The sequence below is a fragment of the Rufibacter sediminis genome (assembly GCF_014269285.1).
In the GTDB taxonomy this organism is placed as follows: domain Bacteria; phylum Bacteroidota; class Bacteroidia; order Cytophagales; family Hymenobacteraceae; genus Nibribacter; species Nibribacter sediminis.
In genome coordinates this window covers 1-57,671 of the sequence record NZ_JACOAF010000033.1, presented here as the reverse complement: position 1 = coordinate 57,671, position 57,671 = coordinate 1, and the positions used below count along the sequence as shown (strand labels likewise).

At 51.9% G+C, this 57,671-nt stretch carries 38 protein-coding genes and 1 tRNA gene; 26 read left to right on the top strand and 13 right to left on the bottom strand.

Annotation, left to right across the window (positions count from 1 at the left end; translation table 11 throughout):
• Positions 1-49: 49 nt before the first annotated feature.
• Both H7U12_RS14835 and H7U12_RS14830 read left to right on the top strand, forming a co-directional pair.
• Positions 50-577, top strand: a complete 528-nt coding sequence (locus tag H7U12_RS14835) for a shikimate kinase (RefSeq protein WP_186639377.1) — start codon at positions 50-52, stop codon at positions 575-577.
• Positions 578-662: 85 nt separating this feature from the next.
• Positions 663-1,271 (top strand): sterol desaturase family protein, encoded by a 609-nt coding sequence (locus H7U12_RS14830; protein WP_186639375.1) that lies wholly within the window; start codon positions 663-665, stop codon positions 1,269-1,271.
• Positions 1,272-1,360: 89 nt separating this feature from the next.
• Here the strand turns inward: H7U12_RS14830 and H7U12_RS14825 are convergent, their stop codons facing one another.
• Together H7U12_RS14825 and H7U12_RS14820 are read right to left on the bottom strand one after the other, a co-directional pair.
• Entirely contained in the window at positions 1,361-1,531 is a 171-nt protein-coding gene (locus tag H7U12_RS14825) for a hypothetical protein (RefSeq protein ID WP_186639373.1), read from the bottom strand.
• Positions 1,532-1,981: 450 nt separating this feature from the next.
• Positions 1,982-3,154 carry a S8 family serine peptidase gene (locus tag H7U12_RS14820; RefSeq protein WP_186639371.1) on the bottom strand — a complete coding sequence of 391 codons (1,173 nt, stop codon included), beginning with the start codon at positions 3,152-3,154 and terminating at the stop codon, positions 1,982-1,984.
• Between the two features lie 1,095 nt (positions 3,155-4,249).
• Here H7U12_RS14820 and H7U12_RS14815 point away from each other — a divergent pair.
• The 4 genes from H7U12_RS14815 (at position 4,250) to H7U12_RS14800 (ending at position 14,417) form a co-directional block, all read left to right on the top strand.
• Positions 4,250-7,096 carry a YDG domain-containing protein gene (locus H7U12_RS14815; protein WP_186639369.1) on the top strand — a complete coding sequence of 949 codons (2,847 nt, stop codon included), beginning with the start codon at positions 4,250-4,252 and terminating at the stop codon, positions 7,094-7,096.
• Between the two features lie 987 nt (positions 7,097-8,083).
• Positions 8,084-9,835: a T9SS type A sorting domain-containing protein gene (locus H7U12_RS14810; protein ID WP_186639367.1), complete on the top strand. Its 1,752-nt coding sequence runs from the start codon at positions 8,084-8,086 to the stop codon at positions 9,833-9,835.
• A 666-nt stretch (positions 9,836-10,501) separates the two neighbouring features.
• Positions 10,502-12,451: a YDG domain-containing protein gene (locus tag H7U12_RS14805; RefSeq protein WP_186639365.1), complete on the top strand. Its 1,950-nt coding sequence runs from the start codon at positions 10,502-10,504 to the stop codon at positions 12,449-12,451.
• Positions 12,452-12,869: 418 nt separating this feature from the next.
• Entirely contained in the window at positions 12,870-14,417 is a 1,548-nt protein-coding gene (locus H7U12_RS14800) for a SulP family inorganic anion transporter (protein WP_186639362.1), read from the top strand.
• A 480-nt stretch (positions 14,418-14,897) separates the two neighbouring features.
• Here the strand turns inward: H7U12_RS14800 and H7U12_RS14795 are convergent, their stop codons facing one another.
• From H7U12_RS14795 to H7U12_RS14780, 4 genes are all read right to left on the bottom strand, one after another.
• Entirely contained in the window at positions 14,898-16,265 is a 1,368-nt protein-coding gene (locus H7U12_RS14795; RefSeq protein WP_186639359.1) for an MBL fold metallo-hydrolase, read from the bottom strand.
• Between the two features lie 454 nt (positions 16,266-16,719).
• Positions 16,720-17,745: a UDP-glucose--hexose-1-phosphate uridylyltransferase gene (locus H7U12_RS14790; protein ID WP_186639356.1), complete on the bottom strand. Its 1,026-nt coding sequence runs from the start codon at positions 17,743-17,745 to the stop codon at positions 16,720-16,722.
• Between the two features lie 39 nt (positions 17,746-17,784).
• Positions 17,785-18,951, bottom strand: coding sequence for a galactokinase (locus H7U12_RS14785; protein WP_186639353.1), 1,167 nt, complete (start codon positions 18,949-18,951; stop codon positions 17,785-17,787).
• 94 nt (positions 18,952-19,045) lie between these two features.
• Positions 19,046-20,683: a sodium/sugar symporter gene (locus H7U12_RS14780; protein WP_186639350.1), complete on the bottom strand. Its 1,638-nt coding sequence runs from the start codon at positions 20,681-20,683 to the stop codon at positions 19,046-19,048.
• An 857-nt stretch (positions 20,684-21,540) separates the two neighbouring features.
• Here H7U12_RS14780 and H7U12_RS14775 point away from each other — a divergent pair.
• The 7 genes from H7U12_RS14775 (at position 21,541) to H7U12_RS14745 (ending at position 32,006) form a co-directional block, all read left to right on the top strand.
• Positions 21,541-24,663 (top strand): SusC/RagA family TonB-linked outer membrane protein, encoded by a 3,123-nt coding sequence (locus H7U12_RS14775; protein WP_186639346.1) that lies wholly within the window; start codon positions 21,541-21,543, stop codon positions 24,661-24,663.
• Positions 24,664-24,698: 35 nt separating this feature from the next.
• Positions 24,699-26,237, top strand: coding sequence for a RagB/SusD family nutrient uptake outer membrane protein (locus H7U12_RS14770; protein WP_186639343.1), 1,539 nt, complete (start codon positions 24,699-24,701; stop codon positions 26,235-26,237).
• Between the two features lie 69 nt (positions 26,238-26,306).
• The gene (locus H7U12_RS14765) at positions 26,307-27,392 is read left to right on the top strand and encodes a glycoside hydrolase family 43 protein (protein ID WP_186639341.1); all 1,086 of its coding nucleotides are present in this window, start codon (positions 26,307-26,309) and stop codon (positions 27,390-27,392) included.
• Positions 27,393-27,490: 98 nt separating this feature from the next.
• Positions 27,491-27,736: a DUF2961 domain-containing protein gene (locus H7U12_RS14760; protein ID WP_186639339.1), complete on the top strand. Its 246-nt coding sequence runs from the start codon at positions 27,491-27,493 to the stop codon at positions 27,734-27,736.
• Positions 27,737-27,917: 181 nt separating this feature from the next.
• The gene (locus H7U12_RS14755) at positions 27,918-29,078 is read left to right on the top strand and encodes a cellulase family glycosylhydrolase (RefSeq protein ID WP_186639337.1); all 1,161 of its coding nucleotides are present in this window, start codon (positions 27,918-27,920) and stop codon (positions 29,076-29,078) included.
• Positions 29,079-29,222: 144 nt separating this feature from the next.
• The gene (locus tag H7U12_RS14750; RefSeq protein ID WP_241749423.1) at positions 29,223-30,314 is read left to right on the top strand and encodes a glycoside hydrolase family 43 protein; all 1,092 of its coding nucleotides are present in this window, start codon (positions 29,223-29,225) and stop codon (positions 30,312-30,314) included.
• Positions 30,315-30,395: 81 nt separating this feature from the next.
• Positions 30,396-32,006 carry a family 43 glycosylhydrolase gene (locus tag H7U12_RS14745; protein WP_186639335.1) on the top strand — a complete coding sequence of 537 codons (1,611 nt, stop codon included), beginning with the start codon at positions 30,396-30,398 and terminating at the stop codon, positions 32,004-32,006.
• Between the two features lie 314 nt (positions 32,007-32,320).
• On the opposite strand, the gene H7U12_RS14740 is transcribed toward H7U12_RS14745, so the two are convergent.
• Positions 32,321-33,049 carry an RDD family protein gene (locus H7U12_RS14740; RefSeq protein ID WP_186639333.1) on the bottom strand — a complete coding sequence of 243 codons (729 nt, stop codon included), beginning with the start codon at positions 33,047-33,049 and terminating at the stop codon, positions 32,321-32,323.
• A gap of 70 nt (positions 33,050-33,119) precedes the next feature.
• On the opposite strand from H7U12_RS14740, the gene H7U12_RS14735 reads away from it, so the two are divergent.
• The 6 genes from H7U12_RS14735 to H7U12_RS14710 all read left to right on the top strand — a co-directional run bounded on the left by H7U12_RS14735 (position 33,120) and on the right by H7U12_RS14710 (position 39,406).
• Positions 33,120-34,082, top strand: coding sequence for a stage II sporulation protein M (locus H7U12_RS14735; protein WP_186639331.1), 963 nt, complete (start codon positions 33,120-33,122; stop codon positions 34,080-34,082).
• Positions 34,063-34,947, top strand: coding sequence for a hypothetical protein (locus H7U12_RS14730; protein ID WP_186639328.1), 885 nt, complete (start codon positions 34,063-34,065; stop codon positions 34,945-34,947). Before H7U12_RS14735 ends, H7U12_RS14730 begins: the two co-directional genes overlap by 20 nt.
• A complete protein-coding gene (locus H7U12_RS14725) occupies positions 34,937-35,683 on the top strand; it encodes a DUF4129 domain-containing protein (RefSeq protein WP_186639326.1) in 747 nt (248 codons plus the stop codon). Before H7U12_RS14730 ends, H7U12_RS14725 begins: the two co-directional genes overlap by 11 nt.
• Entirely contained in the window at positions 35,680-36,876 is a 1,197-nt protein-coding gene (locus H7U12_RS14720) for a DUF4350 domain-containing protein (protein ID WP_186639324.1), read from the top strand. Before H7U12_RS14725 ends, H7U12_RS14720 begins: the two co-directional genes overlap by 4 nt.
• 9 nt (positions 36,877-36,885) lie before the next feature.
• Entirely contained in the window at positions 36,886-37,881 is a 996-nt protein-coding gene (locus H7U12_RS14715; RefSeq protein ID WP_186639322.1) for an AAA family ATPase, read from the top strand.
• Between the two features lie 253 nt (positions 37,882-38,134).
• Positions 38,135-39,406: a DUF58 domain-containing protein gene (locus H7U12_RS14710; protein WP_255896741.1), complete on the top strand. Its 1,272-nt coding sequence runs from the start codon at positions 38,135-38,137 to the stop codon at positions 39,404-39,406.
• Positions 39,407-39,507: 101 nt separating this feature from the next.
• Here the strand turns inward: H7U12_RS14710 and H7U12_RS14705 are convergent, their stop codons facing one another.
• The 6 genes from H7U12_RS14705 to pheS all read right to left on the bottom strand — a co-directional run bounded on the left by H7U12_RS14705 (position 39,508) and on the right by pheS (position 47,197).
• Positions 39,508-40,203 (bottom strand): helix-turn-helix domain-containing protein, encoded by a 696-nt coding sequence (locus H7U12_RS14705; protein ID WP_186639320.1) that lies wholly within the window; start codon positions 40,201-40,203, stop codon positions 39,508-39,510.
• 477 nt (positions 40,204-40,680) lie between these two features.
• A complete protein-coding gene (locus H7U12_RS14700) occupies positions 40,681-41,913 on the bottom strand; it encodes a PepSY-associated TM helix domain-containing protein (protein ID WP_186639318.1) in 1,233 nt (410 codons plus the stop codon).
• Between the two features lie 76 nt (positions 41,914-41,989).
• Positions 41,990-43,330: a DUF4374 domain-containing protein gene (locus H7U12_RS14695; protein WP_241749421.1), complete on the bottom strand. Its 1,341-nt coding sequence runs from the start codon at positions 43,328-43,330 to the stop codon at positions 41,990-41,992.
• Entirely contained in the window at positions 43,237-45,546 is a 2,310-nt protein-coding gene (locus tag H7U12_RS14690; RefSeq protein ID WP_186639316.1) for a TonB-dependent receptor, read from the bottom strand. Before H7U12_RS14690 ends, H7U12_RS14695 begins: the two co-directional genes overlap by 94 nt.
• 343 nt (positions 45,547-45,889) lie before the next feature.
• Positions 45,890-45,963: transfer RNA gene (locus H7U12_RS14685), tRNA-Asn, on the bottom strand.
• Between the two features lie 208 nt (positions 45,964-46,171).
• A complete protein-coding gene (pheS, locus tag H7U12_RS14680; RefSeq protein WP_186639314.1) occupies positions 46,172-47,197 on the bottom strand; it encodes a phenylalanine--tRNA ligase subunit alpha in 1,026 nt (341 codons plus the stop codon).
• Positions 47,198-47,507: 310 nt separating this feature from the next.
• Here pheS and H7U12_RS14675 point away from each other — a divergent pair, with 310 nt between their 5' ends.
• The 7 genes from H7U12_RS14675 (at position 47,508) to H7U12_RS14645 (ending at position 57,192) form a co-directional block, all read left to right on the top strand.
• The gene (locus H7U12_RS14675; protein WP_186639312.1) at positions 47,508-48,350 is read left to right on the top strand and encodes a LiaF transmembrane domain-containing protein; all 843 of its coding nucleotides are present in this window, start codon (positions 47,508-47,510) and stop codon (positions 48,348-48,350) included.
• 45 nt (positions 48,351-48,395) lie between these two features.
• Complete coding sequence (locus H7U12_RS14670) at positions 48,396-49,421, top strand: sensor histidine kinase (protein WP_186639310.1); 1,026 nt, start codon at positions 48,396-48,398, stop codon at positions 49,419-49,421.
• Positions 49,418-50,161: a LytR/AlgR family response regulator transcription factor gene (locus tag H7U12_RS14665; protein WP_186639308.1), complete on the top strand. Its 744-nt coding sequence runs from the start codon at positions 49,418-49,420 to the stop codon at positions 50,159-50,161. The genes H7U12_RS14670 and H7U12_RS14665 overlap by 4 nt, the downstream gene beginning before the upstream one ends.
• Positions 50,162-50,814: 653 nt before the next feature.
• Complete coding sequence (locus H7U12_RS14660; RefSeq protein WP_186639306.1) at positions 50,815-52,293, top strand: TolC family protein; 1,479 nt, start codon at positions 50,815-50,817, stop codon at positions 52,291-52,293.
• An 8-nt stretch (positions 52,294-52,301) separates the two neighbouring features.
• Positions 52,302-53,456 (top strand): efflux RND transporter periplasmic adaptor subunit, encoded by a 1,155-nt coding sequence (locus tag H7U12_RS14655; RefSeq protein WP_241749419.1) that lies wholly within the window; start codon positions 52,302-52,304, stop codon positions 53,454-53,456.
• Between the two features lie 66 nt (positions 53,457-53,522).
• Entirely contained in the window at positions 53,523-56,900 is a 3,378-nt protein-coding gene (locus H7U12_RS14650; RefSeq protein ID WP_186639304.1) for an efflux RND transporter permease subunit, read from the top strand.
• A gap of 34 nt (positions 56,901-56,934) precedes the next feature.
• Entirely contained in the window at positions 56,935-57,192 is a 258-nt protein-coding gene (locus H7U12_RS14645) for an acyl carrier protein (protein WP_186639302.1), read from the top strand.
• Positions 57,193-57,671: the final 479 nt, after the last annotated feature.

Genomic DNA, 57,671 nt, shown 5'->3' with positions numbered 1-57,671 from the left:
CTTCCCTTTCTTCACTCACAGGCAAATGACTTTCTCCCGTCAAGGCACCATGCCCTCAAAGATCTTTCTGGTAGGAATGCCGGGTTGCGGGAAATCAACCGTGGGGAAGGTGCTGGCGGAGCAGTTGGCGTATCGGTTTCTGGATCTGGATACTCTCATTGAGGAGCAGGAAGGTTTAACTGTGCCGCAGGTGTTTGAGCAGCGGGGACAAACCTATTTCCGGGAGGCCGAAGCCAAGGCGCTGCGCCAGGTCGCAAACCGGACTGAGAACCTGGTGCTGGCCACCGGTGGCGGGGCGCCCTGCTTCTGTGGGAACATGGCCTTTATGGTTTCCCAGGGTTTTCCCATTTATCTTTCCCTTTCGCCGGAGAAATTAGTGGCCAGATTGACGGCGCAGGATTTGCAGGCGCGGCCTCTGCTGCGGGATAAAAGCCCGGCGGAGCTGCTGCGGTATCTATCTGATACTGTGTCTCAACGGGAGAAATTCTACCTGCAGGCTGCTGGGGTGGTGCCAGCGGGCGAAGGCTCTGTGCCGGAGGTGGCCCAAAAGATAACCCAGTTTTTACGCACTTCCTGAGGCCTGTTAGGTACCGGTTCTGTATAATTTTGATTATTTTTGCACGTTTCACAGTAAGAAACGTTTCATTTAATTTTCACTGACTATGAAACCGAATCATAAAGGTTCTGCGACTCTTTTCAAGAATCCGGTGCTGGAGCGTCTTACCCACACCCATATTGCCATTCCAATTTCCATCTTTCTAGTCATTGCTACTGGTCTGCTGATTTACGGTTTCACGTACGGATTTCTGGATGTGCTCTCGGCGGTAGGGTTGTTCCTGGCCGGTTGGCTGATTTTCTCTTTGGTAGAGTACATGGCTCACCGGTACATCTTCCACATGGAGCCCACCAATGAGTTCAAGAAGAACATCCAGTACACGTTCCACGGCAATCACCATGATTACCCCAAAGACAAGACCCGCTTGGCTATGCCGCCCATTGTGAGTCTGTTTATCGCCTCGTTTTTCTTTTTCGTGTTTAAACTGATTTTCGGGTCCATGGTTTTCGGCATCGTGGCTGGCTTCCTGTTCGGGTATGCGTTATATCTGTTCGTGCACTACGCCGTGCATGCCTACGCTCCGCCTAAGAACTTCCTGAAGCAGCTCTGGATTCACCACAGTATCCACCACTACAAAGACCCGGAGAAAGCATACGGCGTTTCTTCGCCGCTCTGGGACTGGATCCTGGGCACCATGCCAGAACGCAAAAGATAGACTCAGCTTGCCACAAAAAAGAAAAGGCCACCCGCAAAGGTGGCCTTCTCTTTTTTTCCTGTTTTCAGAAAAACACGAAGAAAACAGCGTTATCTCCTGATCTTTCTGAGAAGCCACATGATCAGGAAGATCACCAGCACGATGATGATGACCGCCGTCCACATACCGGCTTTGAAGATGTCGCCAATCATTTCACAGCTGGAAAGCGTCACGGTGATGAGGAGCATGAACGCAAAAAAGTATGCTTGTAAATTTTTCATATCGGTATATTTTTATCAGGTATAAAGGATTGGTTTACATATAAAACCATTTGCTATCTGATTACTCTGTTTTGTACAAAAAGGTTGAACGCGCACGCAAACAGCCTCTGATTTCTTTGTAATGCGGGTGGGGAATGACCGAAAAACATCTTCCAGCCTGATGAGCTTAGCAGGACTACCTCCTGTGATATAGAAGAGATAATTTGGGGCAATTTGCCCTGTTGCTCAAGCGCTTGTTTCTGCTTTGCCACTTCTTAGGCAGAGAGCCGTGCACAATTATAAAACCTGTTTTAAGGGCGTTTTCTGTAAACGAGGCCTAAAATGTTACGCTACCTATTAGCGTAGCAGACAGGATTGTTTCAGCGGGATTTTGATGGAAAGAGGCCTAAAACAAGAGAGCCCGTCTTGCTGGAAGACGGGCTCTCTTGTTTGGAGCGATATTGGAACTCTTTATTTCAAGGCGATTGGATCTGGCTTTCCGTCTGGATCGCTGGTTACCAAACCCTGGGAGTTTACTTTTCCGCCGGTGAGGGCCAGAATACCCGCTACGTGCGGAGCGGCATAGGATGTTCCGTTGCCATTCACGTATCCACTGCCTTTCCAGGTAGTTTTGATGTTCGTGCCTGGGGCGGCATACTTCACAGAAGCGCCGTAGTTGGAAGTAGCATTGAATTTGCCGTTAGAGTCCATGTTGGAAACCACAAATACATTGGGGGCAACTACACGTGCCGGAGAATCGTTTTTGCAGTCAATGTAGCTATTACCGGAGGCAACCACTACAAACATGCCTTTGGCCGCTACTTTCTTCACCAGGTCATCTAACATGGTAGAGGCAGCTACGCGTAAGCTCATGTTCACCACATCGCCCGCTTTGCCGTTGGTATATGCATAATTTAAGGCTGTGTAGATGCGGGTAAGGGTGCCGGCACCGGCATTGTCAAATACACGCAGCGCCACGATGGTGGCATTGGCAGCGACACCTACTACGCCTACTGAATTGTTTTTAGCCCCGATGATGCCTGCTACACCAGTTCCGTGGCCGTAACCATCTTCCCACGAAGCATCGCCGGAAATGAAAGATTTGCTGCGTACTTTGTCAACGTTCAGGTCTGGATGGCTGGATTGTACGCCTGAGTCAATTACCCAAACAGTTTTACCGGTACCATCTCCGTATCCCACGCGAGCTACTCCCCACGGGATCGTTTGAGAAGAGATAGTAGTGGAAGTGGTGGTTTCTGAGGAAAGGCTGGCGGCGGCATCTCCGAGCATTATGGTTTGCTCTGGTTCAACGTAGGCCACGTTGTCATCCTGCTTCAATTGCTGTACCTCTTCTTTGCTGAGGCTACCGGTAAAGCCGTTGGATGAGCCCTCCAGCATGTCATTCACCCGATCACGTATGCCTAATCTCTGAAGTAAACGGTCTCTTAGTTCCTGTCTGGAAGCAGCGCTGCTGTTCTTCATTACTACAATGTACTTGCCCTCTACAGTTTTAGAGGAAGTGGCAGCGGGTGCCGGCGCAGTAGCCGTTTCTTCTAAAAGCTCATCTTTCTGACAGCCAGCCATGGAAAATACAGAGGCAAGAGCAAAGAAAGATACTGCTTTTTTGAAATTAGTTGATCGCATAGTCAATCGTTTTGAGTTAAAGACAGTTTGCAATGTAACCAAGTGTTACACTATACCGTAACCGCGCCCTTTTGCTTATGGTTCATTGCGGTTTAATAAAAATGTATCCACTTGCCTTTTCATGACCTGAAATGAGCCTCTTCTGAAGGCCAGTTTTAGGACAGATTAATTTCCTGTACTTAGCCATTAGTCGTGTTGTTGGTTTGATAATTCGTTCGTTTTTAAATGCTTATATAAGAAATTGCGCTTGTGCTATCTTGGTTGAAAGTTAGTTGTAAGAGGAGGTTTTCTGAAGGTCTGAGATAGATAGCTTTTATTGTTGGTTATTGCTGAGTTGGCATGTATGCTTGGCTAAAGATAAGTGCCTAGCCTCGTTCCTGCATTAAGTGAAACACGCGTCCCAGGTACGAGGTAGATAGCCTCAGGCATAGCTTGGAACTTCTTGTATGTGATAAGTTGCCTCCTAATTCATTGAATTGACTGATCTTGTCGAAAGTAGTTATGTAGAATGATTGCTTTTCTAAATAGATACCCCTTTTTGTTTATCAATTATCTAAAATTGATAGACGATCTTATATGATCGTTTCCTCAAAAGATTGGAATTCACCTCTGTTGAAGGTTAAATTATCTGAAAATAGTTATGAAAAATATTTATTAAGTTGATATATAGTATGTATGCATACTATATAATAGGATAAAGTTTATATGTTCATAAGGCTAAACATAGTCTTATACTTAGATATAAGAAAAAGGTTGTATGAATATTTCTATTAAATTTATAAAAGTTATAATAAAAGCTCTTTTGCTGCTTTATGTTAGAATAGATGTAAGTGTCTGTTATAGTTATAATCAATTATTTGGATAATTCATACTTAAAGTGGCTTTAGTTACAGTTGTGGCTCTAGTGAGATATTGATTATCTTGTATAACCTTAATGTATATTTTATTTTATTGCTACTCTGGTTATATGACTTTATTTAAATAGTTATAAATGTAAAAGCATAGAATTGATAAATGGTATTGCCAATTTTGTGGCATTAGTTTAAAACAATAACTAAGTAATACAATAATTTATCGATATCTATTGACGCTTTTATGAAAAAATTGTACTCCTTGATTAGGTTCGAATGGGTTGAGTTGACTCAGCAGTTTCTGCGGATGTCTCTTCTGGTTAGGAGGAAAGACTTGGCCTATAGTGCAGGAGATGTGAACGCTTCGCGAACTCCATTCTCTAGTAAAGTTGCTGTTGTAATGCTTTTGACCGGAGTGTTCTCCCTGGCGGTTTCTAGGTTAGAAGCACAAACTCTTACCGTGAACGCAACTTCTTATTGCCCTGGTAGTCAGGTTACAGTTACAGTTTCTAGTAATAAGAATGGCAAAACCACTTTTAATGTGGGGGTTTATAGTGGAAACACTACATCTGCTACCTTGTTACAGTCCCTTGGCATTATAGAAACAACTTCTGCTAATACTGAAGTTTCTGCCACTTATACCTTGGCAGCAGCTTCTAATGGTACTCCCAGGTTTATTGGATCCATTCCAGGGCAAGGGCAGAATGTGGATTTGTTTTCATCGCAATTCTCAGTTGGGCTTCCTGAAAGCCCAATCGTATCAGTTATTAATAATCAGCCAACAACCATCATGTATGGCGGTGTTAACCCTACTTTTTCAGTAACTCCTCCTAGTGGGTTGCAGGTGAGATGGTATAATGCAGCTACAAATGGCACATTGCTTACTTCTTCTTCTACATATACTCCAACCGATAAGGCTGTAGGTACTTACACATATTACGCTGAGCTTTATAATTCAACCGGCTGTGCAAGTGTTACAAGAACTCCTGTTACTCTTGCTATCAATAGAAAAGAACTGACAATTTCAGGTGTTTCGGCGGTAAGTAGAGTTTATACTGGTGCTACTGCTGCTGCTTTGACTGGAACTGCTACTCTCAATGGTGTGGTGCCAGGCGAAAGCATCACTTTAAGCACTACTGGAGTTGCGGCTGCTTTTGATTCAAAAACCGTAGGTAATGGGAAGGCGGTAACTGTGACCGGCTACTCTATCTCTGGAGCAACAGTTGCGAACTACACCCTTGTTCAGCCAACTGGCTTAGTAGCAAACATCACTCCCAAAGCCTTAATTGTAGCGGGGGCAATTGCCAACAGCAAAACCTATGATGGGACTACTTCCGCTACTATCGGGGGCACATTGACCGGTGTGATTTCGCCAGACGTTGTCACTTGGGTTAATGCAGGAACTTTTGCTTCCTCAAATGTAGGAACAGGTATTGCAGTGACTTCTGCAGGTAGTTTATCTGGCACCGATAGCGGCAACTATACTTTAACTCAGCCTGCCGGTCTTACTGCCAATATCAATAGGAGGTCTCTTACGGTGACTGCTGTTGGTCAAAACAAAACATATGATGGCACTACTGACGCTAGTGTAGTTCTTTCTTCTGACAAGTTGAGTGCGGACGCCGTGACGCTTGCGTATTCTTCTGCTGTTTTCGCAGATAAGAATGTAGGGGTTAAACCTATTAACGTAAGTGGGATTTCAATCAGCGGTACTGCAGTTGGTAACTATGTACTTGCCGCTACCACTGCCACTGCATCGGCCAGCATCTCTCAGAGGGCGCTGGTGGTGTCTGCAGTAGGTCAAGACAAAACCTATGATGGCTTGACTGTAGCGACAGTGCTCTTGAGTGCGAACCAGTTAGCAAATGATGTAGTGAATCCTACATATACATCTGCTGCCTTCGGAACCAAAAACGTAGCCGCTAATAAGACAGTAAGTGTTAGTGGAATAAGCATTAGTGGATTAGATGCAGCTAATTATTCTTTCAATACATCTGCAACAGCTTTCGCCAATATTACGCAGCGAACTCTGAATGTGACTGCAACATGCCAGGACAGAATTTACGATGGTGGTATTAGCGCGCCTGTTACTTTAACATCGAATAAAGTGTCAGGTGATGTGGTAAATGCTATATATGGGTCAGCTACGTTTGCTGATAAAAAGGTAGGAGCCAACAAAGTTGTGACTGTGGAAGATGTTAGACTGGATGGTGCCGATGCCCTGAATTACATTCTCTCTAATACAATCGCATCCCCGTCTGCTGCTATCATCGCTAAACCTGTTGCCGCTACTTTCACGGTGAAAGACAAAGTTTTTGATAACAACACTTCTGCTGAGATTCTCACAAAAGAATTAGTGGGGCTAATACTAGGAGATAAAGTAGATCTGGCAGGTGGTACTGCTAAGTTTGATTCTCCAGAGGTGGGTAGTGGCAAAGAAGTCACATTATCCAACGCCTTCCTAACTGGTGATGATGCCGGGAATTATGCACTGGAACCTATTGCGCCAACCACGGCTAGCATTTTTGAACCGTCTCCACTGCCGGTGACTCTGCTCTCTTTTGAGGGCAAGCAAATCAATGGATCTGTTAACCTGGCGTGGAAAACTGCCGCTGAGAAAGACAACGACTACTTCCAGGTAGAGCGTAGCAAGGATGGAAAGTCTTTCGTGAGCATCGGCCGCGTGAAAGGGAACGGAAACAGCAACGTATTGCAGAGCTACGCATTCACAGATGCTTCTGCTCAGGCAGGAACGGTATACTACCGCCTGAAGCAAGTAGATTTTGACGGCAAGTCTGAGTACTCAAAGGTGATCTCGGTGAAAGCCGATGGAAAAGCCGTGGCGCAAGCTTCTGTGAGCGTATATCCTAATCCAACTACCGGCACTGTGTACTTCGCTTCTTCTGATGTAACTGGGGCAGCTACTGTCATCTTGCTTCATAGCCAAGGTGGCGTAGTTTCTAAGAAGCAAGTATCATTAGAAGCAGGGCATCCTATCGCGCTGGATCTGACAAATCAGGCAGCCGGTGTGTACTACCTACAGGTGCAGACCGCTACGGGTAAAACCACCACCCGGGTAGTGAAGCAATAAAACAGCTGATTCTTGCTCCAGACAAGGGCCGTCTCTTACCTAGAGGCGGTCCTTGCTTTTTTATGCTGGCTCAATTCTGTTGCTGTGCAGAAAGGGAGCTTGTGCCCAGGTTTTGCTATGATCTGTTTAGGGCCTATTTTCCGTAAACGGCCCTAAAACGGGTCCGGGTTTATGTAAATTAAAGCTCATCCCGTGAGGGCCGGAGTGTTGCTGCGGTAAGATGCGCCTTTAAGGTTGAAACAGCCTGTTGGGTAGTGTTCATTTAAGCTTCTTGTTTTGTCAGGAGGGGTGATGCTATTGCTTCCTGCGTCTCTTTTGTCTCGCATTGGGTCTCTATCATCAAGTTAACTCAAGTAGTAAATCAGCGGGGTGAAGATGGATGCCAACTCCTATAATTTTCGAAGTCTTTTTATGTATGTTTTTAGAAAGCGAGATGCGAAGTATCACCATGCCATGTTTGTGGATTTCATATGCATCTGTTCGATTCTATAACATACTTCAAAGAAGTTGGAATGAAACACGCATTTGTATTTTCAATATTTCAACTGTGTAGAAGATATTCAACTCTGTCTTGCTAATCTGCTGTGTCTTGATTGAACACAAACTATAAATTATTGTATTTGTTTGTTTGAAGTATGTTTTAAATATAAGAAAATGAAGAACAGTGTAAATGAGCTGTTTGGTGTGTAAAGCATTGATATAAACATAATTATCCCCAACTTTGAAGCTAGTATTAGAATCACCGGCATGAAAATGTCCTAGTTGTTTAAAGTTGGTTAGTTTATTATGAATTTATTGCGCGTATCTAAGAAGCTGTTGTGTACAGTAGTTTCTTTGTTCTTTTTGCAGAGTGCCGCCTTTAGTGAAAACGTATCCGTTGCTCCTCTGTATCAAAACTTTACTTCCTTTCTTCCTTCCGGATTTTCATCGGGCTATGGTAAACAGTTAATGGCTCACCCGGGAAGTATGATGCTGGAAGAAAGCTCTATGGCGGTAGTCCTTGCGGAAACCAACCCTAACATAGTCGTAGTTGAAATTGGTCTCGCCAACATTACTGGTACCCCAGCCGCTGATTATGCCAACCTGAAGTATAACAAAGCGGGCGTATTTAATTTTGAGATGGATGACAACAGCGGGAAGGCCGTGGATGTCTTTAAAATCCTGAACGGAGGTACCGCTTCCAATGGCGTCACGTATCCGGGGAAATACCATACAGACGGTTGTGGGAATAAAATCAATTATAGGGGAGCCGTCGCGTTGAACCTCCTTAACAACTACAACCAGGACCAGATCGTCAACACCGCATCGGGGAAGAAAATAAACCAGGAAGGGCTTAATCTTCTGGTGGCAAATAAATGGACGTTAGAGAATCATGGGTATGCCCACAGCGCCGGCAATACGCTGATAGACGGAGATGTAATCAAAAACATTCACGAGAACACCAAAGTGTTCTACTCTAAGATGGCGGCGGCAGGCCTGCCTTATAGAATCAGGGTAGCAGTTACGCCCACCAATGACGAAGGGTATCAGCCTAGCGCCAAGCAACTAGGGTATATCGGGTTGACGACGCAAACCAGGAGGGATGATGCGGCTTTGTTCAGTGGGTATGCCGCCTTGTCCCCAGATTGGAGCCAGATGCTGTACACGCATCGGTCCTTCAATGATAAGTGGGACCAGGTGACTACTGACTCTTTCAAAGAAAAAATAGATCGGCTGATTCTGCTGAAAGCCACCACGGCTACCCCGCAAATGTTCAGATTGGGCACCCACGGTCCAGATCTTGCCAAGTGGGCTGAGTTGATGAACTACTTGCAGACCGCCTCCCGAGACCGTGTGTGGGTTCCTTCTTTGCAGGAACTGATAGAATACTTTGAGGTGAAAAGGCTTCTGGTGAGAACATCCTCCTATGATGCCGTGACTAAAAAACTGGTGCTTACCCTGGACTATTCAAAAATTCCGGAGCACAACCGGTTCAGAGATGTTTCTCTTTTGCTCAAAGGTGCCAACATCACGTCGGTAAGCGTCAAAAGCGGAAATCTGGACAAGGTCACGTTCAATTCCTCCACGGGCTTGATCAACCTGTTTAAGATGAAAACCACCTTTGCCAATCCGGCCTTGGAGGTGCTTCCTCCTAAGATCACCAGTGCCATCATCACTGAGGCCAATAAAGTACGGGTGGTGTTTGACCGTCCTGTTCTGCTGACCAAGGAAGGTTTCACCATTAAATCGGCTGGGGTGGAGGTGCCCGTCATTGAAGTATTAGGCAAAGGAACCGTGTGGGACCTGAAGGTGCAAAGTCCGTATACCAAGTCCAGCGTTCTGTCTCTTTATTACCGCATGCAACGGGGAACGGCTAGAGATGCCAGTAATGCGGCTTTCAAGGTAGGGAGTTACATCGGGAAGAAAGTCGTGAATAAAATCGGCCTTAGCACTACAAGTACCTCGTTGTCGGTTGATTTTGACGGGGTTGACGCAACTGCGGGAACTACGTCCAAGCTGTTGTTGCGCGCCTTCCCTAACCCGACCGCTGGCGAAGTGTCCATCGTCACCGCTGCTTTTTCAGGACCGGGAACTGTCTCTGTTTTTAACGGGAAGGGTGCGCTGGTGATGCAGCAAAAGGTGCAGATTATAGAAGGTCAGCCTTTGTTGATAGATCTGAATAACCAGGCAAGCGGTTTCTATACCCTGCGCCTCGAAACGGAAACCGAGGCCGCTGTTGCCAAGGTGGTGAAGCAGTAACCTCTTCCGCTTGCATTCCCAAAGGGAGGCTTTTCAGAAATGAGAAGCCTCCCTTTTTTATATTTAAGCAGTATCAATAAGAGTATATCCCCGAGAAGAGGCGCTATGCTGATGGGTGACTTTTTGCAAGTGAGTTTGTTCTTGCTGAGCTCTTTCTCTCACGACTCTGCTGAACCCCTATCGGCCCTTTTCAAGATGGGCTTCGAGAAACCTCAAGTTTTCAATGATCCTGAGAAAGGCTTCCTAAAAGGCAGTGGTACACGAAAGGTGCTGATATAAAGGCAGGAAAGGCGATTCCGCGGTAGAAAAGCATATAAGAATGAAAATATTATATATAAATAAATAACTTTTTTATATAACTATTACTTGTTGATAAGTGCGATGGGAACTGTTGATTAGAGTTTATTCTACATCTGTTACCTCTTCAAGAAGGGTTTTATTTTGAATATAGCGTTTCTGTGTTCTCTTTCAGGAATGTTGAGTAGGTTTCTTTTGGTATTTATTGAATAAATAATAAGATTAAAATATTGCACTGCTTTTCTCTTCTTGATACGAGTCGCTACTAGAGGCAAGATAGCTTTGTGAATTTTTATGTTTTAATTTATGTACTTAATGCAAGTATATATTAGATACGTAAAAGTTTGTATAAAGTTTAATGTCTTTTTTATGAAAAAATTGTACTACTTAGATGGGGTGATTAAGTGTCTCTGGTATGTTTTTGCTTGCTTAAGAGATTCTTTGGTTAAAGCAGACACAGTACATGTTCAACAAAATAAGAAGTATGTGTTTGACAAAGGTGTTAAAGGCAAGTTAAGCTTTGTTTGCCTTACAGTAGCTAGCTTAATATTAACATTAGTCTTCCATGCACAAGCTCAAGTTGTAGCTGTAAATGGAATACGAATAGTTGAGGCACCAAATCCCGCTGTTTACTGCTTTAATTCTGATATCAAAGTAGTAATAAAAAGCTCAAAGCAGGGGAGAACATCTTTCTTTGTTTATGTAGTAGATGGTAATGGCCCTAATGCCAATGTCTTAGAAAGAATAGGTGTTAGTACAGATATTCGAGCACATAATCAAGCTGGAGCGGAGTCCACCCCATATACATTGCGTCTAAGTAGTGCTTCAGTAGGAAGAGGGAGGTATTTACGTGCAATAGCTCAACAAGGAGATGATATTGCTCCAGTATATACTTCATTGTCTTTTGCAGTTATAGGAGCTCCTGTTAGTGGAGGCAATAAAACAATAACGTATGGAGACGCTGCTCAAATCCTAACGGCTAAAGCATATGAAGGACAAACCATTAATTGGTATGATGCAGCAACTGGTGGAAATTTAGTGTCCAATGCCACAAATACCACAGAAGTATATGATGCAGCAACAAAAACTGTTACTTCTTCTTTCAATCCTGGAGTAACTGCGGCAAACGTAAAACCTTATACATATTATGCTCAAGCGGTAAATGTAACGTTCACTCAATGTGCTACTACCGTAAGGACTCCAATTACACTTACTATTAATCCGAAACCAATTTCTGTTATTGGAGCTTTGGCTAAGGATCGAGACTATAATGGTACAGATATAGCCACCTTAGATAATGTTGGTTCTTTAAATGAAAGTGAGAAGATAGGTAGTGATGATGTTATGCTAAATTCGGCTGTAACTCCGACTGCGATATTTTCTGATAGACATGCTAGTAGTGTTGCCAAAACTGTGACCATTACTGGTTATGCTTTAACCGGATCCTCTGCAAGCAATTATGTAGTCTCACCTTCTACAATTACTACAGCTTTTATTCGCCCCTTAGGCATTACTGGTGGGTTTACAGCAAAAGATAAGCCATTTGATGGAGATGTAGCTGCCGAGGTGTTAACGCGCTTTCTGTTTGATACCTATAGTATTGACGAGGTAAGCCTCAGTGGCGGAACTGCTGAGTTCGATACTCCAATACAAGGGGTAGACAAGACGGTAACTTTAACCGGAGCTACTCTAGCCGGAGCTAATGCTGGTAATTACAACTTAACTTCTGTCGCAACCACTTTAGCTAGTATCACAGCCCCAACACCTCTACCTGTTACCTTAGTCTCTTTCGAAGGAAGCAGATCCGGAAATGTGGTGAAGCTGGCGTGGGCAACGGCCTCTGAGAAAGACAACGACTACTTCGAGGTACAGCAGAGCGAAGACGGCAAGTCATTCAAAGTGATGGGCGAAAAAGTGAAGGGCGCCGGTACTACGGCAGTTGCCCAGTCTTACAAAGCAATCATAGCTGCCAACTCCAGCAATACGCTCTACTACCGCCTGAAGCAAGTAGACTTTGACGGAAAGTTTGAATACTCTAAAGTGATTGCGGTGGAAGCTGACGGAAAAGCAACGGCCAAAGCTTCCATGCAAGCGTACCCGAACCCAACTCCCGGAAAGGTGATGGTATCTACAGAAGGAAGCGGTCCGGCCACGGTGACCTTGTTTCACAGCAGCGGACGCGCCGTGTCGCAGCAGCAGGTACAAATAGCGAATGGGCAACCCATCTCCATGGACTTGACGGGGCAAACTGCGGGAGTGTATTATCTACAGGTGCAAACGGGAACAAGTAAATCCACCACCCGCCTTGTAAAGCAATAAAAATTTCACGCATCTAACAGCAAAGGCCATCTCATTAGAGGTGGCCTTTGCTGTTATGTGCCTAATCGTAGTGAAAAGCTGATAGGGTATTTATGATCCAAGCTGTTTTAGGGGTATTTAACAGAAAATGGGTCAAAAACACAAGTAGGTGCTTGTCACGTGGCACGAGCCGGTGATAAATTGGGCATAAAAGAAAGCAACCAGAAAATGGTATCTTTGCCGAGCTATGGCAAAACAAGTTCTATGTAAAACGCTTACTCCGCCGTGAGCCTTTCTGGCCCGGATGTATCTGTTCTTCTGGGTGTCCTCTGCTAGCAAATCCCCTTCTATACTGCCCGCCGCTTTCGTGTGTCTGGAGAGAACCTCCTGGCGCAGAGGCAAAGCTGTAGGCTATTTTCCCCAATATTGATTTCCAAGAATGAAGCTTTCTTTACACCTGTTTGATTTCAGTCAAAAAGTAGATTATAAAAAAGAAGTATTGGCCGGGCTCACCGTGGCCATGACCATGATCCCTGAGTCGCTTTCCTTCGCCATCCTGGCAGGGTTTCCGCCGTTGGTGGGGTTATACGCGGCTTTCATCATGGGCTTGGTGACAGCGGTGTTGGGCGGCCGGCCAGGCATGGTCTCCGGCGGGGCCGGAGCTACAGCCGTGGTGCTGATCGCCCTAATGCAGTCGCACGGGCTGGAGTACGTGTTTGCGGCGGTGGCTTTGGCCGGGGTCCTGCAGATTCTGGTGGGAGTGTTCAGGCTGGGTAAATTCATCCGGCTGGTGCCGCAGCCAGTCATGTTCGGGTTTGTGAACGGGCTGGCCGTGATCATCTTTATGTCACAGGTAGAGCAGTTCAAGACCGTAGTGAACGGCGAGACAACCTGGCTGGCGGGTTCTCCGCTGTACATCATGGCCGGACTGGTGGCCTTGACCATTGCCATCATCCTGCTGCTGCCTAAAATCACCAAAGCCGTGCCGCCATCGTTGGTCGCCATTCTGGTGGTGTTTGGAGTAGTGATGGGTTTCGGAATCGAGACGAAATTGGTGAAAGACATTGCCTCCGTGAGCGGGAGTTTGCCGCCCTTCCACATTCCGCAGCTTCCGTTTACGCTGGAGACCCTGCAGGTGATCTTTCCATACGCGCTCATCATGGCCGGGGTGGGTCTCACCGAAAGCCTCCTCACCTTGAACCTGGTGGACGAAATCACCGGCACCCGCGGGAACGGGAATCGGGAGAGCATTGCGCAGGGCAGCGCCAATGTGCTGAACGGCTTTTTCTACGGCATGGGCGGCTGTGCCATGATAGCGCAGACCTTGGTGAACCTCTCGGCCGGAGCCCGGGCGCGGTTGGCAGGAATCATCGCCTCGTTGGCTATTTTAGTCATTATTCTGGTGGGCGCGCCCTTTATTGAGCGGGTGCCCATGGCGGCGCTGGTGGGCGTGATGGTGATGGTGGCCATTGGTACCTTTGAGTGGATCAGCTTCAGGATCATCAACAAAATGCCCCGGCACGATGTGCTTGTGGGCATACTGGTGGCGGCTATCACCATCTGGCTGCACAACCTGGCCCTGGCGGTGCTCATTGGCGTGATCATCTCGGCGCTGGTGTTCGCCTGGGAAAGTGCCAAACGCATCAGGGCCCGGAAGTACCTGGACGAGAACGGCGTGAAGCACTATGAGCTGTACGGCCCGCTGTTCTTCGGGTCAGTGGCTGCTTTCACCGAGAAGTTTGACGTGGCCCAGGACCCCGAGGTAGTGGTCATCGATTTCAAAGACAGCCGCGTGGCCGACATGTCAGGGATCGAGGCCCTGAACAAACTGACCGAGCGCTACCACAAAGCCGGCAAGAAGCTGCACCTCCGCCACCTGAGCCCCGATTGCCGCCTGCTCCTTCAGAATGCCGGGGCCGTGATTGACGTGAACATCCTGGAAGACCCGCACTACGGCGTCGTGACCGATAAACAGCCCAGCGTTTAGAGCCCGTTTTCCGAAAAACGGCCTCTAAACGTTCATCGGCGCGAACATACAATTCGTGTCCACACTATTTGCTGAACGGCTTTATTCGTTCTCCCTCTTTGTCCTCCTGAAAGGATCGTGTGAGCGAACGGTAATAGTGTTAATGCCCGGCTTTCTGGTACGCCCACAAGATCTTTCTAAGAGACCAAAGTGTGTTAGGGAGCCATAAAGAAAATAAGAGTACTTCCCGCTGGCGCGAGCCTCCGGCTCGTGTCCGAACGTAGTTCATCTCTATTTGATTTTCCTTCACTCAGTTGCAGTGTCATTTCCTGGGAAAAGGCAGTTTGTTGTAGCTGACTTGCGGTGTGTGCGGACACGAGCCGGAGGCTCGCGCCAGCGGGTGGAAGCCAGCCGACGGAGGAAAGAAGAGAAACGAAAAAGCGTTTAGGAGCCGTTTTAAGAAAACGGCCCCTAAACGCTTTTCTGGTTTAAGTGAGGTTCTTATACCACGTAAGACAGCCGGAACTCGGGGATTTCGATGTTCTGGTAACCCAGTTCTGTCAAGTCATCGCGCAGCTGGCCCATGACGGATTTTTCGCCGTGGACCAGGAAAATGCGCTGGATTTGCTCTTTGTCCTGGCAGTGCAGGAACTTGGCAATGTCGCCGTAATCCGCGTGGGCGCTGTATTCCTTCATGATCAGCATCTCGGCTTGCACGTCTACCTCATCGCCCATGATGTACACTTTCTCCGCCCCGTTCATCAGTTTGCCGCCCAGCGTGGAGGGCTCGCAGTAGCCCGTGATCAGGACCGCGCTGTTGGGGTCTGACAAGTTGGTTTTGAGGTGGTGCTGAATGCGGCCCGCTTCCATCATGCCCGAGGAGGAGATGATCACGCAAGGTTCGTCTATCTTGTTCAGTTCCTTGGAGTCATCCACCTCGGTGATATAGGTCAGCTGCGGAAACCCGAACGGGTCCGGGTCTTCTTTGAGATACTCCTGCATGGTGTCCCGGAAGTACTGCGGGTTGTCGCGCATGATGTCCGTGGCGTAGACGGAGAGCGGACTGTCCACAAACACTTTCACCTCGGGCAGGCGGCCTTCCTCGGCGAGGTAGTTCAGCGAGTAGATCAGTTCCTGCGTGCGCCCGATGCTGAAGGCCGGGATCAGCAGTTTGCCTTGCCGTTCCACGCAGACTTCCTGCACAATCTTTTGGAGGCGCTCCTCGGTGTTCTCCAGGCTGTCGTGCACGCGGTTGCCGTAGGTAGACTCGCAGATGATGATCTCGGCCTGCGGAAAGGGCTGCGGCGGGTTCAGGATCCGGTTGGCGAACCGCCCGATGTCGCCGCTGAAACAGAGGGTGCGCTCCCGGCCTTCGTCCTGCAGTTTCAGGTTGATGGCGGCGCTGCCCAGTACGTGGCCGGTGTCGGTGAAGAGCAGTTCAATGTCTTCGTCTATTTTATAAGGCTCGTCGTAGGGCACGGTGACAAACTGCCGGATGGCCTGCTCGGCGTCTTCCTCAGAATACAGCGGCGGAGTGCTGCCGTTCCCGTTGCTTTGCTGAATTCGGGCGCTGTCACGGAGGAGCAGTTCGCAGAGCGCCAGCGTGGGCGGCGTGCAGTAAATTGGTCCGCTGTAGCCTTCCCGCACCAGCAGCGGAATGAGCCCGGAATGGTCAATGTGCGCGTGCGAGAGGATGAGGCAGGTCAGGTTCTCGGGCTCAAAGTCGAAGGAGCGGTTCCGTTCCTCGGTTTTGTCGCCCATGCCCTGGGTCATGCCGCAGTCCAGCAGAATGCGTTTGCCGTTCTCCAGCGTGATGAGGTGTTTGCTGCCGGTCACGGTCTGGGCCGCGCCGTAAAATGATATGGTCATAGAAAGTCTCTTCTGAATAGGTGGGAGTTGTACGGCCCCCAGTTTATTCAGATACAGCAAAAGCCGTTTTGGGCCTGTTTTCTGAAAAATAGGCCCAAAACGTAAAACCCAAGGAGTGATTATGCAGATGAGTTGAAAGCAGAAAGCACCCAAACCGTAGCTTGGGTGCTTTCTTTGTTGACGTTTCAAGAGTTCTTGTTTCGGCACTGTTTTAGGCAAAACAGGCCCGAAACAAGAATCATGACAGACCTAGAACAGGTCCCGCTTTGGCGCGGATTTACTTCCGTGCATTCTTTATAGAAAATTTCTAGAGCCACGGAAGTAAATCCGAGCCTTAGTAGGGGCAATCCCTTGTGGTTGCCCTTTTACGCTAACCGCGTTAGGGCAACCACAAGGGATTGCCCCTACGGAAAGTTTCGGGCCTGTTTTGGTGAAAACAGGCCCGAAACAGGGATTATAACAAACCTCTTAAGCGGTCGGCGGCGCTTTCTGGGGTGATGTCGCGTTGCGGATCAGCCATGAGCTCGTAGCCTACCATGAATTTCTTCACCGTAGCCGAGCGCAAGAGCGGCGGGTAAAAGTGCATGTGCAGGTGCCAGCCCGGATAGTCTTTGCCATCGGTGGGGCTCTGGTGAATACCCGCCGAGTACGGGAACGACGTGTTGAAGAGTTTGTCGTACACCGAGGAGAGGCGTTTCATGGTATCCGCGTAAGCGTCTTTCTCCTCATCTGTGATCTGGCCCAGGTGCCCGAAGTGCCGGCGCGGAATCACGATGGTCTCAAACGGCCAGACGGCCCAGAAGGGCACCAGCGCCACAAAGTGCTCGTTCTCCACCACCAAACGGGTTTTCTCTTCCAGTTCCAGGGCCAGGTAATCAGAGAGCAGGCTGCGGCCGTGCTGCTGGAAGTAGGCTTCCTGTTGCTCGGTTTCCTTGGCGGGTTCGCCGGGCACCGAGCTCTGGGCCCAGATCTGGCCGTGCGGGTGCGGGTTGCTGCTGCCCATCACGCTGCCCTTGTTCTCGAAGATTTGCACGTAGCCAATCTCCTCCAGCGCGCCCAGTTCCAGGTACTGCTCCTGCCACAGGTCCACTACTTTCCTGATCTCGGTGGTTTCCATGTCAGAGAGCGTGAGGTCGTGGCGGGGCGAGAAGCAGATCACTTTGCAGATGCCGCGCTCGCTTTCGGCTCTCAATAAGCCCTGTTTCTCAAAGGAACCGGAAGGGCTCTCGGCCTGCAGGGCCGCGAAATCGTTCACGAACACGAAGGTGGAAGGATAATCTGGGTTCTTCTCGCCGTTGGCGCGCACATTGCCGGGGCACAGGTAGCAGGTAGGGTCAAACGCCGGGCGGCTGTCTTTCTCGGTGGTTTCCTGCTGCCCCTGCCAAGGGCGCTTGGAGCGGTGCGGCGACACCAGTACCCACTCGCCCAGCAGCTGGTTAAAACGGCGGTGCGAGTGCTCGGTGATATCAAATGTACTCATAGTTTCTTGGGGTAAGTGAGGCGTGGATACGTTCAGGTGCTAGCGCTTGGAGAAATCAACGGGCACCAGGCTGCTACCGTCCACAATTTCGGCCACGTAGGTTTTCAGGGCGATGTTGTATTCCTTCTGGTACGCCTCGGTCATGTGGCGGGTGAATTCGTCCAGTTTCTCCAGTTTCACCAGGTTGATGGTGCAGCCTCCAAAGCCGCCGCCCATCATGCGGGCACCCAGCACCGCGTCTGATTCTCTCGCCTGGTCGGCCAGGAAGTCCAGCTCGGGGCAACTTACCTCGTAGTCATGTTGCAGCCCCTGGTGCGAAGCGAACATCTTCTGCCCGAAGGCGGCCAGATCTCCGCGCTCCAGGTCCTGGCAGGCTTCCTCTACCCGCAGGTTTTCTTTCACCACATAGGTGCAGCGGCGGTATACCACCGGGTCAAACTCTGCCTGGTGTTGCGTCAGCATCTCCAGGGTCACGTCTCGCAGGCTGTGGATCTGCGGGTAATGTTTCCGGAGAAGCGCCACGCCGGTTTCGCATTCCTGCCGACGGGTGTTGTACTCAGACGAGGCCAGAGAATGCTTCACCTGCGTATCGCAGAGTACAATGCGGTAGTCGTCAATGTTGAAGGGATAGTACTGATACTCCAGAGAGCGGCAGTCCAGTTTTACCACGTGGTTGTGCTTCCCGAACATGCTGGCGAACTGGTCCATGATGCCGCACATCACCAGCGCATACTCGTGCTCGGCTTTCTGGGCCATCTTCACCATGTCAAAACGTTCTATGCCGTACGCGTACAAGTAGTTGAGCGCGTACGCCAAGCCACATTCTACCGCCGCCGAGGAGGAGAGACCCGCGCCAATGGGAATGTTGCCCCCAAACACCAGATCAAAACCTTTTACCTCATAGTTGGCTTTTTGCAGCTGCGCCACCACGCCCAGCAGGTAATTCGCCCAGCCTACGTTGGTGCGCTGCACGTTGGTGAGGTCAAATTCTGCACTCTCTTCCAAATCAAAGGCGTGGGCCCGCATGGTTTGGGTGCCGTTGGGCGCAATTGCGAAATAGATTTCCTTGTTGATTGCCGCCGGCAACACAAAGCCTTCATTATAGTCTGTGTGCTCTCCAATGAGGTTTACCCGGCCGGGTGACCGGGCCACCACTGGCTCTGATTTGTATAGCTCTTTGAATTTGGCTACAATGTCTTCTACCATCTTGTCATTTTTAAGAGTAAAGGCATAGCATTTCGGAAAATGCTATGCCTCAAAAATAAACGAAAATAAAAGCCTTTAGATAGGGAGGCCCTTCTTACCAGAAAATAATGTAAAGTGCCGCCAGAATTCCGCAGACTAACACTGATAATACGGCAAAGGTAGTGGTGGTCTTGAACATGGAAGAGTCAATCTCCAGTCCTTTGGGGTTGGTCTTGCTTTTAGAATCAAATAAGGTGATGAGAATCATCAAGACCAGACAGATGACAAACACAATGCCCATGCGGTCCAGGAACGGAATCTCTGGGTACATGAACTTCAGGAAGGTGGAAAGCGGAATGGTTAACACCGCCGCCGTTAAAGCCGCCGCCGAAGTGGTGCGTTTCCAGAAGAAGCCCAGCGCGAAAATGGCAAATACCCCCGGAGAGATAAAGCCGGTGTACTCCTGAATGTACTGGAACGCCTGGTCCAGGTTACGCAGAATGGGAGCCACCAAGATGGCGATGATGAAGGAAACCACCACCGTGATTTTACCGAAGTTCACCAGTCTGGTCTCAGAAGCGTTCTTGTTGAAGAACTTGCGGTAGATGTCCAGGGTGAAGATGGTAGAGATACTGTTTGCCTTGCCAGCCAGAGAAGCCACAATAGCCGCCGTTAACGCCGCGAAAGACAGACCTTTCAAGCCAACCGGCAACAGGTTCAACAATACCGGATACGCGTGGTCTGGTTTTACGTGGCCTAACTCATTGGCCATCTCGGCCTGGAACAAGCCATTTTTGTGCAACACATACGCTGCAATACCTGGCAATACCACAATCACAGGCATCATCAGTTTCAGGAAGGCTGCGAACAAAAGGCCGCTACGGGCGGTGTTCAGGTCGGCGCCTAACGCGCGCTGCGTGATGTACTGGTTACAGCCCCAGTAGTTCAGGTTCACAATCCACATCCCGCCAATCAGGACAGAAAGTCCCGGTAAATCCATGTAGGCATCGCGGGTGCCGCCTTCGCCGTTCGGGATCATGATCTCGCCTTCAGAAAGAATCATACTGAAGTGGTCAGCGGCTTCTTTGCGCAGGAAGCCCAAGCCGTCCCAGGCGCCGGTACCGCCCAATTGGTCAGATACCAGATCCAAGGCAAGGTACGTAGTGGCTAAACCTCCTAATACCAGCACAAACACCTGGATCACGTCTGTGTAACCAATCACTTTCATCCCGCCCAGGGTAATGAAAATCGCGAAAATGGCGCAACCGTACATACAGTAGTAGAAGTCAATGCCCGTGATGGTTTCAATGGCCAAAGCTCCCAGGTACAGGATAGAGGAAAGGTTTACAAACACATACACCAGCAGCCAGAAAACCGCCATGATGGTACTCACCGCATCGTTGTACCGTTGCGATAAGAACTGCGGCATGGTGTAGATCTTGTTCTTCAGATAAATAGGAATGAAGAAGACCGCCACCACTATCAGGGTAAGAGCGGCCATCCACTCATAAGTGGAGATGGCAAGTCCCATGGCGAAACCAGAACCGGACATCCCGATAAACTGCTCCGCAGAGATGTTAGAAGCGATGAGGGAAGCCCCGATGGCCCACCAGGTCAGGGAGCCTTCTGCCAGGAAGTAATCCTTGGAATCCATCTTTTCGCCTTTTTTCTGCCGGTAAATCCAGTAACCGTAGCCCGAGACGATAAAGAAGTAAGTGAGGAAGACAATGTAGTCAATTGTTTGTAGACCCATAAAACGGAGAGTAAAGGTTTGTTTGTTGAAGCAGATGTATGCAGGGTGAAGTTATCGCTTAATTTAATATCTTTTATAATCTTCCTGCAAGAAATTGCTGTTTCCCGGGTTGCCTTTGTGATTCTTGTCGGCGGCAGGCCATGCTCACGTCAGAAGGCTTTTCAGCCGGGTTCCGGCAACTCTTTCTTTTACAGGACTGAACAAGCAATTCTTGTCGTCTGCCGCCTCTCCATGCGTTGTGCTGCTTCTTTCTGGTCAAGGTGACAAAGATTCAGCCTTGCTTATGGTCCATTTTCCGCAGACGTGCAAGGCCTCTTCGCTTCAATAGCTCTTTTCTGACTTTAAGCCTGTTCGCTTTGCCTGATTGAGGGCGCCGTTCTGTTCTGCGGCTTTCCAGGTCACGCTTGGCATTTCTAGGATAGCATTGCTGCTGAGAGGCATTTACCGCCCGCCCACCTGTGTTTCTATTGAGGTGTGGTCATCTTGTGCTGACCACAATAGTGTGCTTTTCCTGATGCAGAGCTTGCCTCTTGCAACTGTAAATAGGTTTGTTAAAGTGTTAATTTGACGTTTTAGGTATGTTTTTGTGAAAATGGCAATTAAACGTCTTTTTATAATTTGTTTGTTGAGTATCTTATACTGAATAGTAGGTATAAATACTTGAATTGTTAAATAAGTTCTGATTTTAAGACGTGACTGTATAGGATATATAATTGCCAATTTGTAAATATGTGATGTGTTTTAATATATAATTTTTACAATTTTATAAACATAAGGCACAGCTGCCAGTCAGTTGGGAAGACCAACCAAGTGTATCTCTGAAGTGAATCGCTTTCTTAACTTTTAACACTCCGTACATGAAAAAAAAGTTACCCCAAGAAGTTGAGTCAGGGTTTGAGTTTCGGCGCCAGGAGCGCGGGAAGATCAGTTGCTGGCTCTTTTTGCTATCGGTCTGCTTGCTGGTGGGTTCCTTTGCCTATGAAGCCCAGGCGCAAGGACGAACAGTTTCAGGAAGAGTGATAAGTGCGCAGGGAGAAGGGCTGGCGGGCGTTACCGTGCTGGTGAAAGGAACCAGCAACGGGGCTTCTACAGACGCCAGCGGCAATTACTCGCTTTCTTTGGCCAGCGGGCAGGAAAACGGCACTCTTGTCTTCTCTTACATCGGGTTCATCTCACAGGAGGTCCCTATCTCAGGTCAGGCAACGGTGAACATGACCTTGCAGCCAGATGAACAAACCCTGAACGAAGTAGTGGTGATTGGCTACCAGACCGTACGGAAGGAAGACTTAACGGGCGCCGTGTCGGTGGTAGATGCCAGTGATGCCCGCCGGGTTACCGCTAACACGGTGGCCGAGTCACTGCAGGGCTTGGCCGCCGGGGTAACGGTAAGAACCACCGGAGCGCCGGGGGCAGGTGCCAAGATAGACATCAGGGGGACCGGTACCTTCGGGGCCAATGAGCCGCTGTATGTGATTGACGGCATGCTGTCCAACGCTACCCCAGACTTTAACCCCAATGACATTGAGACCATTCAGGTGTTGAAAGATGCGTCGGCGGCGGCTATTTATGGGTCAAGAGCCGCCAACGGGGTTATCATCATCACTACCCGCAAAGGGAAGGAAGGCCCGCTGCAGATTGCCGGCAGCGTGAAAACCGGTATCCAGCAGTTCAGAAAACGATGGGATCTGAAGAACAGCGCTGAATTTGCCGAGCTGAACCGCCAGGCCTACACCAATGTGGGGCTCGCGCCGCAGACCAGCGTGTCAACGGAGTTTGACGCCAATGTGGATACTGACTGGCAAGAGGCCTTGATGCGCACCGGCTCTACTCAGGATTATAACCTGAGCCTTTCGGGCGGTAGCGCCACCGGAACGTATCTGGTTTCCGGAAACTACTTCAAAAACAAAGGCACCATCATTGACAACAGCTTTGAGCGGGCCAATTTCAGGGTGAATACCACCGGGGAGCGGGGCCGGTTCTCCTTTGGCGAGTTCTTCCTGTTTTCCTATACCCAGGATGATTATCTGGAAGGAGATCCCTTGGTAGAAATGCTCCGGATGCTGCCCACCATGCCTATCCAAGGAAGCCGGTACGTAGGGCCAAGCAACCCCGAGGGGTGGGCCATCGGTGACCAGACGTTTGCCAACACCTTTGGCGTAAACCCGGTAGCCTTGCAGAATCTGTTGCAGCGTGACCAGTACAACTACAGAGCCAGAGGAAACGCCTTTGTGCAGTTTGAGATATTGGAAGGATTAGCGTACAAGTTCAACGTAGGGTTAGAGTCTAGTTTCGATAATTTCAGAGGATTCCGCCGGCCGGGCGTGGTAAGGCAGAGTACGCCCAACGTGCTGGCTACCGCCGATGAAAACAGGGCTCAGTTTCTTTCCACCTTGTTTGAGCACACCGTGAACTTTGAGCGCGAATTTGGGGAGCACCGTCTCAGTGCCGTTGCCGGGGTAAGTAATCAGAAATTCCGGTATGATCAGATCTACGGCCAGAAACAAAACCTTCCGTTCAACTCGTCTGGTCAGTACTACACGGTCTTAAACCAAGGCGATAACCCCATTGTGGGCAGTTACCGGAATGAATGGGCTATTCTGGGCTATTTAGGTCGGGTCAACTACAGCTTCGCCGACAGATATCTGCTGAGCGCCTCGTTCAGAAGAGACGGCGATTCCCGCTTCGGGCCTAATTACCGGTGGGGGAATTTCCCGTCTGTGTCCGTGGCCTGGCGGGTGAGCGAGGAGCCTTTCTTCAATCTGCCCTTGGTGAGTGATTTGAAACTGAGGGCTTCCTACGGGGCGCTGGGGAACAGTGAGGTACTTTCGCCTTTCCAATATTTTGGCCGGATCAGTCCTTTCCCGAGAGCCGTGTTTGGACCCGAGCAAACAATTGCTCCCGGTGCCATCAACATCCAGTTAGCTAACCCAAACCTGCACTGGGAAGAAAAGAAAACCACCAACTTTGGGGTAGATGCGGCTTTCCTCAACAACCGGTTGAGCGTAACGGCTGAGTATTTCATCTCCAAAACCGAAGATGTGCTGACCAATTTGCCGGTGCCGCTTACCACCGGTAACGCCGCCCCGGCAGGTACTACCAGCGAGCCGCCCGTGAATGCCGCCTCCCTGCAAAACAAAGGGATAGAACTGACCACCACTTTGCGCAGCGCGGAGAAGCCATTAAAGTGGGACTTAAGCGTCAACCTCACCCACATCAAAAACGAAGTGTTGGAACTGGGTAACCTGGGAGAAGGCCGGACCTACATTCAGCGGGGAGATGCCCGTACCCAGGTAGGACGGGCCATTGGGGAGTGGTACGTGCTGAAGACCGACGGTATTTTCCAGACCCAGGAAGAAGTGGCGGCGCACGGCGTGCAGCCCTGGGCCAAGCCCGGCGACATCCGGTACGTGGATGTGGACGGCAATGGCGTGCTGGACGTGGATAAAGATAGAACCTATGTTGGTAGCCCATGGCCAGACATTCAGGGGGGCGTAGTGTTCAATGCCTCTTACAACAACTTCAGTTTCTCTATGCAATGGTACGGCGTGGCCGGCAACCAGATCTATAACCGCCCGCGCTACTGGACCGACCGCGGAAATGAAAACGCCTCTTACCGCAGCGATTACTCGCCCTGGACCCCCACTAACACCGGGACAGAAGATCCTAGGATCGGGTTCGGGAACACAGACCAGGGCATTCAGTACAACGCCAGACCTGACACCGACCGCTGGCTGGAAGACGGCTCTTACCTGCGCTTGAGAAACCTGGAAGTGGGGTACACGTTGCCAGCGGCTCTTTTGCAAGGCATCGGGTTGCAATCTGCCAGGGTAAGCCTCAGCGGCCAGAACCTGTTCACGTTCACCAAATACACCGGATTAGACCCAGACATAGTGGGGGTGAACATCTTTGAGCGTGGACTAGACAACGGCCAGTATCCTGCCTTGAGAATTTTCTCAGTGGGTGTTCAATTTGGGTTTTAAGAAGGTCAGAACTTGATTTAATTCTTACTGTGAAGATGAAAAAGATATTCAAATATATAGTCGCTTTCACGCTTGCGGGTACGGCCATGTCCTGTGAAGACACGCTGGACATAGAGAACCCCAATGAAGTAAGTGAGCAGAACTTCTGGCGGTCGGGGAGTGATGCTCTGGCCGGCGTAAATGCCGTTTACGGGGCGTTTTACCGAAACGGCACCTATGCCCGTTGGCTGCAAATCTACCTCAATCCCCGTTCAGATGATGGGTTCGCCTCCACCGGGTGGGGAGAGCTGCGCAGTACTATAGATTTCACGCAGGTAGACCTCAACTTTGAAGGCACCCGCAACACCTGGGACCATCATTACCGCGCCATCTTCCGGGCCAACCAGGTGATCGCGAATGTACCGGGCATTGAAATGGAGGAAACCCTGAAGCAGCGGTACATCGCAGAGGCGAAGTTCTTGCGGGCGCTTCATTACTTCAACCTGGTCTCCCTGTTCAGGTCTGTGCCCTTGGTCTTGCAGCCTTCCCTTCCTACAGACCTGCCCGCGCAGGCACCGGAAGCCGATACCTGGGCGCAGATAGAGCGTGACCTGACCGAGGCCGCTCCAAACTTGCCTCCTTCCTATGATACCCCCAACCTGGGGCGTGCCACCCGCGGGGCCGCCTATGCCCTCTTAGGCAAGGCGCATATGCAGCAGCGGGAGTACCAGCCGGCGCTGGCCGCTTTCAATTGGTTGGTGGAGGGCGAAGGCAGAACCCTGTATGATCTGGTGCCTAACTATCAGGACAACTTCCGGCATACAACTGAAAACAACCGCGAATCTGTGTTTGAAGTGCAGTTTGCCGGTATTCAGTCCACCACCGATGAAGATGCGCCTACCTCTAACCTGGGGAACCAGCGCGGTCCATTCTTCGGCCCCGGCCGAAGAAACCAGGGAGATGCCCAGGCCGGTTTCAATGATGTGCAGATGCGGCGGTGGGTGATCGATGAATTCATGCAGGAGAGAACAACTGCCGGGCAGATGGACCCCCGGTTGAACGTGACGGCCATCTACAACGGCAACCCGGAGACCTTCTACGGCGGAAGAACCTTCGCCCAGCTGGTCCCCGATAACCTGATGCAGGCCGCCTGGTACCGCAAATACCTCAATGACTACCACCGGAATGATGAGACTTTTGAAGGACCCATCAACTTTAGGGTGATTCGCTACGCGGATGTGCTCTTGATGTACGCCGAGTGCCTGAACGCCCTGAACCGCACCGCCGAGGCGTATCCGTATGTAGACCGGGTACGGCAACGGGCCGGTTTGGCCCGGTTGTCGGTGACCAGGCCAGGGTTGTCGCAGCAGGCGTTTATGCAGCAGCTCATGCACGAGAGAGTTACGGAGTTGACCGGTGAAAGCACCCGCTGGCTGGACTTGCTCCGTTGGGGCTACCTGGATGATGCGGCCAGAGTCAATGAGCTGAAAACCCGTGACCCTGAGTTCAACAACTTTGAGAGCCCGAGAGACAAATACCTGCCTATCCCGCAAAGCGAGCTGGACATCAACCCTAACCTGACCCAGAATTTCTAATTTCAACAAAGAGGCGAGAAAGATGCTGAAAGTGTCTTTTTCGCCTCTTTTTCTAAAAACAGGGCAAAAATGAAAAGAGCGGAAACCGGAGCGAAGAGGGTATGGAAGCCAAACCTATGGCTGTTACTGGGGTGGGTACTGTTGTTTGCGCAGTGTGGAGGAAGCGATGAAGACCCGCAGGTCACGCCTACCCCAGAGGCAAGCCCCACCTTTACCAATCCGCTGATCGCCAGCGGGCCAGACCCGTGGGTTTTTCAGCAGGGAGACACCTATTATTATACCCACACCCTGGGCAACCGCATAGGCCTTATCAAAACCAAGGCTATTTCCCAGTTAAAGGATGAACGGTTTACCACCGTCTGGACCCCGCCTGCCACTGGGGCCTATTCAAAGAACATCTGGGCGCCCGAGCTGCACCAGATCGCGGGGAAATGGTACTTCTACTTCGCCGCCGATGACGGGAACGATGCCAACCACCGCATGTACGTGCTGGAGAATGCCTCCGCCGACCCCACCACCGGTACCTGGGAATTCAAGGGCAAGATCGCCACGCCTTCAGACAAATGGGCCATTGACGGCTCGGTATTGGAGCACCAGGGCCAGCAGTATTTCGTCTGGTCAGGATGGGAGGGAGACAACAGCCCGGGTATCCAGCAAATTTACATCGCCCGGATGGCGAATCCCTGGACTCTGGAAGGAGAACGCGTCATGATCACGCGGCCTACCCTCAACTGGGAGATGAACGGGCTGGTGAACGAAGGGCCGCAGGCGCTGAAAAACAGTGCGGGCAAGCTGTTCCTGACCTACTCGGCCAGTGGTTGCTGGACCGATAGCTACGCTTTGGGCAGGCTCACCCTGCGGGATAACGGTAACCCGCTGAACCCCGATGATTGGATGAAATCGCCCACGCCCGTGCTCGCCACCAAAGCTGAGAACAACGCCTTCGGGCCGGGGCACAACGGCTTCTTCAAATCACCGGATGGCACCGAGGACTGGATCATTTACCACGCCAACTCCGCCAGAGACCAAGGCTGCGGAAACACCCGCAACCCCAGAATTCAGAAGTTCACCTGGAACGCAGACGGCACCCCCAATTTTGGCGAGCCTGCCAAAACCAATGTGCCTATCACCAGACCTTCCGGTGAAGTGCAGTAAGCATTGTTCTCTCCAGGGTGCCGGAAAAGTGTCTGCGCAGTTTTAAGCCTGTTTTCAGAATCTGAACTTAAAACCAGATTGCCGGCCACACCTGCTCTATGGCTAGGCGGCAGGGGTGGAAAGAGGCATGTTTCCAGCGGTCCACAATGTACCGCTGGCACATTGTGGACCCGGTGCGGTTCAGCAAAGACCTGCGCATTACTGTTCAGGATCTGGGCTGGCGCAGTGAACACCGGTACCTGCCGCAGCAGTCAGACATCAGCTTGGTGGTATATTGGTACCAGACAGAGCCGCACGCGCCTTTCCCCAAACTGCCGTCTAAAAACGAGCTGGAGGTGAATTAGCGGTGCGTGGCGGAGATAAGGAAAACGGCTGTTTCTTTCCTGCTCACGTGAAGTTTGTTTTTGCCCTGATTTTCAGAAAACAGGCAAGAAACCCAACGTAGAATTTACTTAGGCTGACGTTTAGAACATCAGTATATTTAAACCGAACGATTCACCTTTGCATGCACCTCTTACCAACGCTATGAAACGAAACAGTCTTTACTTGCTGGCCCTGTTTTGCTGGCTGTTTACCCAAAGTTGCACCAGAACAGGCACAGAAACAGCCTCGGGGGAGGCCCGGGAGGTTTGGTCTAAAAAGCAGGCCAATGCCTGGTATGACAAGCAAGGGTTTCTCATTGGGCCCAACTTCTCGCCCAGCACCGCCATCAACCAGCTGGAGATGTGGCAGAAGGAAAGCTTTGACACGGCTACCATTAACCGGGAGCTGGGCTGGGCCCGGACCATTGGGATGAATACGGCGCGGGTGTACCTGCATGATTTGCTTTGGCAACAGGATTCACTGGGCTTTCTTAAACGGATTGATACCTTCCTGGACATCGCGGAGCGGCACAACATCCGGCCCATGCTGGTGATCTTTGACTCCGTCTGGGACCCGCACCCCAAACTGGGCAAGCAGCGGGAGCCGCGGCCGCACGTGCACAACTCGGGCTGGGTGCAAAGCCCCGGGTACGAGGCCCTGCGCGATTCTACCCACTATCCGCGGCTGGAAAGGTACGTGAAAGGCGTCATCGGGCGGTTCAGGAATGACCAGCGGGTGCTGGCCTGGGACATCTGGAACGAACCCTACAACCTCAACGAGGGCGCTGCCTACGGCAAGCAGGAGCTGCCCAATAAGCTGACCTACGTGTTGCCCTTGCTTAAGAAAAGCTTTGTCTGGGCCCGGTCGGTGAACCCTGATCAGCCGGTGACGGCGGCGGTTTGGGCGGGCAACTGGTCTACCCATGAAGGGCTGAGTCCCATTCAGAAAGTGATGATTGAGGAATCAGACATCATCACCTTCCATAACTACGGCCCCCCGCAGGAACTGGAGGAACGCATCAACTGGCTACAGCGCTACGGCAAACCCATGATCTGCACCGAGTACATGGCCCGGCCCAACGGCAGCACTTTCCAAAGCTCTCTGCCCATTGCCCGGAAATACAACGTGGGCATGATCAACTGGGGCTTTGTGTCCGGGAAGAGCCAGACCATTTACCCCTGGGACAGCTGGGAAAAGCAGTACACTGCCGAGCCGCCGGTCTGGTTCCATGACATCTTCCGGGCAGACGGCACCCCGTACAGCCAGGCCGAAGTGGACCTCATCAAAAGCATGACCCAGGTGAAGGCGAAGGCCAAGCAATAGGGGAGAAATCTGCTTAACCTGTTTTGCGCCTGTTTTTCATAAAAGGGGCATAAAACAACATCAGCCGGAAAGCACTGGAGCAGCGGCTCCGGCAGCAATCCTCAAAGGATTACCCTTCTTAAAAAGGAGCCGATAATCGGAAGCATGAAGCAGCATTTCTGGAAGATACTAGTGGTGGTGATGGGCCAGGCCGGGCTACTGGGGTGTAAATCCAGTGCCGTGCTGGAAGCTCCGGCAGAAACCCAGGCCGGGAAGACCGATGCCGCGCTGTATTTCACCAACCCCGTCATGGACGGCGCAGACCCCTGGGTGTGGAAGCAAGACAGCGTGTACTATTCCTGCGGATCGGGCAACGGTACCATCTACGTTTCCCAGTCCACCAAACTGACGAAGTTGGGCGAACGGGTGCCTGTCTGGAAAGCGCCTTCCACCGGTTGGAATGCGCACAACATCTGGGCTCCGGAAATCCACTTCCTGCAAGGCAAATGGTACATCTACTATGCGGCGGGCAAAGACCCGGGCGGGCCGTTCATCCACCAGCGGTCCGGGGTGCTGGAATCTACCACCGGCAGCCCGTTTGGGCCGTACGTAGACAAAGGCATGCTGTACACGGGAGACAGTTTGCAGCATCCGGGCACGGCCAAATGGGCCATTGATCTATCGCCGTTTTACTTGAATGGGCAGCTGTACGCCGTGTGGTCTGGGTGGGAGCAGAACGCCGCCACTGATAGAACCAAACAGCACCTCTACCTGGCCAGAATGAGCAATCCCTGGACCATCAGTTCAAACCGGGCCAAGATCTCGTCGCCCACGCAGCCCTGGGAGACGGGCGGAGAACTGGATCTGAACGAAGGTCCTGAACTGCTGAAGAAAAACGAGAAGGCGTTCCTGATTTACTCCTGCCGCGAGTCCTGGCTAAAAGAGTATCGGTTGGGGCAACTGACCTTATCCGATACCTTGGCTGATCCCATGCTGGCGAGTAACTGGACCAAGTCAGACGGACCGGTTTTCCAGAGCACCGCCGAGGTGCTGGGCGTGGGACATTGTAGTTTCACGACCTCGCCGGATAATACCGAAGACTGGATTCTGTACCACGCGAAGAAATCGGCGCAGCCGGGCTGGCAACGGGACATCCGGATGCAGAAATTCACCTGGACCGCTGATGGGTTTCCGGTGTTCGGGGAACCGGTTTCTTCCGGGGTGCCTATCAAGGTGCCATCCGGCCAAAAGGAGTGACTGAAACTTACCTTGCCTGCGCCGTACTTTTCAAGGTGTGGGGTTGAAAATAAACCAAGCAAACGGACTTAGCTTCTGCCTATGAAAAAGAACCTGTATTTCCTTTCGGCCTTGACTTTGGGGCTGCTGACCTTTGGCTGCAACAGAAACCAGAGCACGGCTTCTTCAGATGCTGCTACAGCCCCGGTGGCTTCTACCCAGGCGGTCACCTACAGCAACCCCGTACTGCCCGGCGACTACGCAGATCCGTCAGTGGTGCGGGTGGGCGATGATTACTGGGCCACGGCCACCTCGTCTGAGTGGGCGCCGCTGTACCCCATCCTGCACTCCAAAAACCTGGTGGACTGGGAAACCGTGGGCCATGTCTTCCCTGACAAACTACCCAACTGGGCCGAGGCGCATTTCTGGGCACCTGAGATTTCCTATGAGAAGGGCAAGTACTACATCTACTACACGGCCAAAAAGAAAGGCGGCAATTTGTGCGTAGGTGTGGCCAGCGCGACCAAGGCTACCGGCCCTTACACCGACCTGGGGCCGCTGGTGTGCCAGGAAGTGGGTTCCATTGACGGTTTCCCCATTCGGGATGAAAAAGGCGATCTGTACCTCATCTGGAAGGAAGACGCCAACAGCGTGGGCAAACCTACCCCCATGTGGGGCCAGCGCATGAACGAGGAAAGAACCGCCCTCACCGGCGAGAAGTTTGAGTTGTTCCGGAACGAGAAAGGCACTTGGGAAGGTGGTCTGGTGGAAGGCCCGGCGCTGGTGAAGCGCAATGATTATTTCTACCTCTTTTACGCCGGTGATGCCTGCTGCGGCAGATCATGTACCTATGGCGTGGGCGTGGCCAGGGCCAAGAGCATCAGAGGGCCATGGGAAAAGTATGCTCAAAACCCCATCATGAAGAAAAACGAAGCGTGGACGTGCCCCGGCCATGGCACCGTGGTGTCTGACGGCAAAGGCCGCGATTACTTCCTGTACCACGCCTACAGCGCCAACAGCACAGTGTATCCCGGTCGGCAGGGATTATTGGACGAGATTACCTGGGGCAGTGACGGCTGGCCGAGGTTCCAAAACGCGTCTCCTTCGTTAACCGCCATCGCGCCTTACAACACCAACGCCCAGGACGAACGTAACATTCAGGACGAATTCACGGCCGCCAAACTGGCTTCCTCGTGGCAGTGGTTTGTAGAGCAATCGCCTACCTACAGTGTGCAGACAAGCCAGGGCGGGCGGTTGCTGTTGCAGGCTTCGCCCGATAAAATAGGTAGCGTGTTGAGTAAGCGCACCGTGGAAGCCGACTACACCGCTACTGCGGCCATCAACCAGCGCCAACTCAGCAAAGGAGTGGCGGCAGGCTTGGCTGCGGTGGGAGATCCGCAGAACGCCATCGGGGTATCGGTGCAGAACGGGGAGATCTCGCTGTGGACCGTGAAGGAAAACAAAGAAACAGTGCACGCCAAAGTCCCAGCCCCGTCCTCAGACCTAATCCAGTTCAGACTCACCGCCGCCAAAGGCGATCAACTGCAATTCGCCTGGAGCCCCGACGGCACCACCTGGACACCGCTGAACGAAGGCAAGCCGCTCAACGGTGATTTCCTGCCACCCTGGGACCGTGGCGTGCGGATTGCCCTAACCGCCAAAGGACCGGCTGGCGCTACCGCCGCATATGAATGGTACCGCTTGGCGCATTAAAAGGGTAAAGCAAAGCCGCATTCTTAAGGAATCAGATTTGCTTTAAAATTCAAGAGCCGTTTATCGCCTGTTTTAAGCAAAACAGGCGATAAACGGCTCTTCTGGCAAATAGGCGATTTGGAGATAAATGTAGGGGCAATCCCTTGTGGTTGCCTTTTCGGTGCTCACAGCAAAGGGCAACCACAAGGGATTGCCCCTACATCAAATAATGTGGAGATACTCATGGAGACAAACCATGCCTTGTCTCCATGAGCATCTCCTACTGTTTTAGGGCTGATTTTCTGGAAACAAGCCCTAAAACAGAAATGCGCCGGTTAAGACTCCATGTTGGCGGTGAGGTGGTGGTAGTCTTTGATGACGGTTTTCAGAAACTCACGGTCAGTCATGTTGGGTTGTACGCCCATGACTTCTTTGGCGCGGTCAGCGATGCGGATCAGGAGTTCCTCGTTCTTGTGCTCAATGGCTTTGCTGAGAAGTTTCCGGATCAGGGCCATGTCTTTGTCTGAGAGAACGGCTACCTCGGGGAAAACAATGGTGTAATCTTCCTCCAACTGCACCTGAAACAGGTTCTTCCGCTTGACGGCGGTGGTCTTGATCACGCTGGTGCCCGCCGCCAGATCGCCCAGGCGCTGGCCTTTACCGGTGATCACAATGGTGGCAATGGCCACGATGCCGTAAAACCAGATATCCAGGGTCCGGAAAACCCACCGCAGCAGGTAATCGCCCACGCTGGGCGACTGTCCGCTCAGCTTGATCACCTTGATGTCTTTGGCTCTTTTCCCCAGGCTCTGGCCATTCATGAAGATCTCGCAGACCAGGTGGTAAAAGGTAAAAGGCAGCAGCGCGATGACCACAAAGACAATGGAGGTAGCCGTGGACGGAGAGCCGGGGTTGATGACCGTGAAAAAGAACAGCAGGCAGATGGTGATCCACCCGAAACCTACCACGCCGTCAATCAAATACGCCAGAATTCTGTCTCCTACGCTGGCAATCTCATACTCAACCTCCACGTTCTGGGTGGTCCTGATTTTAATGGTCTCCATTTACTTCCGCAACTGCTTTAAAAAGTAGCCTAAGTTAGATATATTTGAAAGGAAACAAAAGCTCAGAGGGATGCGCGAGGCCGCTTTCATCAAACAGAATTTAGCAAAATGGAAACGGTACGCCACGGAGCCAACAGCCAACCCAGACGAGTTGGCTGATCGGTTCATTGAACTCACCGACGACCTGTCCTTCGCCCGCACCTTCTACCCAGACTCAGACAACACCGATTACCTCAACAGCCTCACCGGCAAGGTGCACCAAACCATTTACCGCAACAAGAAAGAGAAGAGCAACCGCTTTGTGCTGTTCTGGAAACAGGAGCTGCCCTTGCTGTTCCGGCGCTACCACCGGCAATTGTTCTATGCGTTCCTCATCTTCGCGGCATCGGTGTTCATCGGGGCCGTTTCGGCGGCCTATGATGACACCTTCGTGCGACTCATTCTGGGTGATCAGTACGTGAACCAGACCATAGAGAACATCCGGAAAGGCGATCCCATGGCGGTTTACAAAAAGACCGGGGAGACCAGCATGTTCCTGTTCATTACCTACAACAACATCAAGGTGGCGTTTACGGCTTTTGTCATGGGGGCTTTGTTTTCGGTGGGTACTTTCTGGATTCTGCTCCAAAACGGCATCATGCTGGGCGCGTTTCAGTTCTTCTTCTACAAAAAAGGTTTGCTGCTCACCTCCATGCTCACCATCTGGATTCACGGCACGTTGGAGATTTCGGCCATTATTATTGCCGGGTGCGCGGGGTTTGTGCTGGGCAACAGCTTGCTATTCCCCAAGACCTTCTCCCGCATGGAGTCGTTCCGGCGCGGGGCCAAAGATGGCCTGAAGATAGTAGTGGGGCTGGTGCCCATTTTCATCATGGCTGGTTTCCTGGAAGGTTTTGTGACCCGCCACACCCAGATGCCGCTGTTCGCCAGTCTGTTGATCATTGGCGGCTCAGCGGCCCTGATTGTCTTTTATTTCCTGTTATACCCTTATTGGCTCCAGGCCAGACTTTCTGATGAAAGATCAGTTGATTGAATTTAGGCTAGAGCGCAACGCGGGACAGAAACTGAACGCCACCATCGGGTTTCTTCGGCAGAACTTCCGGCCGCTTTTTAAGTGCCTTCTGCTGTACGTGGTGCCGTTTGCCCTGCTGGCGGGTATTTTCTCCGGCATTTACCAAAACTCCCTGCTAAAAGAAGTGTCCGGGGCAGTGCAGTATGGTTCCATGGGCGCTTATTCGTTCGCGCAGAATGTGAAGTCGCTGCATTACTGGGCCAGCCTGTTTTTCTCGCTGGTGAGTTTTGTGCTGTTGAGCCTTACCATCTACTCCTACATGCAGCAATACCAGCTGCAACAGGGGCGGGTAGAGGCTCCTGAAGTGTGGGGAAACGTGAAACGGAACTTCATCTCGGTGCTGTATTCCAGCGTGGGCGTGGTGTTCATCATAGGCCTGGCGACGCTGCTGTTGGTGGTGCCGGGTATTTACGTCTCGGTGGCGCTGTGTCTGTTTGTGATGGTGATGCTGCACGAGGAAGTGGGTTTTCTGGATGCCGTGGAGCGCTGCTTTTACCTGATCAAAGGGCATTGGTGGCCCAGTTTCGGGTTTCTGTTACTGGCGCTGGTGGTGCAGGGCGTGATTGGTTTTGTGGTTGCGTTGCCTTCCATGGTGGTGTATGTGCTCCGGATTTTCCATCTGCCGGGCGGCGAAAGTGATGCTTTGCTCCTGGTGGCGGGTTCCTTTTCCACCTTCATCGGGTTGTTGCTGTATGCCTTCACGGTGACGGCCATCGGGTTCCTGTACTTTGACCTGGTGGAGAAAAAAGACGGTGTAGGGTTGCTGGAGCAGGTAAGCCAGATTGGAACCCAACCCCGTATTTCTGTAGAAGCCGATGCCTTTTAAGTCTGTGCCGGTGCGATTTTCCCTCCTTTTCTTCCTGTTGCTGTTCTGGGGCGGCGTTGTCAGCCGAAGTGCCGTCGCCAGCGTTCCAGTGCCCGACACCGCGGCCGTTGCCCCGCTTCAGCTCCGGTACCCCGATCCGCAGAAACTACAGGAGCTGCGGGAAAGCAAAGATTTCCAGTACGGGCAGGACATCCGGCCGGATATGTCGTTTTGGGAGCGTTTTTGGCGAAAGATAGGCGATTACCTGTCCCAGATGCTGAGCGGCACTTCCTACGATGGGTTCTGGAAGTACGTGCTGTACGCCATCGCCATCGGCACCACGGTGTTCGTGATCCTGAAGCTGTTGCAGGTAGATTTCGTGGGCCTGTTCTCCCGCAAATCGGCCGCGGCCGCCATCACCTATGAGACTTACCGCGAGAACATCCACGAAATTGATTTTGACGCTCTTTTAGCTGAGGCCGAAGCGCAGGGCGATTACCGCCGGGCCATCCGGCTACAGTACCTCCGCACCCTCAAACTCCTCACCGATCAGGGGCTGATTGACTGGAAGCCCGGCAAAACCAACCGGAGTTACGTGAGCGAGCTGAAGAGTTCGCCCTTGCTGCGGCCGTTTGAGCGCGTGACCCAGCTGTTTGAGTATGTGTGGTACGGCGGCTCTTCTCTGGATGAGCAGACGTTTGAGACGGTGCGGCAGTCGTTCCGGGAGTTTCACCAGTCTTTTGCGAAAACGGCATGAAAACGTACCGCTTCTACGCGCTAGGCCTGGGGCTGCTGTTCGCCATCTTCGTGGTGGTGGAATACTACCGGCCTAAGCCCATTGACTGGAACCAGACCTTCTCCAACAAAGACAAGATTCCGTACGGCACCTTCGTGCTGTTTGACTTGTTGCCTGATCTTTTTCCGGGCCAGCCGGTCACCTCGGTGCGGCTGCCGGTGGTGAACCAGGTGGAGGATCATGCTAATCTGGAAGATAGCACCGCCAAACCGGTGAATTACCTCTTTGTCAACGCCACTACCCAGGTAGATAAGCTGGAACTGGAGACTTTGCTGGAATTTGTGGCGGCGGGAAACCATGTGTTCCTCAGCGCCCATCGTTTTTCCCCGGCGCTGCAAGACGCTTTAGGCTTCAAAGCCGATGATTCCAAAAAAGCGAAGCAGGACTCGTTGGGCCTGGTATTCACGCACCCGTCTTTGCAGAAAAACAAACCGGTGCGCTACGCCTGGGAAAAGGTCAGCCGCATTCTAACCCTTGATTCTGAACACAAAACCACCGTGCTGGGCCAGAACACCGCCGGCGAGGCCAACTTTGTGCAGATTGTCTTCGGGAAGGGGAGCTTCTTCATCAGCTCGGTACCGCTGGCGTTTACCAATTACCACGTTCTGGAGCCAAGTCAAACCAGATATGCGGCGGTGGCGCTGTCGCATTTGCCCGTGCGGCCCGTGTGGTGGGATGAATACCAGAAGCAGGGCGCGGTAGGTAGTGGCTCGCCGTTTAGGGTGCTGCTCAACCATGAAGCGCTGGCCTGGGCGTATTACCTCGCGTTGGGTAGTTTGTTGCTCTTTGTGCTGTTTGAAAGCAAGCGCACGCAACGGATCATCCCGGTGATAGAGAAACCCCGGAACACCACGCTGGAGTTTGTACGGGTGATTGGCAATCTGTACTTCCAGACCCGCGATCACCGCGTCATCGCCGACAAGAAAATCACCTACTTTCTGGAGTACCTGCGCCTGCACTACCATGAAGCCACCACGGTGCTGGACAAAGAACTGCAGGACCAGATTGTGAAGAAGTCTGGGGTGCCGCCGGTGGAGGTAGCCGACCTCTTCCGGGTGATCCAGTACGTGCGGACCACCGATGCCCTGGAAGAACAGAACCTGTGGCAATTGAACAGACAATTAGAAAGCTTTTACCGGCAAGCCAGCCGTTAACCAATTCGCATGGAACCACTAGAAGAAGCCGCCTTAGGGCTTGCCCCGCAAACTGATTTCGCAGACCTGCAAGCCGCCGCCGGGCGCATCAGGGAAGAACTCCGGAAACGGATCATCGGGCAGGAGGCGTTTATTGACCTGTTGCTGGTCGCCATCTTAGCCGACGGGCACGTGCTCATTGAAGGCGTGCCGGGTATTGCCAAAACCTTGACTGCCAAATTGCTGGCACGCACCATTGACGTAGGCTTCAACCGCATCCAGTTCACCCCAGACCTGATGCCCTCCGATGTGCTGGGAACGTCGGTGTTCCATCCAGGCACGGCCACATTCCAGTTCAAGCAAGGGCCTATTTTCTCCAACATCGTCTTAATTGACGAGATCAACCGGGCCCCGGCCAAAACCCAGGCCTCTTTGTTTGAGGTAATGGAGGAGCAGCAGATCACCCAGGACGGAGTGCAGTACACCATGGCCGATCCGTTTATTGTGCTGGCCACGCAAAACCCCATTGAGCAGGAGGGAACCTACCGCCTGCCCGAGGCCCAGCTGGACCGCTTTCTGTTCAAGATTCTGGTGCAGTATCCGTCTCTGGAGGAAGAAGTCGCTATTTTGGGGGTGCATCACAACCGGCCGGCTCTGCAGCGGGATCTGGAGGAAATACAGCCGGTGCTCACCGCCGAAAAGGTCTCCGCCCTCCGGCGGCAGGTGCAGAACGTGCACGTAGATGCCAAAGTACTGGAATACATTGCCCAGGTGGTGGTGCAGACCCGCGCAAACAAGTCGCTGTACCTGGGCGCGTCGCCGCGGGCCTCGCTGGCCTTGCTGAACAGCGCCAAAGCTCTGGCCGCCCTCCGGAACCGTTCTTTCGTGACCCCCGAGGATGTGCAGGAGCTGGCCCCCTCCGTACTGCGCCACCGAATCCAGCTGACCCCGGAACGAGAAATGGAAGGTGGCACCCCCGATGACGTGATCAAGCAAATCATCCAGAAAACCGAGGTGCCCCGCTAGTGATGCTGCTCTTAAAGCAAAACTTTCCCAAAGATACTGCTCACGCATTCCGTCCCCCTTTGAAGGGGGTAGGGGGATGACGAAGCCGCTCAAGAAGTTACTAACCTCTGGCTACAACCCAGTTTCCTTTGATCCTGTTTTTACCCCGTTTTTCTTAAATCAACCCTAAAACGCCGTACCCCTGAAAGCCCTCGTTTCCTTTTTCCGAGACCTTTACTTCACCAGGTATTTTTTCTATGCGCTCTCCGGGGCGGTGGGGTTGTTTGTGCTGGCCTTCTTTTTCCCGGCGTTTCTGTTTTTGGTGAAAATCCTGCTGGGAGTTCTGGTGCTGTTTGTGGGGATAGATTTGCTGGCTTTGTTCCGGCAGTCCAACGGCGTAGTGGCCTCGCGCAGCCTGCAGGAGAAGCTCTCCAACGGAAGCGAGAACCCGGTGTACCTGTACGTGGAGAACCGGTACGCTTTCACGGTGCGGTTGGAGGTGCTGGAAGAATTGCCGTTCCAGTTTCAGAAGCGCGACGCCAGTTTCAAGGTGCAGGTACCCAAAGGCGAGACGCACGTGATTGAATACCAACTGCGACCGGTGCAGCGCGGCGTGTACGCCTTTGGGGCCACCAATGTGCTGGTGCAGGGGCCTTTGTGGCTCGTGCGCCGCCGCTACCGTTTCGGTCAGGGGCAGCAGGTGCCGGTGTATCCGTCGTTTATCCAGATGCGGCAGTATGAGTTGCTGGCGGCCTCGCAGCACCTGTCTGCCATGGGCATTAAGAAAGTGCGCAAGGTGGGGCATAGCGCCGAATTTGAGCAGATCAGGTCGTACGTGGCCGGCGATGACCAGCGCACCATCAACTGGAAAGCCTCGGCCCGCAAAGCGGAGCTGATGGTGAATCATTATCAGGACGAGAAATCGCAGCAGGTGTATTGCCTCATTGACAAAGGCCGCGTGATGGAAATGCCCTTCGCCGGGCTGAGTCTGCTGGATTACGCCATTAATGCGGCGCTGGTGCTGTCTAATGTGGCGCTGCGCAAGGAAGATAAAGCCGGTCTGATCACCTTCTCAGACCAGATTGGGTCTATGCTGCCCGCCGAACGGAAGGCCTCGCAACTGCAGAAGATTCTGGAAGTGCTCTACAACCAGACCACCAGGTTCCAGGAGACCGATTTCCAGCGGCTGTACGTCACCGTTAGGTCCAGGATCAAACAGCGCAGCCTGTTGCTGCTGTTTACCAATTTTGAGACCCTCAACGGTGCCAAACGCCAGTTGCCGTATCTGCGCAAACTAGCCAAACACCACCTGGTGCTGGTCGTGTTTTTTGAGAACACTGAAACGCGTGACCTTTTGGAAAAACCGGCCCAAAACACCGAATCGCTTTACCTGAAGGCCATCGCGGAGAAGTTTGCCTACGAAAAACGCCAGATTGTTAAGGAGTTCGCGGCCCACGGCATCCATTCCATTCTGACTCCGCCGGATAAACTCACCGTCAACGCCATTAACAAGTACCTGGAGTTCAAGTCCCGCGGATTGCTGTAAATCGTACATCGGCGTAGCCTTGGCTCCTTTTGTTTCAGGCCGGTTTTCAGGAAAGTAGCCTTAAAACGGAAGCGCTTCCGGGCAGAAAAGTCCGTTAGTTATCAGATCAGGTCGAAGGCCCGGGCGTATTGGGCAATCTCAAACGAAGAGTGGGTTTTCAGTTTCAGTTTGATGTTGCGGCGGTGGGTGTTTACGGTTTTCTCTGAGATGAACATTTCATCAGCGATTTCCAGCGAGCTTTTGCCCAGGGCGACTCTTTTCAGGACCTCCCGTTCCCGGGGCCCCAGTTGGGCGAATTTTTGGTAATTCTGGCGCAGAAAGGAATTCTCTTCCAGAATGCGTTTTACTTTGGCCGTGATGTGGTGCATGGGGTCCACCAGAATGGCCTCGGTGATGGAGAGCAGGGGCAAGCCTCTCTCATCCAGCATCAGGATTTTTGTAGCGCTGAGGTGCAGCATCCACTCTTCCTCTTCCTTGAACCGGACCTGCTGAAAATAAGAGATCACTTCCTCTAGATCATTGCGCTCCAAAAGACCTTTCACCAGTTTAGGGACATATTCCGATGATTCAACCGGATTGAAGAAGCGGCTGTGAAATTCGCGGCCCATCTGCTGCAGCTCCTCCAGGGTAATCCCCAACTGTTGCAAGCCTCTGGGCGACATGTACTCCACGCCCAGGTTATTTTGGATGTTGTGGACAATTACCACTCCGGGTAGATGTTCGGCTAAGGTCGCCAACTGAGCTATCCGGTCCTTTATTTCCTGCTGAAGATATTCTGGGGGAGCTACTCTCATCATGATCAGCTTAAAAAGGTACTCTGTAAAAGTAGATTTTTTAAGCCATTAATTTACAGGTTGATACATTATTTTAACTTTATTTTGGCATAATTTAAAATAAAATTATCCTAAATGAGTTGTTTTCCCTGAAATGCTCCTCTTTAGTTCGTTTGCACCACCTCTTATAGCAGTTTAAAAGCCTGTTTTGGGCAGGTTTTTATAAAACGAGGCGTAAAACAGAAGTTGTCTGAGCGCCGCCAAGCACCGGAACACCAAAGGTTCTCAAGCCATTTTTAGCCTGAGAGTAGATATTTTCAGGGTGTCACCACAGCGCTGTGCTACAATGATGTGGAGGGTATAAATGAAAAGCCACCTACAAGTTGGATCTTGTAAGTGGCTTTATCTTGGGTGCTCCTTCACTAGGAGAGAGCTAAGGGTTCCTGGGTAGTGACGCTTCCGATTAAGGAAAAAGCGCGGTGGGCTGGTGCTTAAAAGGAATTAAGCCGTTGCAACACCAGGTTTTCTGGCGTTGATAGGGGCAACGTTTTTAGGTGACGTCGTTTTCCTGGCTTTTTTCTTTTTATTCCACCACACCAGAAAACCGGTAATGGGCAGACTGGCGCAGATCAGGCTGATGCAGAAGGCCAGCACCTTGCCGGGTAAACCCCAGACGGCCCCAATGTGGAGGTCGTAGTTGAGCAAGGACAATTTATCAGCGAAGCCTGCTTCCTCGTAGCGGTCGCCTTGTACCCGGAACAGCTCCAGGGTGTACTGGTCATAGTAGTACTCGTTCCGGTTGTACCACGAGCCATGGTCCTGGTAAGCGATAATCTCAAGGGCATCATCCTTGTCTTCCAGAATTGGAGTCATGTAGAAGCCCTGCGCGTTTGGTTCTACGGCTATGGTTTTGTACCAGGCCCGGTCCAGCGCCGAAACCGTGTTGTTGGCCAGCAGAGCTGCTTTGGTGGTGTCTGAATGCGGATGGTGGTGCTCCGGTAACTCTTTTCCGCCCGAGGTCACGTAATACAGCCCCTCCTCAAACCACTTGAAGCTCCAAACCAAGCCGGTAATGCCCAACGCCAACGCCAAAAGCAGGCTGTAAAAGCCGAGCACGTTGTGCAGATCGTAATTAACCCGTTTGAAACTGCCGTTCCATTTGATCTTAAAGCTTTTGTCACGGTTAGACTTGTTCCATCTTCTGGGCCACCACATCACCAGGCCGGTAATGAGCAGTACCAGGAAAATGAGCGTGCACACTCCTACAATGGGGCGCCCGATGGCGTAGGGGAGCCACAGCGCCCGGTGCCCGTCAATGATGAACCGGAAAAAATCGAATTCACCTTTGCCAATGGATTGCTGCTTCTGCAGGAACTCGCCCGTATACGGATTCAGGAAAATGGCCGTAAAACTGCGTTCCCCCTTCTCAAATGTACTGAAACCCACGGCAGCAGCGCCCTCGCGGTTGCTGTAGGTAAGGCCGGTGGGCTTCACGCCGGGCATGTACGCCGTGGCCGTGTCCAGCAATTGGCTGGGTGGTACATAGCTTTTCTCCTGCGCCTCCACAAACCGCCAGGGCTCCAGCGCATCTTTGATTTCCTGCTGAAACGCATAGAAGCACCCCGTGATGCTGACAATAAACACCACAATGCCAGAAACCAACCCCAACCATAAGTGGAGCCAGTCATTGATGCGTCTCAAGACACCCGGGTTGTTTGATTTCTTGCCTTTCATGCTAAACTGGAAGTAGAGTTGGGAAAGAGAATGGAGCCAGCCTCTATATGAGTTGAAGCCGGCTCTCTACTGATGCTTATAGTTTAGAGAAACCTGCCACAAAGCTGGCCTGTACTTCGGCTCCTCTGGTGGCAGTATGGTTTTGGATGTCTATTTTATAGACATAGACTTTGTTGTTTTCCGGAATAGCCATGTACACAAAATTGCCGTCTTGCAGTGCTGCCAGGCGGCGGCCCCCTCCGGCATGTTGTGGCATTCCGTTGATGTAGGTAACAGTTTTCGCGTTAAAGTCAACAATCGCAGTTTTATAGGGGCCGTCAGCCCAGATTTTCTGAGTTGAGTTTACTTCTGCGTTGACTTCAGCTAAGGCTTTGCCGTTGCTCAAATACTTCAGGTGCCCGATGTTCTTGCCTCCGGTAGCTGCTTCTACATCAAAGAAATAGTTCTGGTCAAAGGTTGTCTGGCCGTTAGCAATGCGCAAAATGGCTCCTTTTTTAGTGCTTTGGCTGTAGCCGTTAGCCGGGTTAGAGTTAGAAAGCACATAAAGATTGCCTTGCTCGTCTTTTGTCAAACCCGTCTTCGTGTTGAAGCCACCAACAGGGCCGGTGCGGGTATCTTTGATCACTTTCTGGAACACCAGATCTGGGTATGAGTAAACAGCAATTTCTGCTTCATCTGTATATGGGGTGACAAAGGTGCTAGGATTGCTGATGTAGTAACTTAAGAACAGGTGGTTCCCACTAATGCGCATCCCAGAATAAAACGGAGCCGATAAAGTGGTGAGATCAGAAACCGGGTGCTGCTTCGTGCTGATGACCTTAACGGTATTGGCATTGATCGTGTGGAACTTGACAAGGTTAGATGTGGCGTTCATCTCCACTGCCACCAAAGTGTTTGCGTCTGCTTGAATAATGTCTGAGATGCTGTTTGCGAAAGAGGTATTTCCTACCTGCTGTAGCTCGCCGGTAGCACTTTTGCTGATTCCTAACACATTCACATTGTCCAGGCCGCCAATGCTGTAAATGGTACTGCCTATTTGGGTGAAATCAAAGTAACCTGGTTGTTCAATGCCCTTGCCTTCTGCAGTAAGTGGGGCACCCATCACATCTGAAAAAGGTGCTGTATAATAGGTGAAGGTATTGTTACTCCCCTGAATAGCCATTGAAACCACAAATGGGCCTGAGTTTGGGCTCGCATTGTCATCATCACTGCAGGAACTAAAGGAAAGCGCGGCGCAGAGCCCTATTACCGGCAGAGCCAGCTTTTTTGCTTGAATCATTGAAAACATAGGGTGGATTGGTTTATAGTTGATAGTGAAATTGGTTAAAGGACGTATCTCAACTTCAGGTAAAAAGCGCGGCCGGGTTTCTGGAGGTAAAACTTGTCGTAGAGCCGAGCATCGGTCAGATTGCGGCATTCTGCGGCTATATTGTATTTCCCCTGCTTTAGACTGTAAGCGACTTCCAGGTTGTGGGAGAACTGCCTGGGGATTACTGTTTTTGTGTCTTTAGACCCGTACCTGGCCCAGCCCAGAAAATATTGCTCTACAAAATTGAAGTAGTAATTGATGCCCCAGGTAGATTCTGGGGTAAACACATTCTTGAAGGTAAGTCCCGCGTTGAAGTTGCCGAACAGATAGGGGATATTGGGTACTCTAGCGCCTTTGTAATAATTGGTTAGCCAACCCGAGTTGTTGATGGACTCATTGTAAACAGAATCTGCCTGGTCTGTGATGTCCTGGTAGGTGATGCTACCGCCAAGGTGTAGCGTTTCGCGCCATCGGTAACGCAGACTTCCTTCTACTCCTTTGGTGCTTGATTTGGATAAATTATCAAAGGGCGCCCTTGGGCTGTTGGAAACGGCCCTGTAAATCAAGTCATCTGCTTGGCGGTAGATGAAGCTACTTTCAAGGTTGAAATGATGGTCTGTTCCAAGGTTGAAAGTATAGGCGGCTCCTACGTTCACGTTGTCGCTTTTTTCAGGCCCCAGGTCAGGGTTAGGGGTTACGGCTACGCCATCGCCAAATATCTCGTTGGGCCAGGGCATCCGGTACGCGTGTTCATAAGAGGCTTTCAGTTGTAGGCTTGGGAGCAGGAAATAGGCCGTGGCTATTCCGTAACCGAGGTTTGTTTTTTGAGGCTCAACTCCTTCTATTCTTCGGTCTTGCCCGCCAAAACCAAACTCTTTGCTTGTTTTGGTTCTCAGGAAGTAATATTTCCCAAAAACAGTGGTGCTCCATTTGGGTGAGGGATCAAACTTGAAGGCCATTCCCACTTGCTGCTTGAAGAGGGATTTAGGAAATCGGTTTTCAAGTTTATCGGGGTTCACTGAATCGAAAACTTCCCGGTAGAAATAAGACAGGGCATAATTAAGTGCCACAGAAACAGTGGGGCTAATCACGTATCCGGCGTTGAACTGGCTGTTAAAGTCATCATCCGTCATAGTGACAAAAGAAGCTTCTGTGTCTAGTTCTCCTTCGGTAGAACCCGGGGTGATGGTGGTTTCTCCCAGCCAGTTATACCTTATGCCGCGCAGGGTATCAATGATCTCACTTTTGGTTCTGTTGAGAGCCCCAAAAAAGCTGACATTCAAGCCTTCTGTGAAAAGGTTTTCTTTGCTGTATTTGAGCGTGTGAACAATAGAGTGGCTATTTTGGGAAACAGCGCCATAAACGGTGTTCATAGTGGCCCCGGTCTGCACCTGTTTGTCGTTGCCGGCCGCGATAATCCCCAACAAAAGATTGTCGGCGAATTTGCGGTTTGCCCAGCCAGCCTCTAGTTTGACCATGCCTGAGCGGTAGCGGTCATGGAACCGTTCTACCTCCGCCGTGTCAACTACGTTATTGCCTTCCGTGATGGGTGCCCACACCTTGTAGTTGTTGTCTGAATAGTTGTAGTTCACATTCCCCCGGAAAGTAAATCCGTTTTGGGGATTGGTATAGGCTCCGTTAAAAGAAAGACGATGGGTGTTGAAGGAGCCAACAGAGTAAGAGGCATCCAGGAAATTCTCCTTCTTGTTTGTGATGATATTGACCACTCCGCCTAGGGCATCAGTGCCTAGCCACACCGGTACTACTCCTTTATAGACCTCTATGCGGTCTATGGTGTTCACCGGGATATCGCTTAAACTCAGGGAGGAAGAGAAGTTGTCCATGGGCAGGCCGTCCAGGAAGAACTTCACCTGATCGCCTGAGAACCCATTTAAACTGAAGCTAAGGTTAGATCCCAGGCCGCCTTCCTCCAATACTCTTACCCCTGAAACCCGGTTTAAAACTTCTTTGGCGTCTGAGGTGCTGTTTTGCAGTTCCTTTACGGAGATGGCCGTCACGGCATAAGGCTGCTCATTTATTTCCCTCGTGACAGATTTGCCTACCACCTCTACGCTGGTCACTTCAAAGGCTTTGCTGGAAAGACTGGCGTTTACTTCTACCTGCTGAGATTCTCTTAATTGGATTGACTGCTCCTGTGTCTCATACCCGAGGTAGCTAATAGTAATAACGTAGGAACCCGGTGCTATTCCGGAGAGGTTGAACTGGCCTTTTGCGTCTGTATAGGTACCAATGGTGGAGTTCTTGAGGACTACACTCACTCCCGCTAGTGCCTCACCTGTAGTGGAGCTCACTTTCCCGTGCACACTTGCTTTGTCTTGGTTTTGTGCCCAAGCGCTCTTAGAGAGGCAGATACAGGCCAATATAACTGAAAGTGCCTTGATGAAATGGTGTTGCGGAGACAAAGCTTCTACTTATTTAGAATGATTTTAAGTAGTGCGAATGTAGGAGGTAAAAGTAAAAAGCCAAATTTTATTTAGACTGAATACAAATAATTTAAATGAATAGAAAGGAAGGAAGTGGGCCAGCTTGTTTAGCACATAGTGTGCCCGAAGGAATAGGGTGTGGTAATTAAAGGAAGGGAAGCAAATGATAGGCAAACAAAAAAGCCACTCACAAGTTTTATCTCGTAAGTGGCTGATTTAAAAGCTCCCCCTCTTGGGCTCGAACCAAGGACCCCATGATTAACAGTCATGTGCTCTAACCGACTGAGCTAAGGAGGAGTTTATCACTTTCTAGCCGTGGTGACCTTGAATGATGATGCAAAAGTAGGGGCTATTCTGATTGTGCGCAAGTGTTCGCCCGGAAAAATTTTAAGATTTCTGATAAGTCATTGAAAATGAAACCAGAAATTTTCTGTTTCAGGGCCGTTTTCCTGAAAAGAGCCCTGAAACAGCCCAAGTGCCAACTGCGGCCGGAACGGGTAATTCCTTAAATGGCCTCAAACTGGCGCAGGAACCGGACATCGTTCTCGGTGAAGAGGCGCAGGTCTTTGATCTGGTACTTGAGCATGGTAATCCGCTCAATGCCCATCCCGAAGGCGAATCCGGAGAACTCTTTGGAATCAATGCCGCAGTTTTCCAGCACCTGCGGGTCTACCATGCCGCTGCCGCCAATCTCTACCCAACCGCTGTACTTGCAGATGTTGCAGCCTTTGCCTTTGCAGATGTGGCAGGTGATGTCAATCTCGGCGCTGGGCTCAGTGAAGGGGAAGAACGACGGCCGGAACCGGATCTGCGTGTCTGGCCCGAACAACTCCTTCACGAAGTGGTACAGCGTGTCTTTCAAATCCTTGAAGCTCACGCCCCGGTCCACGAACAAGCCTTCTACCTGGTGGAACACGCAATGCGCGCGCGCCGAGATGGCCTCGTTCCGGAATACGCGGCCCGGAGACAGCGTGCGGATGGGTGGTTTCTGGTGCTCCATCACGCGCACCTGCACGCTACTAGTGTGCGTGCGCAGCAGCATGTCGGGGTTCTTGCTCAGGAAGAACGTGTCCTGCATGTCGCGGGCGGGGTGGTTCTCGGGGAAGTTCAACGCCGAGAAGTTGTGCCAGTCGTCCTCCATCTCCGGTCCCTCGGACACGTTAAACCCTATCCGTTCAAAGATGCGGATGATCTCCTCGCGCACCTTGGCCAAGGGGTGGCGGTTGCCCAGCGTGTGGGGCACGGGCGGCAAAGTGAAGTCAAGGCCGGCCAGCGCGTCTGGCGTGGCGTTCTGCTCCAGCGCTTCCTGGGCGCCGTCCATTTTCTGCTGGGCCAGGTTCTTGAGTTGGTTCAGTTCCTGGCCAACCTGCTTGCGTTGCTCGGGGGCAACGGTTTTCATCTCGTCAAACAGGGCGGCAATCTGGCCTTTGCGGCTCACATAGGTGTTCCGGAAGGTTTCCAGTTGCTCTTTGTTCTCTATAGCATAGGCTTCTACCTCTTGGGTGAGCCGTTTGATGTTCTCCAATAGCATAGCGCAAAGATAAAGATTAATGGTGATTGCGAATCGTTTTATCCAGAAGACGTTTTGCGCCTGCTTTTCGAGAAGTAGCCCTAAAACAGAAGTTGGCTGTTTTACGCCTGTTTTCTGAAAATCAGGCATAAAATGCTTTCTTTGAGGAAGCTAATCAGCAGGCTTTCGGCCGGAAAGTAGGTGAATGGAAACCTTTCCGCCGTTCACCTACGCCCAGCCGCCGTTCACCTACTTTCTGCCGGACTTGGCCTAATTCCCGTTGTGGCGCGCTGGGGTTCTGCCTAGTTTTGGAACATAAATCAGCAAGGTTATGGAAAATCAACACATAAAACGAGTGGGAGATTACCAGCGATGGGACCGCCCCACCAGCCGCGGCGGCCGGGTAGGCGCCGGGTTACTGATCATGGCGATAGGGGCGCTGCTGCTGGCCTACCAGATGAACGCCATCGTGTTGCCCCGGTGGGTGTTCTCCTGGAAGATGATCCTGATCGTGATCGGGGTGTTTTCGGGGATCAGGCACTCGTTCCGGAATCCGGGCTGGATTGTGCCGGTCATCATAGGGGGCGTGTTTCTGCTGGAAGACCTAATACCCGGGCTCTCCATCAAGCCTTTCATGTGGCCGATCCTGCTCATGGTGGGCGGTCTCTGGATTATCTTCAAGCCCCGGCACACCTGCGAGAAACACGCCAAGAACGTAAGGCGGTTCGGGCCGCAGGGGCCCAACTTCAACAAGGCGAACTTCTCCAAAGAGAACTATCCCAATCCCAATGAGAGCTTCTCCCGAGAGAACGCTTCAGCTGAGAGTTTCTCCAAAGAAGACTTCCTGACGGCCACCGCCGTGTTTGGCGGCATCACCAAAAACGTGATCACGAAAAACTTCAAAGGCGGCGACATTGTGACCTTCTGCGGCGGCGCCAAATACAACCTCACCCACGCTGACATTCAGGGCGAAGTGATTCTGAACATCACCGAGTTCTTTGGTGGCGTCAGCCTGATCATTCCGCCGCACTGGCGGGTGCGCTCAGAGGTGATCACCGTCTTTGGGGGCGTGGATGACAAAAGAGGCTTCGTGGAGGCGGCCCTGGAAACCGACAAGGTGCTGGTCTTGAAGGGAACGGTGCTCTGCGGGGGCATCGAAGTGAAGAGTTACTAATTCCAAAAGTGGGCTCCTGTTTAGCCGCCAAACCGAAATTGAATCATGGGGTGTCTTAAAGTTATTCTGCTGTACCTGGGGTGGGCGCTGGTCTGGGCGGCGGTGCAAACCATGGTCATCTACCAGGTGGGCTACCCCTTAGAGTTGGCGTTGCGAGACGCCGCTTTAACCAACGCGCTGGTGATTGGCAGCGGCTATATCATGGCCATCGCGCTGCGGTTTTACCGGCCGGGCGGCAGGCAAGTAGTGTACCTGATGGGCTGGAGTCTGGGGGTGGCCACCATCAGTCTGGTGCTCTGGGATGTGGGCCTGGAATATCTGCTGGGTGGGCAAGGAGAGTATCTGGCTTTTGTGGACAAGACGTTTTTTGTGCGGCTGGCCTTCGCCTGGCTTATGATTCTGTTCATTGTGCTGCAGAACTGGCTCTGGTTCTATGCCCGCGAAAAACAGGAAGCCGAGGAACGCAAAGCCGCCACCGAAAAACTGGCCCGCGAAGCTGAGTTATTTAACCTGCGGCAGCAACTGCAACCCCACTTCCTGTTCAACAGCCTCAACTCCATCAGTGCGCTGGTGAAAACCAAGCCCGATCAGGCCAAGAAAATGGTGCAGCAGCTCTCTGACTTTTTAAGAGGCACGCTCCGGAAAGACGACCAGACCATGGTGCCGCTCTCTGATGAACTGCAGCATCTGCAGATTTACCTGGAGATTGAGAAAGTGCGTTTCGGGCACCGTTTACAGACCCAGGTAGATTATCAAGAGGAGAGCCTGCAAGGGCAGTTGCCTTACCTGCTGCTGCAACCCATTGTGGAAAACGCCATTAAATTCGGTTTGTATGACACCATTGACGACATCCTTATTCAGATTACCGCCACCCTGCAGGATTCCATGCTGGTCATCAGCACTCTGAATCCTTTTGACTCCGCGCTGCTGCAACACAAGCAGGGCACCGGCTTCGGGCTGGACTCGGTCCGGCGGCGCCTGTACCTGTTGTACGCCCGCACCGATCTGCTCACCACCCATCAGCAAGACAACGTTTTCATCACCACCGTTAAAATTCCGCAGAAATCATGATCAAGTGCCTGGTAATTGACGACGAACCTTTGGCCCGCAGCATTGTCTGCGAATACCTGCAAAACTACCCAGACATGGAGATGGTGCAGGAGTGCAATAACGGGTTTGAGGGCGTGAAAGCCATTCTTCAGCATCAGCCCGAGCTGGTATTCCTGGACATCCAGATGCCCAAAATCAACGGGTTTGAGATGCTGGAACTGGTGGAGGCGGTGCCCAGCGTGATTTTCACCACCGCGTTTGACGAGTACGCCATCAAGGCCTTCGAGACCAACGCCGTGGATTACCTGCTCAAGCCGTTCACCCAGGAGCGTTTTGATGCCGCTTTAAAGAAATGGCGCCAAAAACAGCAGCAGCCCGCCCAGGAAGCCGCCGTGAAGGTGCTGGAGGAAGTCACCGCCAAACAACCCGAGGAGCAGGTACGCATTGTGGTGAAGGTGAACAACGACATCCGGATCATTCCCGTGCACGACATCCAGTACCTGGAAGCCTATGATGACTACGTGAAAATTCATACCGCCTACGGCTGCTTCCTGAAAAAGAAGACCATGGGGTACTACGAGAAGACTTTGGAGAGCAGCAAGTTTGTGCGGGTGCATCGCTCGTACATTCTGGCCCTGGACCAGCTCACCCGCATTGAACCGCTGGAAAAGGAAACCCACGTAGCTCTGCTCCGCAATGGCACCCGCATCCCACTCAGCAAAACCGGTTATCCCAAGCTGAAATCCGTCCTCGGGATCTAGTAGGTGCTTAAGTGTTTGGACAAGTGGTAGATATGTAGCCCTCATTTACCCAACCCTACCCCTCAAAGGAGGGGAATACAGAATCTTATAAAAACACTGCTGAGGATTCCCCTCCTCGGAGGGGTAGGGGTGGGTTGGTTTTTAACGTCTTGATCACATTCCAACTTGAGTTAAGCAGATGAAAAACGTAGCCTAATTCAGACAAGAGAAAACGGACGAAATCAAAGGAGCGACGGTACCCCTCTCCTGCGTTTTAGGCCTGATTTCCCTAAACTAAGTCCAAAACAGAAGCCAGCACCACTGGTCACTGCTCCCTTGCTCTTCCTTCTCCAGAGGATTGCCCACCAGGCTTTCCTGGGATGCCCCTGCTTTTAAATGAGCAAAAGAACCATTTCTTTCTAAAACAGACCAAAGAACACATTTAACGAGGCTTCAAAGAGAAACACGTTCGGGCAGTTCCGGGCGTGGAGATGCTGACGCGCCTGCGGTTGTCCGAGATGGAGCTGGAGTAACTCCAGGATCTAGCCTTCCCCCAATTAAACCTGCAGAAAGTACAGAATCGCCTGGCTGGAGCATTTCATGCCGGGGCCGGTCCGCTCAGTGGATATAAGTTGATCAACCATTTTAAACAGATTATTGAAGAAGAATAACGTATGAAAAAGCGCATCTCCGTCAGTTGGCTTCTGCTAGGCTGGCTGCTCTCTTTGCTTTCTCCTAACCCCGTCACGGCGCAGGAGCAGGCGTTTTCACTGCCACAGGCCATTCAGTACGCGCTCCAGAACCGCCCTAACCTGAAGACGCTGCGCAACCAGGAACAGATTGACAAAGCCAAAGTGGGAGAGGTGCGGGCCATCGGGTTGCCGCAGGTAAATGCCGGCGTAGACATCAGCAACAACTTTATCCAGCAAAAATCCATTGTGGATTTCAGTGCGTTTGGCGGAGGCGGGCAGTTAAACAGCTTCACCATCACACCGCAGCAACTTAGCTCGGGAAAAGACATCGTGCTCACGCCCACCTACACCGTGCCGGAAGGAATGTCGGGTCCGCAGGCCATCACCTTCGTGCAGCCCTGGACCGGTGCCGCTGCTCTCTCGGCTTCGCAACTGCTCTTTGACGGCTCGTACCTCATTGGCTTGCGGGCTGCCTCTACCTATACCCAGCTGTCTAAGAAGAGCACCCAACAAGGCGAGATTGAAGTGGCCGAGCAGGTGAGCAAGGCCTACTACAGCGTGCTGGTGGCCGGAGAGCAGATCAAGTTGCTGGACCAGAACCTCGCCCGCCTGGACACGCTGCTACGCCAGACCACGGTCATGAACACCAATGGCTTCGTGGAGAAACTGGACGTAGACCGCCTCAAGGTAAGCTACAACAACCTGAAGATTGACCGCGACAAAGCCCAGCGTTTGTTGGCGTTAGGCGAGCAGTTGCTGAAGTTCCAGATGGGCTTTCCGCAGACCCAACCCATCCTGCTCACCGATCAGCTCAACGAAAGCAGCCTGGCCAATGCCAAACCCCGGATCAATTACAGCGGCTTTGAATACGCCAACCGCATTGAATATTCCATTCTGGAAACGCAGCGTGATCTGGCCCTCCTGCAGCAGCGCAACATCAAATCTGGGTACTGGCCGCGGCTGTTGCTGAACGCGAACTACGGCTACAACGGCGTGGGGAACTCCGCCGGAAAGCTTTTGGATGTGAAAGCGGGTGCTAACAACACCACTACACGCAATTGGTTTGACTTTGGCGTGGTGGGCGTGAGTTTGCAGGTGCCCATCTTTGACGGTCTTCGCAAAAGCTACCAGGTGCAGCAATCCCGCATTCAGCTCGAAAACGTGAAACTGGGCTTTGAACAGCTCCAGCAATCCATTGATCTGGAACTGCGCCAGTCCGATGTCACCGTGGAAAACACCTTGAGCGTGCTGCGGGCCCAGCGCCAGAACCTGGAACTGGCCGAGGAGATTGCCCGGGTGTCGCGCATCAAGTACCAGCAGGGCGTAGGCTCCAACCTGGAAGTGATCACCGCCGAGACCGACCTGCGGGCCGCCCAGACCAGCTACTACAGTGCCCTCTATGACGCTTTAATCGCCCAGGTAGACGCCGACCGCGCCACGGGTGCCTTACTCCTGAAATAATCTGACCCATGAACCTCTCATTTGTATCTTCTATGAAAATCTATCTCCTCACCGGCTTTATTTCCATGGCGATGATGGCCTCTGGCTGCGCCGAAAAAGACAAAGCCACCCAGTTAGCCGAGCTGAAAAAACAGCAGGCCGAGCTGACCACCCAAATCACCCAACTAGAAACCGAGCTGCAGAAAGAAGGCAAAGGCCCGGCGCCTAAAGTGACCGCGGTGCCCGTCTCCGTGATGAGCGTACAGCCCGAAACCTTTCGCCATTACCTGGAAGTGCAGGGCCGCGTAGACTTCGACCAGAACGTGATGGTAAGCCCCAAGGTGCCGGGCGTATTGACCAGTCTGCGGGTAGACCCCGGTAACCGCGTGAGCCGCGGGCAGACGCTCGCCACCATTGACCCCGGCCCGCTGGACCAGCAGATTGCCGCCCTTCGGCCTAACCTGGATTTGGCCCGCACGGTGTACCAGAAGCAGAAGAACCTCTGGGACCAGAAAATCGGTACCGAAATCCAGTTTCTGACCGCCAAAAACAACGTGGAGAGCCTGGAGCGTCAGTTGGCCGCCATGCAGGCTGCCCGGGCCCAGTACACGGTGAAAGCGCCTATCTCGGGTGAGGTGGATCAGGTGGTGCCTAAATCCGGGGAAGCGGTCGCGCCCGGTATGGGGATCATCCGGTTAGTGAACGCCAGCAGCGGCAAGATTGTGGCCGAGGTATCCGAAGCCTACGCCAGCAAAATCAAAAAAGGCGATGATGCCCTGGTGCTCTTCCCGGATCTGAACCAGGAGATCATGACCACGGTGCGGGTGGTAGGCAGCAACATCAATCCGTCTAACCGGGCCTTTACGGTGGAACTGGGCGTGAAGCCTTCTGAACAGGGCAAAGTGAACTTACGGCCTAACATGGTGGCAGTGGTGCGCATCCAGGACTACGCCAAGGAGAACGCCCTCACCCTGCCGCTGGACATCGTGCAGAAAGACGAGCAAGGTAACTTCGTGTACGTGGTGGAGCAGAAAGGCAGCCAGCGCGTGGCGGTGAAACGGAACATCAGCACGGGTACGGCTTACGGCGGCAAAGTGGAAGTTCTGACTGGGCTCAATGCCAACGATCAAGTGATTAAGGCCGGCGCGCAGAACCTGAACGAAGGCCAGCCGGTGAGTTTCTAAGCAGTTTTTCAAAAAGAAGCCCTAAAACGTCTTCCCGGCAACAGGGCTTCCCAAATATCCAGCCAAATGGAACAATCAAATAACAGCAAGGAATTCAAGCCCACCAGCTGGGCCATTGACAACCGCACCAGTATCTACTTCATCGTGCTCATTCTCACTTTGGCGGGTATTCTGGCCTACAACCGGCTACAGAAAGAGAACTTCCCGGACATCGTGATCCCCACCATGATCGTGACCACGGTGTACCCCGGCACCTCGCCGTCGGATATGGAGAACCTGGTCACGCGCCCCATTGAAAAGCAGATCAAATCGCTGAACGGGGTGAAACGGGTGACCTCCACCTCCATGCAGGACTTCGCGATGATCAACGTGGAGTTCAACACCGATGTGGAGGTGGAAGTAGGCAAGCAGCGCGTGAAGGACGCCGTGGACAAAGCCCAAACCGATCTGCCTACTGATCTGGATCAGGCACCCAACGTGCAGGAAATCAGCTTTTCTGAGATGCCCATCATGTACGTGAACCTCTCGGGAAATTTCAGCGCCGAGAAACTGAAGCAGTTTGCCGAGGACCTGCAGGACCGCATTGAAACGCTCCCGGAGATCACCCGCGTGGATATTGTGGGAGCGCTGGAGCAGGAGGTGCAGGTGAACATGGACATGTACAAGATGCAGGTGGCCGGCGTGACGTTTGGCGACGTGGAGCGGGCCATCGCTACGGAGAACATGACCATCTCGGGCGGTACGGTGCGCGTGGGCGACATGAAACGGGCCGTGCGCGTGGTGGGCCAGTACACCGATCCGACCATCATCGGGGATATTGTGATCAAATCTCTGAACGGCGGTAACATTTATCTAAGAGACATCGCGCAGGTCACCGATACCTTTGAAGAGCGCGAGAGCTTCGCCCGCCTGGACAATGAGCCGGTGATTACCCTTAACGTGGTGAAGCGCAGCGGCGAAAACCTGATTGAGGCCTCAGACAAGATCAACGCCATCATTGACGAGGCCCACGGCACCACGCTGCCCGAAAGCCTCAAAATTACCGTGACCGGTGACCAGTCTACCAGTACGCGCCACACCTTGAATGACCTCATCAACACCATCATCATCGGGTTTATTCTGGTGACTTTGATTCTGATGTTCTTCATGGGCACCACCAATGCCTTGTTTGTGGGGCTGTCGGTGCCGATTTCTATGTTTATCGCTTTCCTGATCATGCCCATGATTGGTTTTTCCTTGAACATGATCGTGCTGTTCTCTTTCCTGCTGGCCCTGGGCATTGTGGTGGATGACGCCATTGTGGTGATTGAAAACACGCACCGGATCTTCCATGAGACCAACTGGAACATTGCCAAATCCGCGAAAATGGCGGCGGGCGAGGTCTTCCTGCCGGTGTTGGCCGGTACGCTCACCACGGTGGCTCCGTTTCTGCCGCTGGCGTTCTGGCCCGGCATTGTGGGGGAGTTTATGTTCTACCTGCCCATTACGCTTATCCTAACCCTGATGGCCTCATTGGTGGTGGCGTTTATCATCAACCCGGTGTTTGCGGTGTCTTTTATGAAAAGAGGCCATAATCCGGAGAAAGAGCGGAAAAACTTCCGGTTGTCTATGCTCATCATGGGTGGTTTGGCTTTGCTAAGTTTTGCCTTCGGTTGGATAGGAATTGGCAGCCTGGTGGTGGTGCTCATGGCGTTTGTAGCCCTGAACAAGTTTGTCTTCACCGGCTGGATTAATAAGTTCCAGACCCGCGCCTTGCCCGCTTTCATGACCCGCTATGAGCGTCTGCTCCGGTGGATGCTGGTGGGCCGTCGGCCTTACAAGGTGGTGGGGTTTGTGGTGGCGCTTCTGTTCGTATCCTTCATTGTGACGGGCCTGAGGGCTCCTAAGGTGGTGTTCTTCCCGCAGGGTGATCCTAACTTCATCTACACCTACATCACCATGCCCGTAGGAACGGACCAGTCGGTGACGGATTCTATCACCAAGGTGGTGGAACGGCGGGTATTCAGAGTGGTGGGAGACAAGAACCCCAACGTGGAATCGGTGATCTCCAACGTGGCCGTAGGGGCCGGTGACCCGCAATCTGGGAGCAGGCAGGCCGAGTCTAACAAAGGCCGGGTGACGGTGGCATTTGTGGAGTACCAATACCGCCAGCCGGGGGTGAGCACCGCCAACTACCTGGACCAAATCCGCGAGGCGGTGAAGGGAATTCCGGGCGCGGAGATCACCGTGGAGCAGGAGCAGAACGGTCCGCCGGTAGGCAAACCCATTGTGGTGGAGATTGCCGGTGAGGATTTTGCCGGACTCATTCAGGTCTCCAAGAACGTGCAGCGCTACCTGGACTCGGCGCAGATTGCCGGCGTGGAAGACCTCCGCACCGATCTGGAAGACAAGAACCCCGAGATCACCGTGGAGATTGACCGCGTACGCGCCAACCGCGAGGGGCTGAGTACCGCCCAGATCGGTTCTGAGCTCCGGACGGCCATCTTCGGGAAAGAGGCTTCCAAGTTCAAGCGCGATGAGGACGAATACCCTATCCAGATCAGGTTAGCCGAGCAGTACCGCAAGAACATTGACCAGCTCATGGGCATGGTACTCACCTTCCGGGATCCTTCGGGTGCGGTGCGGCAGGTGCCGGTTTCGGCGGTCGCCAGCATCAAATACTCCACCACCTACGGCGGCATTAAACGCAAGAACCTGAAGCGGGTGATCACGCTTTCCTCCAACGTGTTGGGCGGCTTTAACCCCAACGAAGTGGTAGGCAATATCCAGACGGCGCTGGACCGTTTTCCTACGCCTGAGGGCTACGAGATCAGAATGGGCGGGGAGCAGGAAGACCAGAAAGAGACCATGGATTTTCTGTCGCTGGCCGGTATCGCCTCTATGGGTTTGATTTTCTTGGTGTTAGTGACGCAGTTTAACTCCGTTTCAAAATCCCTGATAATTTTATCAGAAGTTATCTTCTCGGTGATAGGGGTATTGCTGGGTTTCTCTGTCTTCAATATGGACATGTCCATTGTGATGACCGGGATAGGGATCATTGCTTTGGCGGGGATAGTGGTGAAGAACGGGATTTTGCTGGTTGAATTCACAGATGTGTTGATGGGCGAAGGAATGGAACTGAAAGAAGCGATTGTGATGGCCGGTAAAACGCGTTTGAGTCCGGTGATGCTGACCGCCACCGCTACCATTCTGGGGTTAATTCCGCTGGCCATCGGTTTGAACTTCAACTTTTTCACCCTCTTTACGGAGTTCGATCCGCACTTTTTCCTGGGCGGCGAGAACGTGACGTTCTGGGGACCCCTGGCTTGGACCATCATTTTTGGACTAAGTTTTGCTACGTTCCTTACCCTGTTGGTAGTGCCTATGATGTACCTGATCAATGAAAAAATTAAGAATCGGGTACTCCCCAAGCGCCGCAAAGAACAGGCGGTGCTGGTAGGCTGATTTGTTTGAATAAGGACCCTTTAACTTCTATTATATGATTACTGCACATACTCCCTCTGTTACCCGGCAAGTCGTTAAAATCATCAGCAAAACCAAGGAGATCAAGCCGTCGCGTCTCCGCGTCTCCGCTGACCTCAGCAAAGAGTTTGGGTTTGACACCGTTGACGTCGTCGATATCATTCTTGAGTTGGAGAAGAACTTTAAGATTGTGATCCCCGATGAAGTGCCGCTGAATACCGTGGGTGATTTCGTGGACTACGTGTCTACGCACACCATGCGCCAGGCGAGCTAAGCTCTTTTCTTAAATTGCTCATTTTTTACTTCGAAAGGCAGCGGGAATTTTCTGCTGTCTTTCTTTCGTGTCTTTAGCTGTTCAGCGGGTAGCCGTGCCTGCCGTGCTCGGTGTTGTTAGCGTTCTCACCAATAATCAGGTTAGCTTCTCCTAAGCAGGGATTCCCCCTTTGAAAGTAGGGCCATTGATTTCTAAAAATATAGCTGGTTCAAGTTTCCAACTTGGACCTACAATGAGCTGAAGTTTGCAACTTCAGTGAGGCGTTAGCCTCAAAACTACTCTATGGGGCTTTCTCGCCGTTGTTGGTGTTTTCACCAACGACCATGACTGCTTTTCCGGTTTGCTATCCGTCTTTACTCTTCACTTCCGTCTTGCCAAGCCTTGGGGTTGCAGTCGCGGTCTGCCCGCGTTTGTCACTTTTCTCCTGGATGAGAAAAGTAACCAAAAGAATCATGAAGAAAAGAAACTCGCTGACGCTC

What these genes read in the sequence shown, in the direction of transcription:
- H7U12_RS14835 (WP_186639377.1), top strand. Translation starts at nt 50, where the DNA reads ATGCCCTCAAAGATCTTTCTGGTAGGAATGCCGGGTTGCGGGAAATCA.
- H7U12_RS14830 (WP_186639375.1), top strand. Translation starts at nt 663, where the DNA reads ATGAAACCGAATCATAAAGGTTCTGCGACTCTTTTCAAGAATCCGGTG.
- H7U12_RS14825 (WP_186639373.1), bottom strand. Translation starts at nt 1,531, where the DNA reads ATGAAAAATTTACAAGCATACTTTTTTGCGTTCATGCTCCTCATCACC.
- H7U12_RS14820 (WP_186639371.1), bottom strand. Translation starts at nt 3,154, where the DNA reads ATGCGATCAACTAATTTCAAAAAAGCAGTATCTTTCTTTGCTCTTGCC.
- H7U12_RS14815 (WP_186639369.1), top strand. Translation starts at nt 4,250, where the DNA reads ATGAAAAAATTGTACTCCTTGATTAGGTTCGAATGGGTTGAGTTGACT.
- H7U12_RS14810 (WP_186639367.1), top strand. Translation starts at nt 8,084, where the DNA reads ATGGCGGTAGTCCTTGCGGAAACCAACCCTAACATAGTCGTAGTTGAA.
- H7U12_RS14805 (WP_186639365.1), top strand. Translation starts at nt 10,502, where the DNA reads ATGAAAAAATTGTACTACTTAGATGGGGTGATTAAGTGTCTCTGGTAT.
- H7U12_RS14800 (WP_186639362.1), top strand. Translation starts at nt 12,870, where the DNA reads ATGAAGCTTTCTTTACACCTGTTTGATTTCAGTCAAAAAGTAGATTAT.
- H7U12_RS14795 (WP_186639359.1), bottom strand. Translation starts at nt 16,265, where the DNA reads ATGACCATATCATTTTACGGCGCGGCCCAGACCGTGACCGGCAGCAAA.
- H7U12_RS14790 (WP_186639356.1), bottom strand. Translation starts at nt 17,745, where the DNA reads ATGAGTACATTTGATATCACCGAGCACTCGCACCGCCGTTTTAACCAG.
- H7U12_RS14785 (WP_186639353.1), bottom strand. Translation starts at nt 18,951, where the DNA reads ATGGTAGAAGACATTGTAGCCAAATTCAAAGAGCTATACAAATCAGAG.
- H7U12_RS14780 (WP_186639350.1), bottom strand. Translation starts at nt 20,683, where the DNA reads ATGGGTCTACAAACAATTGACTACATTGTCTTCCTCACTTACTTCTTT.
- H7U12_RS14775 (WP_186639346.1), top strand. Translation starts at nt 21,541, where the DNA reads ATGAAAAAAAAGTTACCCCAAGAAGTTGAGTCAGGGTTTGAGTTTCGG.
- H7U12_RS14770 (WP_186639343.1), top strand. Translation starts at nt 24,699, where the DNA reads ATGAAAAAGATATTCAAATATATAGTCGCTTTCACGCTTGCGGGTACG.
- H7U12_RS14765 (WP_186639341.1), top strand. Translation starts at nt 26,307, where the DNA reads ATGAAAAGAGCGGAAACCGGAGCGAAGAGGGTATGGAAGCCAAACCTA.
- H7U12_RS14760 (WP_186639339.1), top strand. Translation starts at nt 27,491, where the DNA reads ATGGCTAGGCGGCAGGGGTGGAAAGAGGCATGTTTCCAGCGGTCCACA.
- H7U12_RS14755 (WP_186639337.1), top strand. Translation starts at nt 27,918, where the DNA reads ATGAAACGAAACAGTCTTTACTTGCTGGCCCTGTTTTGCTGGCTGTTT.
- H7U12_RS14750 (WP_241749423.1), top strand. Translation starts at nt 29,223, where the DNA reads ATGAAGCAGCATTTCTGGAAGATACTAGTGGTGGTGATGGGCCAGGCC.
- H7U12_RS14745 (WP_186639335.1), top strand. Translation starts at nt 30,396, where the DNA reads ATGAAAAAGAACCTGTATTTCCTTTCGGCCTTGACTTTGGGGCTGCTG.
- H7U12_RS14740 (WP_186639333.1), bottom strand. Translation starts at nt 33,049, where the DNA reads ATGGAGACCATTAAAATCAGGACCACCCAGAACGTGGAGGTTGAGTAT.
- H7U12_RS14735 (WP_186639331.1), top strand. Translation starts at nt 33,120, where the DNA reads ATGCGCGAGGCCGCTTTCATCAAACAGAATTTAGCAAAATGGAAACGG.
- H7U12_RS14730 (WP_186639328.1), top strand. Translation starts at nt 34,063, where the DNA reads ATGAAAGATCAGTTGATTGAATTTAGGCTAGAGCGCAACGCGGGACAG.
- H7U12_RS14725 (WP_186639326.1), top strand. Translation starts at nt 34,937, where the DNA reads ATGCCTTTTAAGTCTGTGCCGGTGCGATTTTCCCTCCTTTTCTTCCTG.
- H7U12_RS14720 (WP_186639324.1), top strand. Translation starts at nt 35,680, where the DNA reads ATGAAAACGTACCGCTTCTACGCGCTAGGCCTGGGGCTGCTGTTCGCC.
- H7U12_RS14715 (WP_186639322.1), top strand. Translation starts at nt 36,886, where the DNA reads ATGGAACCACTAGAAGAAGCCGCCTTAGGGCTTGCCCCGCAAACTGAT.
- H7U12_RS14705 (WP_186639320.1), bottom strand. Translation starts at nt 40,203, where the DNA reads ATGATGAGAGTAGCTCCCCCAGAATATCTTCAGCAGGAAATAAAGGAC.
- H7U12_RS14700 (WP_186639318.1), bottom strand. Translation starts at nt 41,913, where the DNA reads ATGAAAGGCAAGAAATCAAACAACCCGGGTGTCTTGAGACGCATCAAT.
- H7U12_RS14695 (WP_241749421.1), bottom strand. Translation starts at nt 43,330, where the DNA reads ATGCCGCAATCTGACCGATGCTCGGCTCTACGACAAGTTTTACCTCCA.
- pheS (WP_186639314.1), bottom strand. Translation starts at nt 47,197, where the DNA reads ATGCTATTGGAGAACATCAAACGGCTCACCCAAGAGGTAGAAGCCTAT.
- H7U12_RS14675 (WP_186639312.1), top strand. Translation starts at nt 47,508, where the DNA reads ATGGAAAATCAACACATAAAACGAGTGGGAGATTACCAGCGATGGGAC.
- H7U12_RS14670 (WP_186639310.1), top strand. Translation starts at nt 48,396, where the DNA reads ATGGGGTGTCTTAAAGTTATTCTGCTGTACCTGGGGTGGGCGCTGGTC.
- H7U12_RS14665 (WP_186639308.1), top strand. Translation starts at nt 49,418, where the DNA reads ATGATCAAGTGCCTGGTAATTGACGACGAACCTTTGGCCCGCAGCATT.
- H7U12_RS14660 (WP_186639306.1), top strand. Translation starts at nt 50,815, where the DNA reads ATGAAAAAGCGCATCTCCGTCAGTTGGCTTCTGCTAGGCTGGCTGCTC.
- H7U12_RS14655 (WP_241749419.1), top strand. Translation starts at nt 52,302, where the DNA reads ATGAACCTCTCATTTGTATCTTCTATGAAAATCTATCTCCTCACCGGC.
- H7U12_RS14650 (WP_186639304.1), top strand. Translation starts at nt 53,523, where the DNA reads ATGGAACAATCAAATAACAGCAAGGAATTCAAGCCCACCAGCTGGGCC.
- H7U12_RS14645 (WP_186639302.1), top strand. Translation starts at nt 56,935, where the DNA reads ATGATTACTGCACATACTCCCTCTGTTACCCGGCAAGTCGTTAAAATC.